This window comes from Flavobacterium sp. Sr18, from assembly GCF_011064265.1.
GTDB lineage: Bacteria > Bacteroidota > Bacteroidia > Flavobacteriales > Flavobacteriaceae > Flavobacterium > Flavobacterium petrolei.
The window spans coordinates 1,095,757-1,153,427 of the sequence record NZ_CP049329.1 but is presented as its reverse complement, the minus strand read 5'-3'; the positions used below and the strand labels follow the sequence as shown (position 1 = coordinate 1,153,427).

The window sequence follows — 57,671 nt, the reverse complement described above, 5'->3', positions numbered from 1 at the left end:
ATAATTCTAGTTTTTTTAATTAACATCAATATTCCTCCAATTATTTCAAAAAGCCCTAAAGTTATTGCATATAATTTTGAATAACCATAAAATGCCCACATCAATTCCATTCCAGTCATTTAAGAAACTGTTTTGTTGATCTCAGAAGCTCCATCAAATTGTACTAGTTTACCACCACCATAAATAAACATTGCAAACACTACAATCCAAGTAATAGCATTTTCAAATATTTCTAATTTATCTTCTCTATCGAATTTCATGGTGTATGTTTTTATTAAATGACAAGATAAAAACTGTGAGTCAATTTTTGTTAGTTTCGACAATGAATTTAAGTGTTTTTTAGCTATAATATTATTCTAATAATAATGCTTATATTTAAAGAAAAACTAACGAGTTGTGACAATTATCGGAGCGATTTTTAATACTATATAACTAATTCTACATAATGAGGTTATTAGGTAGTTTGAAGGATTAAGTAAAGTAATTATAAGGTTAGTTTAAGATTAGGTTTCGTTTCGAGATTTTGACATTGCCGCTAGGTTGGCTATTTGTAAAAGTTTGGTGTTTTTTCTGCTAAATTTTGGGTTTGAAATAATTATTTTATAAAACGATAAATCAATAAACCAAATAGAAAAAAAAAGGATTTGATAAGCTTGCATTAGCATGATACTTTCTCTTATCTTGAATATAATTTCTAAAAATCCACACTTTGGATTTACAATCAACTTAAAAAGTTTTAGTGTTCTATCGGTTGTCTGTCTTGTATACACTGATCTAGAACTTGATATAAAATTACATCGCAATGTGTTTTATGATTTCGTATATTCTGTATTAATTTTAAACTAAAAATATAAAGTAACTTTAAAAAGTATAGTTATTGATTAATTCACTAAGTATTAAAAATCTTTTCTGATTTTGACTTTTTGATTTTAAATACACATCTAGTTTTGTTAAAACAATAAAATATAGTAGTTTAGCTTTTAGATTTTAAATCAATTTGACTAAAAAATAGTACGTATGTCGGAGCAAACTACCTCGGAATTGCAAACTCAAGGAAAATCGATCAATGCCATTCCATTAAAAACAGCACAAAAATGGGCTAAACGTTGGACTAAACGAGAAGGGAATTACAACAAACACCATCATGTCAATGCTTTTTTGATTCCAAAAGTAGATTTACTGGAAGTTTTAGTAGAAGGAGTAGATGCGGTGAGAGCTTATATTGGAGTGGATGATGCAGGTGTTGAAAAGTTAATGATTGTAGGAACAAAATTCAATCCGGAAACAGGAATTTATGTAGATATGATTTCTGAAACTCTGGGAAATTCAACAGGAGGAGAAGATAATATATATGATTTTACAGAGCCTTGCCCGCCGGCGAGTGATCCTGAAAGTCCTTTAAATTACTAATTGACATGTGGAGTTTATTTGCAAATATTGGTTACTTAATTTTATTCCTTAACCTAATTCTGTTTATTAAAGGCGCCCGAAATTACGGGAAAGCTTACTCAATTTTTACATGGTATCTTGGTATAATTTTTTTAGTCCAAATTACTACAATGACCTTGAAAAAATTCAATATTAATAACTTGTATCTCTCGCATTTTTATTTTATTGGCCAGTTTATACTTCTGAGTCTTTTTTATATAAATATTTTAAAAGGAGAATTACAAAAAAAAATAGTGAAAGTTTGTTTGATCATAGTCTTAATGTCTTTAGCTGTACAATATGTGAATGACTTTTCTTTGTTTTTAAAATTTAATCTTTTCGAAATATTCATTACTTCCATATTATTGATTCTGTATGCCACTTTTCATTTTTACAATATGTTAAATGAAAAAAAAGAATTCTATTTCATAAATATGGGCATTTTATTCTATTTGTTCGGCAGTACAATTTTGTTTCTGGTAGGGAATCTGACAATTGTTTTAAGCCCAAAAATGAATAAAATTACGTGGATTTTGAACAGTATATTGTATGTTTTATATCAAATTTTTATATTGGTAGAATGGAAGAAAAGTTTTTCTAAAAAAAGAGAATTTAAAACAATTTTATGAAAGTCAATACACTACAGGAAAGTGAAATAATTGAAATCATAGTGTATAGTTTTATCGCTTTCCTTCTGATGGGATTGGTTTTAATATTGTTTTTTTATTTTTCAAGAAAGAAAATTATTCAAAAGGAATTAGAAAAAAAGGACTTAGAAATTCAGTATCAAAAAGAACTTTTAAGTGCCGTAATTATTACTCAGGAAGAAGAACGCAAGCGTATTGCTCAAGATTTGCATGATGACATCAGTTCCAAACTGAATATTGTTGCGCTAAACTCTCACTTGTTGACTACACCTAATTTATCTCAAAACGAGATTCATGAGATTACTGCAAACATTATCAACCTAACCGGGAAAGCTTTAGATAATTCAAGAAAAATTGCACACGGTTTGTTGCCTCCCGTTTTAGAAAAATTTGGACTTCATGCAGGAGTGGAAGAATTATGTTTGGAATTTAGCAGTTCCCAGGCCGTAAAAGTAAATTATGAAAACAAAACTGCATTTGATATCAGAGACATTGATAAACATTTGCATGTTTTTAGAATTCTGCAGGAACTGATGAATAATTCGCTTCGGCACGGAAAAGCTACTGTTATTGCGGTCCTTTTTGAGGAAAAAAATGGAATCAAAAACTGTTGTTATTCAGATAACGGAATTGGTTTTGAAATGAAGTCCGACGAAAATAAAAAAGGTTTAGGAATGAAGAATATAGAAAGTAGAATTGCTTTTTTAAATGGTAAAATGACTTTAGAATCAGCATTAAACAAAGGAGTTTCGGTAGTTTTTAATTTTTAAAAAATGAGCAAAACTATAAAAATAATATTGGTGGATGATGAGATTCTTTTTAGAAAAGGAATTTCTTTTTTATTGGGTCGTGAACTAAATATTGACATCATTTTTGAAGCGTCAAACGGGAATGAATTGATTTCTTTTCTCCAAAATAATAAAAATAATCATCCGGATATTATCATCATGGACTTGAAAATGCCCGGAATTAATGGTGTTGAAGCAACTAAGATTATTCATGTGGAATTTCCAAAACTAAAAATCATAGCACTAACCAGTTACGATTCAAAGTCTTTTGTTGCCAATATGATTGATGTAGGTGCGGTTTCGTATTTGATAAAAAATGCAACCCCGCAAGAATTGATTATAACTATAAATGAAGTTGCTGAAAAAGGTTTTTATTACACGGATTATGTCATGAAAATTATTCAGGATGATGTCTTGACTGCTAAAAAAACAAAGAGCGCTTTAGATAATAATTTTTTGACAGCTCGTGAATTTGAAGTATTAAAACTGATTTGTTCGCAAAAAAGTACGGCTGAAATTGCCGAAAAGCTGTTTATAAGTCCAAGAACGGTAGAAGGTCATCGCAATAATTTATTATTGAAAACAGAATCCAGGAATATTGCTGGTTTGGTGGTTTATGCTGTTCAGAATGAAATTATGGATTTTGAAGTTTAATTTTTTTTGAAAATTTGGTTAATTGCTTGAGGAACGGCAATTGTGATGCATTAGTAATTGTTCTTTATTTTGCAGAGTTTTTGAACTTAAGTGTATACCCTTTCAAGTCTTTTTTTAAACTTGCTTGTAATAGTTTTTTAACAGAGCGCATACCTCCAAAATCCCGATATTAAGAGAATAAAAATTTTGATGTTCGGATTAATTTTAATTTTGGATCAAATTCAGTTTCAGATTGAATGAAATTGTAGGTAATTTGGCCGAGTTGGTTTTCAATTATTTCACTTTCATAATAATCAATGCTAGCTTTTTCTAAAGCGATGCTATGTAAAGCAAAATGGATTCTGTAATCCAACTCTTGTCCGAAAACATTTTTATAAAATCAGAATAAAATGAATTCGTAAGATAACCAAATCCCATTTTTAAATTTGGATTTCCTTAAAATCCAATGTTCAATAACGTTTAATAACAATTAAGAACGAGCAATTTTTATTCTTTTCAAGTTGAAAATTGAGGTGTTGTCAGTAGATTCTTTTGAAATAATGAGATAATACGCATTGTAGATATTTATCCAAAAGGTTTTTCTCAAATCATCATTATCCAGACTTTTCTCTAGTTTTGCTGCCCGGATATAGAAAAGTTGTCTTCTCAGCAAGCTTGAATCGCCATCTATTTTTGCAGTGACGATAATTTTTTCTGATAAAGCGGTATAATAATTTCTCAAAAAAATTGTATTTTTTGAGAATGATTCTCATCCATTACAGGCTAAGATGTTGGTAGCAAAGCATGTAAAAAGTTATAATTAGGATTACTAATAAACACAATCCTATTTTTTTTAATAAATTCAGAAGATTGAACGGATCATTGCTTTCGTTTGGATTCATCATTAAATTTTTCATTTTGGTTTATTAAAGGATATATGCGAATTTATAATTAAGAAATAATTTGGCCATGCGTATTTTTACGGGTTTTTTAGAAAAGCTATGAAAAAGCTTCATTTAAACGTTAAATTTTATTCATTTGAAGTCCTTACTTTCTATCTTTGAGATATAAAAAATTATTGCAAGATGCTCAAAAAACTCTTCTATATATTCCTTTTTCTATCGACCATAACTGCCAAAGCTTCTTTCATTTTGGTACCTATGGATGAAACTACGCAGCAAAACCATTTGAAAGCATACGGAATTACATTTTGGTGTTTGGATAAAAATTACAAAGCGAGTTGGTTACTTAATTATCGCGGAGGTTCTTTTTTATTGCCTGATGCCGAGGAAATCCGAAAAGAATGCCAGATACGCGGTGTCAGTTTTGAAATTATCTCTGATGCGGAAGAATTGACAATCTTAAATGAAATCTCGAGTCCTTCCCAAAATATGGAATCTGTGGTGCTGGAAAAAGCACCTAAAATTGCGGTGTATACTCCTAAAGGAAAACAGCCTTGGGATGATGCTGTAACTTTGGTTTTGACGTATGCTGAAATCCCTTTTACTGCAATATATGATGAAGAAGTGTTAAGTGATCAACTGTTGCTTTACGATTGGCTGCATTTACATCATGAAGATTTTACGGGTCAATACGGCAAGTTTTACGGAGCTTATAAGAATGTACCCTGGTACATCGAGCAAAAGAAAGAGGCGGAGACTTTAGCAACTAAATTAGGATATGCTAAAGTGTCTCAGGAAAAAGGAGCTGTTGCCAAAAAAATAAGGGACTTTGTAATTGGTGGTGGATTTATGTTTGCCATGTGTTCTGCAACGGATAGTTTTGATATTGCTTTGACAGCGGATGGCGTAGATATTTGCGAGGCCATGTTTGATGGAGATCCTAGTGAAGGAAATTACCAATCTAAAATGAATTATAGTAATTCATTTGCTTTCAAAGATTTTACATTAGAAAGAAAGCCCGAGCAATATGAATTTTCGGATATTGATATGACTTCAAAAAGACGAATTCCCATGGAGAAAGATTATTTTACTTTAATGGAATTTTCGGCTAAATGGGATCCAATCCCCAGTATGCTTTGTCAAAATCATACACAGTTGGTCAAAGGGTTTATGGGACAAACCACTGCATTTGATGCGCCCTTAATCAAGTCAAATGTGTTGGTGATGGGGACGTGTGAGCTAAATGGGGAAGCACGTTACATTCATGGTCAAAAGGGAAAAGGAATGTTTACATTCTACGGTGGTCACGATCCGGAAGATTTTCAGCATCAGGTAGGTGATCCACCAACAGTTCTGGACTTGCATTCTAATTCACCTGGGTATCGTTTGATTTTGAATAACGTTTTATTTCCGGCAGCAAGAAAGAAAAAATTGAAAACATGATATAGAACAAAAGCCAATCGGAATTCGATTGGCTTTTGTTTTTTAGCCCTGATGGCAGTGGCATCCTTTGTTTGCCTTCTTTAGGCAAACAAAGATATAACGAACAGCAGGATTAGCTCCTGAAAACATTATACCACTCCGTGTTCATTTTCTTTGTCTAAATATTCTTGTACAATATCAATGGCATTGGTCACTACGTCACTTAATGCGGTGATAAAACTTCCTTCTTCAGCAGAGTTTATAGCATGTTTTATAGCTTCAGTTTCTTTAGGGATAATTTCATAGGTAACCGTTTTACCGGAAGTTTTGATTCCATCGAGAATTAAATTAATAATTTCATCTTCGGTTCTTCCTCTCAGGTATTTTTCTTGTCTAATTATAATATGGTCAAACATTCGGGCTGCTATATTGGCACATTCTCTGATGTCTTCGTCTCTGCGATCACCAACACCTGCTATTATTCCAATTTTCTTGGTAGCATCTACACTTTGAAGGTATTCTTCGACACCTTTATAACCAGATGCATTGTGAGCAAAATCAATAAGGACTTTGAATTTTTTGAATTCAAAAATATTCATACGACCCGGAGTTTGTGCGGCACTTGGAATGAAAGTTTGAAGGGACAAACTGATATCTTCAGTTTTGAAACCCCATAAATAACTCGCTAAAGTAGCAGCAAGGACATTGGCAATCATGAATTTCGCTTTACCGCCTAATGTTAAAGGTACGTGAGTCGCACGCTCAATTCGGATTTTCCATTCTCCTTTTTTGATAGTGATATACCCATTTTCATAGACTGCTACTGTTTTTCCTTCGGCACAAAGTTTTTTTATAAAATCGCTGTCTTCGCTCAAACTGAAATAGGCGACATTACAATTTAGGTCTTTTCCTAACTTTATACAATGTTCGTCGTCACCATTTAAAACAGCCCAGCCGTTTTTCTTGATACTTTTGACAACTGTTGCTTTAACTCTTGCCAAATCGTCTAACGTATGAATGTCACTTAAACCCAAATGGTCTTCTTGAATATTCGTGATTACTCCGATATCACAGCGACTGAAACCCAAACCAGATCGAAGAATTCCGCCTCTGGCAGTTTCCAGAACTGCAAATTCTACAGTTGGATCTCTCAAAATATATTCGGCACTAAGAGGTCCTGTCGTATCTCCTTTTTCCATCATGTGGTTTTGGACATATATCCCATCTGATGTGGTGAAACCTACCTTGAAACCATTATTTTTTACAATATGTGCCAATAATCGGGTAGTGGTGGTTTTTCCATTAGTTCCCGTTACGGCGATTATAGGAATTCGACACGATTTCCCCGGGGGATATAACATGTCGATCACTGGTGCGGCAACGTTTCGAGGCAAGCCTTCAGAAGGCGCAAGGTGCATTCTAAAACCGGGAGCCGCATTGACTTCCAGAATTACGCCTCCATTTTCCTTTAATGGCTGTGTTAAATTTTCGGCCATAATATCAACTCCGCAAACATCAAGTCCAATTACTCTTGAAATTCTTTCGGCCAGAAAGATATTTTCTGGGTGCATCATATCAGTAACATCTACAGAAGTTCCGCCGGTGCTTAAATTTGCTGTTGATTTCAAAAATACAATTTCACCAATTCTTGGAATAGTTTCCAAAGTATAGTTTAGTTTTTCCAATAAATCTTCGGTATCTCTGTCAACATCGATTTGAGTTAGCACATTTTCATGTCCATAACCTCTTCTTGGATCCTGATTGGTAGTTTCAATTAATTGCTGAATACTGTCGGTTCCATTACCTATTACATGAGCCGGAACTCTCTTTGCGGCAGCAACTAATTTATTATCGATAACCAATATTCTAAAATCGAAACCGGTTATGAATTTTTCTACAATGACGCGTTTGCCGTATGCTTGTGCAAATGCTAAACCGGATACTGCATCTTCCCAATTGGTAACATTAATGGAAGCACCTTTTCCGTGATTTCCACCCAAAGGTTTTAGGACAATAGGATAGCCAATTTTTTGTATCACTTCGGCTAAACTTTCTTCATCTACACAAATGCTTCCGCTGGCCACTGGGATAGAAGCCATCTCCAGCATTTTTTTGGTTTGTTCTTTGTTGCAGGCAATGTCTACTGCAATACTGCTCGTTTTACAGGTAATTGTAGCCTGAAAACGCATTTGATTGATTCCATATCCAAGTTGTACTAAAGAATTTGTTCCAAGTCTAATCCATGGTATGTCTCTAGAAACGGCTTCTTCTACAATACTTCCGGTACTTGGCCCAAGGCGAACACGTTCTCGTATTTCACGCATTTTCTGCAAGTCGGCATCAACATCATATTCAGTTCCGGCTATTAAAGCTTCAGCTATGGCAACAGAGGATTCCGCAGCAAAAAGGCCTACATTTTCTTCGGTGTAACTGAAAACTACATTGTAAGTCCCTGGAGTTTTAGTTTCTCTGGTTCTGCCAAAACCGGTTTCCATTCCGGCAAGAGATTGAATTTCAAGTGCAATGTGTTCAATTACATGTCCCATCCAGGTGCCGCGTTCTACTCTGGAAAAAAATCCGCCACGACAACCTTCTGAACAACGGTGTTCAATCATTGAAGGAAACATAGCTTCAATTCGTTCTTTAAATCCGTCAATTTTATTGGTGGGAAATTGCTCCATTTCTTCCAAATCCAAGCGCATTTGGATTAATTTTTTTCTTTGAATACTCCAGATATTTGGACCACGGAGGGCTTGTACTTTAATTATTTTCATAAAAATGGGACGATTAATTTTTGTGTAAAAAAATAGTTGATTACAAAGGCTAAATTTTCATTTTTTGACCAATGTTGATTTGGACAAAACAAGGTAAAGTACAATCTTACAACTCAATCTAAATAAGTTAGATTGCAACTAAAGTAAAGTTTTTTACAATACGAATCAAAATTTATTCTTTCAAAATTAATTAATAGTATTTCTGTTTGCAATTATTGAAAAAAATAGAACTTCAAAGGCCCTTTTTTTATCTTTTTGGTTATTTTTACCAAATGAATATATTAGGAAAACTTATAATAATAGGCGGTGCAGTAGATAAAGGAAGTTTTACGGAAACCGATTTAGATAAAAATGCAACCAATAATTTAAACTTTTTTGAAACTGGAATTCTAAAAAGGATATTAAATGAATCAAAACATAAAGAAAAATCACGAATAGAGGTTATTACAACCGCCTCTGTTATTCCACGCGAAATCGGACCTGAGTATGTGAAGGCTTTTGAATATTTGAACGCAAAAAACATTGCTGTTTTGCATATCGAAAGGCGAGAACAAGCCGCTGATCCTGAGGTTTTGGCTCGATTGCAGGCGGCAGATATTGTTATGTTTACCGGAGGCGATCAGTTGCGATTGAGTTCTATTCTAGGAGGAACACCGTTTCATGATCTGTTATTGGATAAATACCATAATGAAGAATTCATTTATGCAGGAACTTCGGCTGGAGCGGCAGCAGCTTCTAATAACATGATTTATCAAGGAAGTAGCTCCGAAGCTTTATTGAAAGGTGAAGTAAAAATCTCGAGCGGATTGGGTTTAATTGATGGTGTCATTATCGACACTCATTTTGTACAACGTGGAAGAATCGGCAGACTTTTTCAAGCTGTTGTAGGAAATCCGAGAGTGCTTGGAATAGGTTTAGGTGAGGATACAGGATTGCTAATTACTAATAATAAAGAAATGGAAGCTATAGGTTCCGGTTTGGTTATTTTAGTAGATGGTCGCGAAATAAAAGATACTAATTTAACGAAAGTAGAATTAGGACAACCAATATCCATTTCACATTTGGTAACACACGTTATGAGTAAATTTGACACTTACAATCTTGAAACACATAAAATGCACATTCAATCTTCTCATTACCTATAATAGTTAGTTTGCGAATAACAGATTTTACACAGTAAACTAAAAGGCTTCGATCAATTATGAAATTAATTATACATGGTGGTTTTTTTTCGGAATCATCAACCAATCACGAAACAAAAGTTGCCAAGCAAAATGCGTTAGAAAGAATTGTAAAAGATTCCTATGCCTTTTTACAAACGCATTCCGCATTAGAAACAGTTGTTTATGCGGTCTCTCTTCTGGAAGATGACGAATTATTCAATGCCGGAATTGGATCCCAAATACAAAGTGACGGAAAAATTAGAATGAGCGCCGCCGTTATGGATGGCGAAACTCAGAAAATGAGTGGCGTTATCAATATCGAAGAAGTGAAAAACCCTGTTCATATTGCCCAATTATTGATGCAATATGACGACAGAGTTTTAGGCGGAAGTGGAGCTACTAATTTTGCACGCCAACATGGTTTTGAAGCTTTTTCAACCGAAATTCCACAAAGAAGAGCGGAGTATGAAGCGAAAGTAAAATCATTGGGAACGGGAACTGTGGGATGTGTGGCTTTAGATGCCACTGGAAAAATTGCTGTCGCAACTTCAACTGGCGGAAAAGGATTTGAAATTCCGGGACGTATTTCAGATTCAGCTACTGTAGCCGGGAATTATGCTAATGCATTTTGTGGCGTGAGTTTGACGGGAGTAGGTGAGGATATTGTGAGTAATGCCACAGCAACAAAAATTGTGACTCGAGTTACCGATGGTTTTTCATTACAGGAAGCTTTTACTAAAACGTTCAATGAATTAAAACCTTATGATGGTTTTGCTGGCGCCATTGCCATTGACAGTCAAGGAAATATGTTTCATCAGGATTCGCACCCGAGTATGGTTTTTGCCAGTTTTGACGGCGATAAATTTGAAGTTTTTGAGTAATATTCTCTGTTCAAAGGGATATTTATTTAGTATTAATTCAAAGAAAATTCAAACCAAATAGGAATGTGGTCAGAGATTATTCGGGCTTCTTTTAAAGAATTGAAGTTTTTATAAAACGGAATAATTCCTGAATTTATAGTATTTACTTTCGAAGATTTGAAATACATATTATCAAATTCCGAAGCCAGACAATTATCGTTTTTGCATTCTTGTTTCAGCGATGTTTTTTGGTCAACCAAAATTGACTGATAGCCCATTTTTTTCAAAGGATTAAAAACAGTATGTGATTGCGGACAATTAAAATCACCCGCGAAAATTAAATTTAAATTGGGATATTCATCCGGTAGAAATTTAAAATATTTAATCTCGGTTTCAGGTTGTCTTTTCTTTGTTATTGCATGAAAATTAACGACTGTAAATTGTTTGTTTTCATATTGAAACGTACAGAAATAGGGTTCTCTGTCTATTTCTAAATGGTATTTTTTTTCCAACCAGGCTTTTCCTATTTTTTTAATTTTACTCGTTTTCCAGATAAAAGCATATCGTTCAGTTTTATAAGCACTGCTACTGGTAGGATCACTAATCACATAATCCCATTTTGCTCCTTTACGATTAAGTTCATCCGCCAATCTGCCTACAGCCTGCGCGCCACCATATCCTGCCACGACTTCCTGTATGGCGACAATATCATATTCTCTCAGTGAATTTGCAATATAGTTGATCGATTCTTCAGATTTTGATTTTCCAAAGTTTTCGATATTCCAGGAAACGAGTTTCGTTTGGGAGAAAGTAAAAGAAGCAATGAGTAGGAACAGGAAGGAATAGCTGTATTTCATTTATTAGGAACAGAATATTTTAATTTAAAATGACTTTGTAAAAAAAGAAACTTCACGATAAGTTCTAGTTTTTATTTCAGATTTGAATGTAAAGATAGGTAAGGATTCACTTTAATGATAAACTGTCTCTTGTTTTGTTAAGAAGATTATTTATTTTTATTTAAAACGTAAACGTATTGAAGATACCTATTTGATAAAGAATTAGCAGTTTCTGAGGATATATTATTTAGACACAAATTTCAATTGAGATTTTAGTACTATTTTTAACTTTAGAGTCATAAATCTCTTTTCGAATTTTATTTATAAGATCTATAGCTTCTTGTTTTAATTTTACAGCTATTTTTTTTCAAAAGTCTGTCCGTTTTATAGACGTATTTGTAAGGTATAGTTTCTGAATTTATTCATTTTTAAAATGAAAATAATGACTGTCAAGTACGCGAGAATGATTGGTATGTCAACTTGTAGATATAAGTGAGAAAATAGTCCAGAAAAGAGTAGCACTAAGATTATTAAAAATTTATTACTTAGCTTCATTTTATGTACTGAAATATAAATTTGATCCAATTCAGAAAATAAGACTTCTTTTTTTATTTTTCCTCTTTTATTTAAAATTATTCCGCGTTCTGCTAAAGTAATTTCCTTGAATTTATTTTTAAAAATTATTCTGTAGTAGAGTTTATTTTTATTCATTTCTATGATCTAGTCATTCTACATTTTTTTTGGTTCATGTTCAATAATCTTATTTATTTTTCAAAATCTGATATACCAAATAAAAGAGCCAAGCAGCTCCTATTAGGATTACAGCAACTTGTAGTGAAAATAATAGATCAAAATTGAAAAAAAGTAATAATTCCATTAGATTAGTAATTGATTTCAAACTTACAATCTTAAAAAATCATTAGTCTACGGTTTTCCTCATTTGCCGATAAAAATATTATTCAAATTCTGTTTTATAATTTTCTGTGCAGTATTTGGAATAAATAATTTTCCCTTTTCGTTGTCTTGAGGAACATTTCATTGGTTTTTGATTTGTAAAAATGCCAGCTGTGTTTTTTTTATTCCATTTCTCAAAAATTTCAAGATTAATATCTTGTTCGGAGATTAAAATTTTGTTGTTAAGTTTGTCAGTCAATGAACCATCATCTTCATATTTAGGAACCTTTTCTAAATGAATTTGTAACGATTGTTTTGAAGGAAAAGAAAACAATATTACAAGTAGAAGACCTAACAGGATGTTTTTTTTCATTTTAAGAGGTATGGTATTTTCAATTTCATTCCGATTTTTAAATCTGATAAAAAATAAAATAATTGTTATATTTTTATCCAATTGCTCGCAATCCAGTCTTGTAATTGAATTCTATAAACCTCGTTTTCTAATGCGGAATGTTGTAAAAAGCTTTCTACTTTTTGAAAACTTGCTTTTGTTTGGGGTACTTTATATTTTTTCAAAAACTCATTGCAAAAATGAATTACTTCATATTCTTCTACTTTATCAACATAAATGCGGTCAAGAATTTCAATGTGATTTGTGTTATTTTGCAGATTTATAGTTTGAGAATATCCTGAAAATGCTAAATCTTCTCTTGTAAAATTGGCCATTTATATTGATTTAAATTTATGGGATAAACCTAAGATCTTTATAAATCATATCCTTACGGGAAACCGTAAAAGCATCATTTTTTAATAAAAACATTAAACAATGGCAGAAATAATTCAATTATTCTTTAGACTTTAGCTTTATGAAGAGTAAAAATGTAGATTAGACCAGTCCTAAATCTTTTGTTATTGCGATAAGATGAACATTATTATTAGCTTTGAAATATATTTTGAGCTTATTGATACGTTTTTCCAAACTACTACTGCCATTAGGTACAATTCCTGATTCTTTAAATTCAGATGAGATATTCTCTAAAGTAAATCCTTTTGATAATGATTTCAAAAGCGCTATGTCATACGACTCAATTTCAAAAAGAGAATTATCTCTTAAAGCTAAACACAATTCAGTAGATAATTTTTCTTCTTTATTGTTATAAATACGTTGAATTGTTTTTTTGAGTTCGGGTATACTATTTCTACCTTTAGAAACATAAGCATTTATTTCTAAGTTTGTAAAGAGAGATTTTATTCTAAAGGATTTATCTTCAATAGAAAATACAATAGTTTTGAGGTCTGGTTGGAGTTTTTTTGCAGCTTCAATAAGTTCTTCTCCAGATGAAAATCTACTTTCTCGATGGTCTGGTTTAAATGATAAATCACTAATTAGTAAGTCATAAGGTGTATTGGTATGTAGCCCTTTTTTTATTTTTAAAAAAGCGTCATCACAGTATTTGGCATGATGAATTTCTAGGATAGCAAGTTCTTCAAGTGCTTTAACTATGGCAATGCTTATAGAGTCTAAATCTTCGGCAACTAAAACTTTTTTGAACATAGGAATTGGTATTATATTGGGAAAACAATATGTATTCGAAATCCTTTGTTGGATTTACTATCAAAAGTAATTGTTCCCTTTATAGATTTAATACGGTTTTCCACATTTTGCAGTCCATTTTTTGAATTTAATTGTTCAAACGTTGCTCCAATCCCGTTATCAGTATAATCAATTTGTAATTTATTTTTATTTTTTTTGAAAGTTAATACAACTAAACTAGCTTGGCTATGCTTTTTCATGTTGACGAGTATTTCTTGTAGCACCCTGTAAACGATTATTTTCTTATTTTGTTCTAAGGTTTTCCAATTAATTGTTTCAATACCGTTTGATATCACGTTTACATAGGCTGTATTAAATCCAGACATCATTTCTTTCAAATTAGACATAAACAATCGGCCGGTTTCCATGGTGTCGTTTTCTCGAGAAATATTTCGTGTTCTTGAATAAATGGTATCGAGATTTGAAATTAGTATTTCTTTATTGTGAATGTCCGATAAATCTTGTGTTTCAGCAAAAGCCATTGTATGATATACATCATTAGCCAATTCGTCATGTAATTTTTTTGCAATTCGAATCTCAGTATTGTAGGAGACTTTTATTTTTTCTCTTCTGTTTTTAATTAGTATTAGATTTGTTATCATGATACTAACCACAGTAATAATTGCAACTATAGCATATAGAAGTATATTTTTCTTTTTTTGTTTTTCGGATTCAAGTTCTTTTTGGGCTTTTAATTTTAGATTTTCATCCTTTTCTTTTGTAAAATCGTATTTGATTTTAGCAAATTGATTTTTGGCTTTTTGCCTAACTTTGTTGATGCTGTCATTTATATGGATAAAAGCGAGTGAATGTTTTTTTAACTCATCTCCTGAACTGTTTTGTATCAATAATTCTAAACAAATCATACGATCAAGTATGTTTTTTCGTTTAACGGCTGATAAATATCCTAGTTTTGCATAATAAAGAGATAGATTTTTATTTTTTTTGTTATAATATTGTGAAAGATTTATATAACTAGAAGAAATACCGTGGTATTCTTTTATTTTTTCTCTAATATTTAAACTTAAATTTAAATGGTATAATGCTTTAGGGTTTGCTGTTTTGTCATAGGCATGTCCTAAATTATCGTTGATTCTAGCCAATGTTTCTGGGCTGTTTATTTCTTTTTTATTTAAAAGTAACGGAATGAGAATCTTGATAGCTTTTTTATAATTACCTTTTTCCGTGTAGGCCATAGCTATATTATTTTTTATACCAGATTTTATATTCTCATCCGTTTTTGAGTTGATAGCTTTATTGAAATAAAATATGGCATTGTCATTATCATATGTTTGTAGATAAGTATTACCTAAAGTGATGTAAATGTTCGTTTCTCCATAAGGATATTTGTCTGTTTTTTCTAACAAATGAAGGGCTTCGATAGCTGTAGTCTCACTGCCAGAATAATCTCCTAAATTATTTTGAATTTGTGCCATCCATCCTAGTGAATGAATAATTACGGAAGTATCCTTTTTTATTTCAGCAACAAACTTAGCTTTATTAAAATAATAATAAGAACTGTCATATTTTAAGCTTTCATGGTGTTTATAACCTAGTTCTAAAAATTTATTAATTTCTACTCGATCAAATTTTTTTGGAGTGCTGTCTTTAGGCTTTTTATTACAGGATTGTAAAAATGTAAGGACTATTAATACGGCGATGTAAACGGGGAAGTATAATTTTTTAAAAAACATTTTTCGAAATTACATCAAATAACTTTATTACAAAAGTTATTTGATGTATATATGGTGTCAATTTTAAAATTGAATTATAAACAAAAAACCCCAATCTTTCGATTGAGGTTTTTCTATAAGTAAGTAATCTAAATTGAGTTGATAAAACGTTTATTTTACTTTATTAAGTACTGCTTTGAAAGCTTCTGGGTGGTTCATCGCTAAATCTGCAAGAACTTTACGGTTCAATTCAATATTATGCTTTTTTACTTTACCCATGAATTGTGAATAGGACATTCCTTCCAATCTAGCTCCAGCGTTGATACGTTGAATCCATAAAGCACGGAAATTTCTTTTGTTCACTTTTCTGTCACGGTAAGCGTAGCACATTGCTTTCTCTACCGCATTCTTAGCAACTGTCCAAACGTTTTTACGTCTACCAAAGAAACCTTTGGCTTGCTTCATTATTTTTTTTCTTCTTGCTCTTTTAGCAACTGAATTTACCGATCTTGGCATAATTTTATTGTTTTTTTGTAGTAGGCGGCTTGAATTGAATCAAAAGCACTTAATGGCCATACTCCAAGGTTATTTTAAATTGTTTTAACCTAAAGAATTATTAAATAATTCTTAATTGTTGTTTGATGCTTTTCATATCTGTTTTGTGAACTAGCGCAGAGTGTGTCAATGCTAATTTACGTTTTTTAGATTTTTTAGTCAAGATGTGACTTTTAAAAGCATGCTTTCTTTTAATCTTTCCAGAACCAGTAACTTTAAAACGTTTCTTGGCGCTAGATTTGGTTTTCATTTTAGGCATTTTTTCCTAGTGTTTTAATTTATTCTTACTTACTTATCGTTTTGTCTTAAAGTCAAAAGTCATAAAGTCTAACTTTAAGACTTTTGAACTTATGACGTATTTATTTCTTCTTCTTCGGAGCAATGAACATAATCATTCTCTTTCCTTCCAGAACTGGCATCGCTTCTACTTTTCCAAATTCCTCAAGATCTGTTGCTAGTCTTAACAGTAAGATTTGACCTTGATCTTTGTAAATAATAGAACGCCCTTTAAAGAAAACAAAAGCTTTCAATTTGGCTCCTTCTTTCAAGAATTTTTCTGCATTCTTTCTCTTAAATTCATAATCATGCTCATCTGTTTGAGGTCCGAAACGAATTTCCTTAACGACTACTTGTGTAGATTTCGCTTTTAGGATCTTATCACGTTTCTTTTGCTCGTAAACAAATTTCTTGTAATCCATGATTTTGCAAACCGGAGGTTCAGCATTAGGGGAAATCTCAACTAAATCCAATTCAAATTGGTCAGCTAATCTTAAAGCTTCTGAAAGTTTAAAAACTCCTGGCTCAATATTTTCACCTACAAGTCTCACTTCTTGTACACCACGAATAAGACTGTTTATTCTGTGGGCATCTTTTTTTTCTACGCGAGGTTGGTAACCTCTGTTGCTTCTTATTGCTATGACTTTATAATTTAAGTTAAACTGTGAATACTTTTAATGTTTTATTGATTTCCTCGTTTACAATAGCAACAAATTCTTCTATTGTAACGCTGATATTTCCCTTTCCTTCTTGTCCGTGACGACGGATAGAGATGGTTCCGTTTTTCTCTTCTTCCTCGCCTACGATCAACATAAACGGGGTTTTTTGCATTTCGGCATCTCTGATTTTCTTCCCGATTGTCTCGTTTCTATTATCAATGAGGGCGCGAATTTCGTGATTTTCTAGCAAATCTAAAACTTTTTTCGCATATATTTCATATTTCTCGCTCAAAGACAATATTATAGCTTGTTCTGGCATTAACCAAAGCGGGAAATTTCCTGCAGTGTGCTCCAGTAAAATAGCTATAAATCGTTCCATTGAACCAAAAGGAGCTCTATGGATCATCACCGGTCTATGTAATTCGTTGTCAGATCCTTTGTAGGTCAAGTCAAAACGTTCTGGTAGGTTATAATCTACTTGAATAGTTCCTAACTGCCATTGTCTTCCCAAAGCATCTTTCACCATGAAATCTAACTTCGGGCCATAGAAAGCAGCTTCGCCATATTCAACAACGGTTTTCAAACCTTTGTCTGCAGCGGCATTAATGATGGCATTTTCTGCTTTTTCCCAGTTTTCATCACTACCTATATATTTATCTCTATTCTCTTTATCTCTCAAAGAAATCTGAGCTGTAAAGTTTTCGAATCCTAATGAACCAAATACATAGAGTACCAAGTCGATTACTTTCTTAAACTCTTCGTCAAGTTGTTCCGGAGTACAAAAAATGTGCGCGTCATCTTGAGTAAAACCTCTTACACGAGTCAAACCGTGTAATTCGCCACTTTGTTCGTATCTGTAAACCGTACCAAATTCAGCATAGCGCTTTGGCAAATCCTTGTAAGACCATGGACGTACATTATATATTTCACAGTGATGAGGGCAGTTCATCGGTTTCAACAAAAACTCTTCTCCTTCAGCTGGAGTACTTATGGGTTGAAAACTGTCTGCACCATATTTTGCATAATGACCTGAAGTGACATACAATTCTTTTTGACCTATATGTGGCGTAATTACTTGCTCATAACCCGCTTTCTTCTGTGCTTTTTTCAAAAACTGTTCTAAACGATCTCTCAACGCAGCACCTTTTGGCAACCATAATGGTAAACCTGCTCCAACTTTTTGTGAAAAAGCAAATAACTCCAATTCCTTTCCTAGTTTTCTATGGTCGCGACGTTTTGCCTCTTCTAATAATAGAAGGTATTCTGTTAAATCCTTTTGTTTGGGAAACGAAGTTCCATAAACACGGGTTAACTGTTTGTTTTTTTCATCACCACGCCAGTAAGCACCGGCAACGCTCATTATTTTCATCGCTTTGATTATTCCGGTATTTGGAATGTGACCACCGCGACATAAATCAGTAAACGTATCATGATCGCAAAACGTAATTGTTCCGTCCTCAAGATTAGTGATCAATTCAGTTTTGTAAACGTTATCCTTATATAGTTCCAAAGCGTCAGCTTTAGAAACAGGTCGTAGTTTGAACTCGTGCTTTCCTCTTGCTATTTCAAGAACACGATCTTCAATTTTTTTGAAGTCAGCATCTGTGATTTTTTGATCTTCAAAATCTACATCATAATAAAATCCATTAGATATTGCTGGTCCAAGAGTTAATTTTATCCCTGGATACATTTCCTCTAAAACCTGTGCCATTACGTGTGAGGTAGAATGCCAAAAAGCCTTTTTTCCACCTTCGTCATTCCATGTATATAATATAAGACTACCGTCCGTCGTCAAAGGAGTTGTGGTTTCTATAGTTGTACCATCAAATGATGCCGAAATCACATTTCTGGCAAATCCTTCACTTATGCTTTTGGCAACATCCATCGGTGTTACCCCTGAAGCAAACTCTTTAACTGACCCATCGGGTAAAGTAATCTTAATCATTGTTTAATATTTTAAGAATGCAAATATAGAGCATTGCAGAAATACATACAATATATATGTAAGGTTTGTTGCTATATAGGTGTAAATACAAAGTCGGTACTCCTTATATATAGGTAAAGAGGTGTTTTTTCTATTGCGAGCTGTTTCCTGCCATCCGTTTCAATTAGAGTTTCATTTTGGCGTTCCTTATAAAATACAGAGAGGCGATTATCGTAAAGGGTAATCGCCTCTCTGTATTTTATAAGGCGGGCTATTCGCTTCAAGTCCTCGTTCCATTGAGTTTGAGACTCGACGGGACTGTGGGCTTTACGCTGCTATCCCTAACGCGGGTTTCGGTAAACCAGAGTTTTTTGTTGTTTTGACGTATATGATCTTACCATATATAGTAGAGACTAGAAAAGCGATTTTTGTTACTATACAATGTACAGCATAAAACCATTTTATTGATCTAGAGTAGTTTTTTTGTTCGAATACTTTAAAGGCAGACTGCTTTGAAGGAGTAATGCGCGTTGAAGAGCTGTTATAACATGAACAAGGATTGAATTTCTAAAGCTTTAGTAAATAAAAGAGGGAAGTTGAAAGCTTCCGATCGTACTGAAATCGGCGATTTTGGATTGAAATGTCGTGTATCGGCTAATAGATTGCTGTTTTGTTTAAAAAACTTTGGCATTCAAAAACCATGTTTTCAGCAGTTTAAAGATAAAGTTAAGAAAAGGGTAAAAAAAAGGTTTAAAAAAGCTTGAATAACGCAATAAAGGTGCTAGTTTTGCACCCGCAATGACGCAGAGGTTCTTTCAAATACTGGCAAGTAAAGTTAATCAAAGTAGAAAATTTATTTTCAAAAAAAGATTAAAAAAGCTTGTGAGATTAGAAAACGGATGTTACCTTTGCACCCCGCAAAACGCGCAAAGTTCCTTGACAGATTGATAAGAAAAGAGAAGTAAACGAGATAAAATTTATCTTAAAAAAAACTTCAAATTTTTCTTGTCAGTTAAAAAGAAAGTTGTACTTTTGCACCCGCTTCGAGAAACACTTTAACAAGTGTTAAAAGGAGTTAAAAAACAAGATAAGAACACGTTCCTAGACATATTGAATTGACAGCCGTTTTAAGAGAGATCTTAGAACAAAAGAATAAGAGTAATAGAATCGGAAGATTTGAAAAAACCACTAGAATTTAGTCGAATAACAATAGCTTGAGTAATCAAGCAAACAATATACGATGAAGAGTTTGATCCTGGCTCAGGATGAACGCTAGCGGCAGGCTTAACACATGCAAGTCGAGGGGTATAGTTCTTCGGAATTAGAGACCGGCGCACGGGTGCGTAACGCGTATGCAATCTACCTTTCACAGAGGGATAGCCCAGAGAAATTTGGATTAATACCTCATAGTATATCGAGTTGGCATCAACATGATATTAAAGTCACAACGGTGAAAGATGAGCATGCGTCCCATTAGCTAGTTGGTAAGGTAACGGCTTACCAAGGCAACGATGGGTAGGGGTCCTGAGAGGGAGATCCCCCACACTGGTACTGAGACACGGACCAGACTCCTACGGGAGGCAGCAGTGAGGAATATTGGACAATGGGCGCAAGCCTGATCCAGCCATGCCGCGTGCAGGATGACGGTCCTATGGATTGTAAACTGCTTTTATACGAGAAGAAACAACTCTACGTGTAGAGTCTTGACGGTATCGTAAGAATAAGGATCGGCTAACTCCGTGCCAGCAGCCGCGGTAATACGGAGGATCCAAGCGTTATCCGGAATCATTGGGTTTAAAGGGTCCGTAGGCGGTCAGGTAAGTCAGTGGTGAAAGCCCATCGCTCAACGGTGGAACGGCCATTGATACTGTCTGACTTGAATTATTAGGAAGTAACTAGAATATGTAGTGTAGCGGTGAAATGCTTAGAGATTACATGGAATACCAATTGCGAAGGCAGGTTACTACTAATGGATTGACGCTGATGGACGAAAGCGTGGGTAGCGAACAGGATTAGATACCCTGGTAGTCCACGCCGTAAACGATGGATACTAGCTGTTGGGAGCAATCTCAGTGGCTAAGCGAAAGTGATAAGTATCCCACCTGGGGAGTACGTTCGCAAGAATGAAACTCAAAGGAATTGACGGGGGCCCGCACAAGCGGTGGAGCATGTGGTTTAATTCGATGATACGCGAGGAACCTTACCAAGGCTTAAATGTAGATTGACCGGTTTGGAAACAGACTTTTCGCAAGACAATTTACAAGGTGCTGCATGGTTGTCGTCAGCTCGTGCCGTGAGGTGTCAGGTTAAGTCCTATAACGAGCGCAACCCCTGTTGTTAGTTGCCAGCGAGTCATGTCGGGAACTCTAACAAGACTGCCAGTGCAAACTGTGAGGAAGGTGGGGATGACGTCAAATCATCACGGCCCTTACGCCTTGGGCTACACACGTGCTACAATGGCCGGTACAGAGAGCAGCCACTGGGCGACCAGGAGCGAATCTATAAAACCGGTCACAGTTCGGATCGGAGTCTGCAACTCGACTCCGTGAAGCTGGAATCGCTAGTAATCGGATATCAGCCATGATCCGGTGAATACGTTCCCGGGCCTTGTACACACCGCCCGTCAAGCCATGGAAGCTGGGGGTGCCTGAAGTCGGTGACCGCAAGGAGCTGCCTAGGGTAAAACTGGTAACTAGGGCTAAGTCGTAACAAGGTAGCCGTACCGGAAGGTGCGGCTGGAACACCTCCTTTCTAGAGCCTTAGTGTTAGTAGCAATACACGCTAGGGAAAGAAGACGAAAGTTCAAGTTGGAAACAGATACCAACATTTTATTACTCTTGCTGTTAGTTCAAATAATACCATTTAAGAATAAGAGTGTCTCGTAGCTCAGCTGGTTAGAGTACTACACTGATAATGTAGGGGTCGACAGTTCGAGTCTGTCCGAGACAACAATTTACACTTAAAAGAAAAGAAGAAATTCTAGAGTTGAGGAGTTATGAAAATATTTCATAATTCATAATTCACAATTCATAATTAGATTGGGGGATTAGCTCAGCTGGCTAGAGCGCCTGCCTTGCACGCAGGAGGTCAACGGTTCGACTCCGTTATTCTCCACAGATCCGAAAGGATAAAAGTTCATTGACATATTGAGATAAGAAAATAATAAAAAGTAGAAAGCATTTTTTGCTTGTTTATCATTAGACAAGTAAAAGAAACGGTCTTAATTAATTTTAAGATTGGTACAATAAGCAAAATAAGGGCGTATGGGGGATGCCTTGGCTCTCAGAGGCGATGAAAGGCGTGATAAGCTGCGAAAAGCTACGGGGATTGGCACACACGATATGATCCGTAGATACCTGAATGGGGCAACCCACTATGTTGAAGACATAGTACACCGATAGGTGGGCAAACCCGCTGAACTGAAACATCTAAGTAGGCGGAGGAGAAGAAAACAAAAGTGATTCCGTAAGTAGTGGCGAGCGAACGCGGATTAGCCCAAACCAATGTTGTTACGGCAATATTGGGGTTGTAGGACCACGACATTTGTTGCGGATTGAATTAGAATCTACTGGAAAGTAGAGCCAAAGAAGGTGATAGCCCTGTATAAGTAAAAGAAGATAACGATAGTGGTATCCTGAGTAGGGCGGGACACGAGAAATCCTGTCTGAATTTGGCGGGACCATCCGCTAAGGCTAAATACTCCTGAGAGACCGATAGTGAACCAGTACCGTGAGGGAAAGGTGAAAAGAACCGTGAATAACGGAGTGAAATAGATCCTGAAACCATACGCTTACAAGCGGTCGGAGCCCTTTCGTGGGGTGACGGCGTGCCTTTTGCATAATGAGCCTACGAGTTAACGTTGCTGGCAAGGATAAGTGGTTAAGCCACGGATCCGTAGCGAAAGCGAGTCTGAATAGGGCGCTTTAGTCAGTAGTGTTAGACGCGAAACCGTGTGATCTACCCATGGGCAGGATGAAGCGCTGGTAACACAGTGTGGAGGTCCGAACCGGTTGACGTTGAAAAGTCTTCGGATGACCTGTGGGTAGGGGTGAAAGGCCAATCAAACTCGGAAATAGCTCGTACTCCCCGAAATGCATTTAGGTGCAGCGTTATGCGTAAAGTTATATAGAGGTAGAGCTACTGATTGGATGCGGGGGCTTCACCGCCTACCAATTCCTGACAAACTCCGAATGCTATATAATGTTTCATAACAGTGAGGGCTTGGGTGCTAAGGTCCAAGTCCGAGAGGGAAAGAACCCAGACCATCAGCTAAGGTCCCCAAATATATACTAAGTTGAAAGAACGAGGTTTGTCTGCATAGACAGCTAGGATGTTGGCTTGGAAGCAGCCATTCATTTAAAGAGTGCGTAACAGCTCACTAGTCGAGCGGACGAGCATGGATAATAATCGGGCATAAGTATATTACCGAAGCTATGGATTTAGAGTTTACTCTAAGTGGTAGGGGAGCATTCTAACAGGGTAGAAGGTGTGTCGTAAGGCATGCTGGACTGGTTAGAAAAGAAAATGTAGGCATAAGTAACGATAATGCGGGCGAGAAACCCGCACACCGAAAGACTAAGGTTTCCACAGCTATGCTAATCAGCTGTGGGTTAGTCGGGACCTAAGGCGAACCCGAAAGGGACAGTCGATGGACAACGGGTTAATATTCCCGTACTAGTTATTACTGTGATGGGGTGACGGAGTGATGAAAGCGCCGCGAACTGACGGAATAGTTCGTTGAAGTACCTACCTATAAGACCCGCAGGCAAATCCACGGGTTTTGGGGAAATACGATAGTACTCGGAGTCTTCGGACAAAGAGATAGTGCGCCTAAGGGCTTCCAAGAAAAACCTCTAAACTTCAGGTAATAAGTACCCGTACCGCAAACCGACACAGGTAGTCGAGGAGAGAATCCTAAGGTGCTCGAGAGATTCATGGCTAAGGAATTAGGCAAAATAGACCCGTAACTTCGGGAGAAGGGTCGCCAGCAGCAATGCTGGCCGCAGTGAAGAGGTCCAGGCGACTGTTTATCAAAAACACAGGGCTCTGCAAAATCGTAAGATGAAGTATAGGGCCTGACACCTGCCCGGTGCTGGAAGGTTAAGTGGAGATGTTATCTTCGGAGAAGCATTGAAATGAAGCCCCAGTAAACGGCGGCCGTAACTATAACGGTCCTAAGGTAGCGAAATTCCTTGTCGGGTAAGTTCCGACCTGCACGAATGGTGTAACGATCTGGACACTGTCTCAGCCATGAGCTCGGTGAAATTGTAGTAGCGGTGAAGATGCCGCTTACCCGCAGTGGGACGAAAAGACCCTGTGCACCTTTACTATAGCTTAGTATTGACCTTGGATAAATGATGTGTAGGATAGGTTGGAGACTGTGAAGTGGCGTCGCTAGGCGTTGTGGAGTCATTGTTGAAATACAACCCTTTGTTTATCTGAGGCCTAACCCCGTAATGCGGGGGACATTGCTTGGTGGGTAGTTTGACTGGGGTGGTCGCCTCCAAAAGAGTAACGGAGGCTTCTAAAGGTTCCCTCAGTACGCTTGGTAACCGTGCGTAGAGTGCAATGGCATAAGGGAGCTTGACTGAGAGACATACAGGTCGATCAGGTACGAAAGTAGAGCATAGTGATCCGGTGGTTCCGCATGGAAGGGCCATCGCTCAAAGGATAAAAGGTACGCCGGGGATAACAGGCTGATCTCCCCCAAGAGCTCATATCGACGGGGGGGTTTGGCACCTCGATGTCGGCTCGTCACATCCTGGGGCTGGAGAAGGTCCCAAGGGTTGGGCTGTTCGCCCATTAAAGTGGCACGCGAGCTGGGTTCAGAACGTCGTGAGACAGTTCGGTCTCTATCTACTGTGGGCGCAAGAAATTTGAGTGGATCTGATTCTAGTACGAGAGGACCGAATTGGACAAACCTCTAGTGTATCTGTTGTCACGCCAGTGGCATCGCAGAGTAGCTACGTTTGGAAGGGATAAGCGCTGAAAGCATATAAGCGCGAAACCCACCACAAGATGAGATTTCTTTTAAGGGTCGTGGGAGATGACCACGTTGATAGGCTATAGATGTAAAGGCAGTAATGTCATAGTCGAGTAGTACTAATAACCCGTAAGCTTATGTACGCTTTTCTCTCCCGTCCAAAAGACGGGAGAGAAGAAACTTTCTAATAAAAAAACTTTTTCTTTATCTCAGTATGTTAAGATATTATGTGATTGATGTTTATAATACAATGTAAACAACATTACAGTAATTGCCCAAAGCAATTATAACCTCTTAAGGTGGTTATTGCGGCGGGGCTCACCTCTTCCCATCCCGAACAGAGTAGTTAAGCCCGCCTGCGCAGATGGTACTGCAGTTATGTGGGAGAGTATGTCGTCGCCTTTCTTTGAAAACCCTGTTCCTTTCGGAATAGGGTTTTTTATTTTATAGTGGTGAGACTTGTTTAGAGCTATTAATTAATAATTAATCCTTTTACTTTTTAATTCTTATTTGCATCGCATAATTATAAGGATCAAGTGGTGTAAATGATATTTTGTCCTGTTTCACAAATTCAAAATAGCTGTATATTTTTTCTTTTGTAAATCTTTGCGACCAAAATCTTTCTTTTGTAGCCGTAAAGCCATCTTTAGCATCAGTTATTACAGTCATTCCCATTCTTTTATAAGAGAGTTCTTGTTTTTCTCTTGTATTCTCATTGTCAATATAGCAAGCTCCAATTAAAATTTCTCCATTAGCATTTAACATTTCATAGGCAAAGGTGAAAATAGTATCAAATTTTTCATTTTTTGATAAATCGATTTTTTCTGTCAATGAATTATAATTTTCAAAAGGGAAGTTTTCAGGATAAAAATTTCCTGCAGTAAACCAAGTTGTAATAATTAAATCATACTGCTTTGGTAATTGATTTAATTTTACAGCATCTAAAAAATAAACTGTCACTTTATTTTCAATTTTTAATTTATTTACTGTGTTACGGGATAAATTAACACATATTTCGGCATTGTCAGTACCATCATATGATTCAATCATGTCCCACATTTCGGGAATTGCACTTAAATGTTTTACTATTCAAGCATTACCAATTCCTATATCTAATATGGTTATCGGACTTCCTTTTTTAAGGTATATTTCTGCAATTACTTTTTTTAGTTCTATGAATTCAGCCCATTGTGCCTGTAATAATTCTTCTGATAAATAATTTTCATCGAATGATTTTTGAGCAGTATTTGTATTGTCATACATTTCCATGATTACTTTATTTAGAAACCTATTCATATTTAGTCATTCATTTGTAAATGAAAGAAAATATATTCTTGCAAATTTTAATTGACTATTGCGCAAATATTTTTTAATGAAGTTAAGAATGGATTAAATTATTATCCTTAGGTCTTTGTTCGGAGTTTGATTAAAGTTTAAGTTGTATTTTTGTTTTAATTATATAAGTATACTATGAAAAGAATTATTTTGTTTTTGACATTTGTTATGTCTTTAAACTCAGAAGCGCAACAACGCCCCAAATTAGTGGTTGGTATAGTGGTAGATCAAATGAAAATGGAATATTTGTATCGTTTTTCAGATGATTTTTCTGAGAATGGCTTTAAAAGATTGATAAATAATGGATATACTTTTCACAATATGCATTATAATTATGTTCCTACTTATACGGCGCCCGGTCATGCAAGTATTTATACAGGAACGACTCCATCAACCCATGGAATAGTTGGAAATGATTGGTTCAATAAAGCCATTGGAAAAGATATGTATTGTACGGATGACGCATCTGTAAAAACAGTAGGTGACGGTACAGAAAAAGAAGGAGCAATGTCTCCAAAAAACTTATTAAGTACTACAATTACTGATGAGTTACGAATGGCAACAAATTTCAAAGGTAAAGTCATAGGTTTAAGCATCAAAGATCGTGGTGCAATTTTGCCGGCGGGTCATTTTGCTAATTGGGCATTTTGGTATAGCAAAACAGGATCTTTTATCTCAAGTACTTTTTATGGTTCCACATTACCGAATTGGGTAACGGAGTTTAACCAAGAAAAACGATACATGAATTATATTAATAAAGGTTGGAATTTATTGAAACCTATAGCTACTTATAATGAAAGTCTTCCTGATGATAATCCTTATGAAGGAAAATTAGATAAAGCTAACGCGCCCGTTTTGCCGTATGATTTAAGTAAAATTTATAAAGAAAAAGGCGCAGATGTTTTAAGAACTACACCTTTTGGAAATGATATTTTGGCAGAATTAGCTATGAAAGCTGTTGAAAATGAAGATTTAGGTAAAGATGATATTACTGATTTTCTTACCGTTAGTTTTTCTTCTACTGATTATGTAGGACATACTTTTGGACCTCGTTCTATGGAGTTACAGGATACTTATTTGCGTTTAGATCAAACGATAGCTCAGTTTTTAAACTATTTAGACAAGACCGTTGGTGAGGATAATTACTTGCTTTTTCTTACTGCTGATCACGCCGGAGCTGAAAATCCTAATTATTTAAAAGATAATAAATACAATGTTAAAAATATTCCTTCCAAAGATATTGTTGAGGCATTAAAAAAACATTCAAACGAAACATTTGGTTCAGATTTGATATTAGATTATTCTAACTTTAATATTTTCTTCAACAAAGAAATTATAAAACAAAAAGGTTTAGAATTAACTAAAGTTAAACAAAGTTTCAAAGAGTTTTTAATGACACAAGAACACGTTAAAAGAGTGTATACCGAAGAGGAAATTTTAGCATCTTCTGGCGACGATTATTTCTTAAGTTTTATTTCTAAAGGTTATGATCCTAAACAAAATGGAGACATTGTAATACTTGATAAAACGGGTTATATGGAATATCAAGCTACAGGAACTACACATGGTTCACCTAATAGTTATGATACACACGTTCCGTTACTTTTTTATGGATGGCATGTTCCAAAAGGAGAATTACACACTAAAAAATACATCACTCAAATAGCACCGACGCTTTCTCAAATGTTGAAAATTCCATTTCCTAATGGAACTGAATCTGAAGTTTTGGAAACACTTTTAGAGAAAAAATAAAGCATTTAAAACCTTTTTCAAAGCTAAAAAACTTCTCTCTTTTTAATAAGAGAGGAGTTTTTTAATTTTATGGTTGTTTTTAAAATTTGTTTTCTACTTCAGCAGCCTCTAGCATTAAATAATGCAAGTCGGTGTTTTTTATGAAAGGTTTTAGTAAATCACTTCCGGGTCCGTACATGGCTAACTCACTATAATCTGCAGAGTGATCCATACTGATCCAACCTACTGAATTGTGTTTCTTTTGAATGTCAGCCAGTACTTTGAAAGGTAAATGTTTTGGATTATAGAGCCCTTCCTCTAATTTTATATTCGAATAAAAATTCAAAATTTCTTTTGCCTCATCTTCTTTTAAAATAGTTTTATTAGCATATTCAATTCTTTCAATTACTTGTGATACAGATGTTTCTTGACCAATTCCATTTAAAATCCAATCGTTAGTTTGTCTATAATTTTGGATCGAATCAAAATTTTCATCAGCATCTTTTCCATAGATAATTCCTGGATTTGCATTTCCATGATCTGTTGTGATAATGACCAATGTATTTTTATCTTTTTCAGCAAAATCAATAGCAACTTTTACGGCTTCATCATGAGCTACTTGATCATAAAGTAATCCAGCGATGTCATTGCCATGTGCTGCCCAGTCTACTTTTCCTGCTTCAACTTGCAGTACAAAACCATTAGGATGATCTTTCATTTTAGCAATGGCACGTTCCGTCATTTCAGCTAGAGTTGGAATAGTTCCGGTAAGTTCTTTACTACTTTCTCTGTCTTTAGAATAGGGTAGGCCGTCGTTATAAAAAACCCCAAGTATTGGTTTACTGTTATCGCAGGCCAACATTTCACTTTTATTTTTTACAACAGAAAATCCATTTTTTGAAAATTCTTGGTACATATCACGTTTGTCTTTTCGGCTATCTGATGAGAAATAGTTATTTCCGCCACCCATCATGATATCAAACTTCAAGTCAAGATACATTTCAGCAATACTTTCCTGACTGTTTCTACTTTTTGAAGCAATACAAAAACCCGCAGGTGTGGCATGTGTTATAGGAACAGTCGTAACACATCCTGTCATTTTTCCTGCTTTTTTGAATTTTTGCCATATTGGAATGTATTCTTCTCCGTTTACGCCTACATTCAAGGAGCCATTTTTGACACGAAACCCACTTCCCCAAGATGAACTTGCTGCAGCGGAATCTGTAACAATTGATGATGCTGATGCCATGTCCATCAATGCTCGTGTTACTTTGTTGTCTTTATACAATTGGATCCAATTACTCCCTATACCTGTTTTTCTATTCAAATAGATGTCAGCCATATTTAGTGTACCAATGCTCATTCCGTCACTAACGATTACAATTATATTTTTTGCTTTTTTATTTTTTTTTAAAGTGTCAAAATCTAACTCGTTCGCATTACCTATAAAGGGATTTAAGAGTGAAGCACCAATAGCAAATAAAGAACCGTTCTTGAAAAATTTCCGTCTATTCATTCGTTTGAGTTTTTTTATAAGAATTTCAAAAGTAAAGAAACTCTTTTACTGAATATGTTAAGGATTGATTATTTTTTGGAATAAATTAATTTTACGAGGAGATTGGTTTTAATGTAAAAAATAATCCCATTTACGGTCGCAAATGGGATTATTTAGTTTATTCTGTTGTTACAGCAACTGGTAACGGAATTTGATTTTTAAGTAAATCTTCAAAGGTTTCATGTGCTCTGATTAAATGCCCTTCACCATTCATCCATAAAACTTCGGCGGGCTTGTATCTCGAGTTATAATTGGAAGCCATGGAGAAGCAATAAGCTCCTGCATTTCTAAAAGATAAAATATCACCTTCTTTTATTTCTGCAATTTTTCTATTATTAGCAAAAGTATCAGTTTCGCAAATGTATCCTACGACGGAGTAAAAGCGTTCTTTCCCTTTTGGATGAGATATATTTTCGATATGATGTTGTGAACCATAAAACATTGGTCTAATCAAATGATTAAAACCACTGTCTATTCCCGCAAAAACTGTTGAAGTAGTTTGTTTAACGACATTTACTTTAGCCAAAAAGAAACCTGCTTCACTTACTAAAAATTTCCCAGGTTCAAATATTAAGGTTAATTCTTTTCCGTATTCGGTACAAAAGGCATTGAATCTTTTAGATAGTTTTTTACCTAATTCTTCAATATCAGTTTCAATATCGTCTTTTTTATAAGGCACTTTAAATCCACTTCCGAAGTCTAGAAATTCAAGGTTTTTGAAGTTTCTGGCGGCATCAAATAATATTTCAGCAGCATATAAAAATACTTCGATATCCAAAATGTCAGAACCTGTGTGCATGTGAATACCTACAATATTCATTTTTGTATTATCAACAATGCGAACCAAATGAGGTAATTGGTGAACAGAAATGCCAAATTTACTATCGATATGACCAACAGATATATTTGCATTTCCACCAGCCATTACGTGCGGATTTATTCGGATGCATACTGGAACATTTGGGTATTTTGTGCCAAATTGCTCTAATATGGATAAATTATCGATATTGATTTGAACTCCCATGGCTGAAACTTCTTCAATTTCTTCAAGAGAAACACCATTTGGAGTATAAAATATTTTTTCTGGGTCGTAGCCAGCATGAAGTCCCAATAATACTTCTTGAATGGAAACAGTATCTAATCCTGATCCCATTTCTTTTAATAACTGAAGTATAGCAACATTCGACAAAGCCTTCATTGCATAATTGATGCGCAACTTTTCTACCTTTGAAAAAGCTTTAGTTAATCTATTGTATTGAGATTGTATTTTTTCGGCATCATAAACGTATAATGGACTGCCAAATTGTTCTGCTAATTGTACTAAGTCTTTTGATTGCATGATTATTAATTTTGAGCAAATTTATTACTCTTTATTTAGTCCCACAAGTTAATGAACGAATTCTAACAAATTCTAACAAAAAGTTATAAATTAAACATTTATTTGAAATTTTTTAAAAAAAATAACCCTTGACAAAATTTTTCTGTCAAGGGTTATGTAATGCTATCAAGAACTACAAGTTGGGTAAATCGCCATTTCCTTTAGTTGGTAAATTGGTATAACCCATTAAATATTTATCGACTTCTCTGGCAGCTTCACGACCCTCAGATATTGCCCAAACAATTAATGATTGTCCTCTTCGCATGTCGCCCGCAGTAAAAACATGAGGAACATTCGTTTGATAATTGGTTGCTTTATAATTGCTTCTCATATCAATTTCTAATCCTAATTGATCACTTAATGTTTTCTCTGGTCCTGTAAATCCAAGTGCTAATAAAGCTAAATCACAAGGCCATATTTTTTCTGAACCTTCTTTTTCTATCAATTCAGGTCTTTGCCCAGGTGTCATTTTCCAAGCCACTTCAACAGTTTTTAAACCTACGAGTTCTCCTTTTTCATTAGAAATGAATTCTTTGGTGTTGATTAACCAGTTTCTATTACAACCTTCTTCATGTGAAGAGGAAGTTTTTAATTGCAATGGCCAAAATGGCCAAGGAGTAGTTTCACTTCTTCCAACTGGTGGTTTTGGTAAAATCTCAAAATTAGTAACCGATTTAGCTCCGTGTCTGTTTGAAGTTCCCACACAATCAGAACCAGTATCTCCACCACCAATAACAATCACATCTTTACCGGTCGCCATTATTTGATCAGCAACTACCTCACCATATAGTGATTTTGTTTGTTGTGTCAAGAAAGTCATCGCTTGAACAACTCCCTTACTTTCTATTCCTTTAGTAGGTAAACTTCTTCGTTCGGTTGCGCCACCACATAATACGATAGAATCAAAAGCATTCAATTCTTCAATACTATAGTTTACGCCAACATTTACATTCGTTTTAAAAGTAATTCCTTCAGCTTCTAAAACAGCAACGCGTCTGTCTATAATTCCTTTTTCTAATTTGAAATTTGGAATTCCGTAACGTAATAATCCACCAATGGCATTGTCTCTTTCAAAAACGGTAACAGTATGTCCAGCGCGATTTAATTGTTGTGCAGCAGCCAAACCTGCAGGACCAGAACCTATTACAGCTACAGTTTTCCCTGTTCTGACTTCTGGTGGTTGTGGTTTGATCCAACCTTCAGCAAAACCTCTTTCTATAATATTTTTTTCAATATTTTCGATAGCTACAGGCTCGCTAATAATTCCTAACACACATGATTTTTCACATGGAGCTGGGCATAAACGACCAGTAAATTCTGGAAAATTATTGGTTGATTGTAGTATTTCCAAGGCGCTTTCCCATTCTTCCTGATGCACCATGTCATTAAAATCGGGTATCAAATTTCCTAATGGACAAGCACTGTGACAAAAAGGAATACCACAATCCATACATCTGGATCCTTGTTCTTTGATTTTATCTTTAGGTATTGTAATTGTGAATTCATTGTAATTTGAAACACGTTCTTCAACAACTATATTACTTTCGTCAGTTCTATTATATTCTTTAAATCCTCCTATCTTTCCCATAACTATAGTGCTAGTAGTTCTTCAATTTGTTTTTCTTCGGCTAATCTTTGCAATGCTTTTTTGTAATCTGTTGGCATTACTTTGATAAAATGGCCGCGTTGGTTTTCCCAATCTTCTAAAATTCTTTTTGCTAAAGGGCTGTTGGTATACATTGAATGATTTTTTATCAAACGTCTCAGTTTAGTAAAGTCATCATCTTCCAATGTTTCAAAAGCAACCATTTCCATATTACATAAGGTAGCGTCGAATTTTTTATTTGGGTCAAAAACATACGCAATACCACCACACATTCCAGCTGCAAAATTTCTTCCTGTTTTCCCTAAAACTACAACAGTTCCTCCAGTCATATATTCGCAACCATGATCTCCAATCCCTTCTACAACGGCTGTTGCTCCAGAATTTCTCACACAAAAACGTTCTCCGGCCATACCATTTATATACGCTTCACCAGTGATTGCTCCATAAAGTGCCACGTTACCAATGATGATATTTTCTTCTGGTTTGAATGTTGCAGTAGGAGGGACTTTGATAATCAATTTACCACCTGAAAGCCCTTTTCCTAGATAATCATTACAGTTTCCATGAATTTTGAATGATAAACCATTAGTTGCAAAAGCACCAAAACTTTGTCCTGCTGATCCTGTAAAATCGACTAATATGGTGTCCTCAGGTAAACCTTGAGCACCATATATTTTTGAAATTTCATTACTCAATATAGCGCCAACGGAACGATCTGTATTTTTGATATCAAAAGTAACTCTTGTTTTTTCTTTTCTATAAATAGAAGGAATAGCTGCTTTTATAATTTCAAAATCAAGTACATGGTCTAAAGCGTGGTCTTGTGTAGTAGTATTATGATTTGGAACTTCTTTAGCTTTTTCTGGCTTATATAAAATTGTAGATAAATCTAATCCACTTGCTTTATAATGCTTAATGGCTTTATTGACATTCAATTTTTGAGATTGTCCTACCATTTCTTTTAATGTTCTAAATCCAAGTTGTGCCATGATTTCTCTCAACTCTTCAGCAATAAAATACATGAAGTTGATGATGTGTTCCGGCGTTCCTTTGAAATTTTTTCTCAATTCAGGATCTTGCGTTGCAATACCAACTGGACAGGTATTCAAGTGACATGCTCTCATCATGATACAACCAGATGCTACTAAAGGCGCGGTTGCAAAACCAAATTCTTCAGCTCCAAGTAATGCAGCAATTGCGACATCACGTCCTGTTTTCAATTGTCCGTCACATTCTAAAACTACGCGACTTCTTAAATCATTTAAGATTAATGTTTGTTGTGCTTCGGCAAGTCCAAGTTCCCATGGAATACCGGTGTGTTGCAGTGAAGTTAAAGGTGCAGCTCCAGTTCCTCCGTCATATCCAGAAATCAAAATCACGTCGGCTTTTGCTTTAGCAACACCGGCAGCGATTGTTCCAACACCTACTTCAGAAACTAATTTTACATTAATTCTAGCTTCACGATTGGCATTTTTTAAATCAAAAATTAACTGGGATAAATCCTCAATAGAATAAATATCGTGGTGTGGCGGCGGTGAAATTAATCCAACATATGGTGTTGAATTCCTAACTTCGGCAATCCAAGGCACAACTTTTTCACCAGGTAATTGACCACCTTCTCCAGGTTTTGCACCTTGAGCCATTTTTATTTGAATCTCTTTGGCATTGGTTAAATAGTTGATAGAAACCCCAAATCTTCCGGAAGCAACTTGCTTGATAGCACTATTTCTAGAATCTCCATTTAAGTCTTTTTGGAAACGTTTTGGATCTTCTCCACCTTCTCCAGAATTACTTTTTCCGCCAATTCTGTTCATGGCAATCGCTAGATTTTCATGCGCTTCTTGGCTGATAGATCCATAAGACATGGCGCCAGTTTTGAATTTTTTTACAATCTCAGTCCAAGGTTCCACTTCATCAATGGAAATAGGGTCTAAGTTATTAAATTCAAATAAACCTCTAATAGTCATCAAGTTTTCACTTTGATCATTGACCATTTTGGCATATTCCTTATAACTTTCAGGGCTATTTAGACGAACTGCTTGTTGTAATTTAGAAATCGTTGTTGGGTTAAACATGTGTTTTTCCCCATTTCTTCTCCATCGGTAAATTCCTCCAATTTCTAAAGGCAGTAAACTACTTACTTTTGAATTTGGAAATGCTTTTTGGTATCGTTTCTTGATTTCTTTTTCGACTTCCATCAGACCAATTCCTTCAATTCGGGAAGGAGTGTAAGGGAAATATTTAGAAGTGAATGTTTTATTTAATCCTAAAATTTCAAAAATTTGTGCCGCTCGGTATGAATGTAACGTCGAGATACCAATTTTATTCATGATTTTCAGAATCCCTTTTGCAATCGCTTTGTTGTAATTTTTGATGGCATAATCCGCTTTTATACCAGTGATAAAACCTTCGTTCACTTGGTTGTGAATTATTTCATTCACCATGTAAGGATTGATTGCGCTGGCTCCATAACCAAATAACAAGGCAAAATGATGTGGTTCTCGAGGTTCTGCGGATTCAATTATGATTCCAAATTTAGAACGAACTTTTAGAATGTTAAGCGAATGATGAATGTAAGAACACGCCAGTAACATTGGTATTGGAGCCATTTTTTCACTTACACCTCTGTCAGAAATAATTACAATATTGCAACCTTCAGTAACTGCTTTGAAAGTCGCTTGTACCGCTCTTTCCAAAGCGCGTTCTAATCCGTTTACTCCTTTTTCTATATCATATAATGTAGAAATAGTGACTGATTTGAAATCAGCATGATCAATGTTTCTTATTTTATCTAAATCCTCGTTTGAAATTACTGGATTTTGAATTTTTAGTTTTTTACAATGCTTTGGAACAATGTCAAAAATATTATAATCTCCACCAATCGCTAAACTGATATCCGTGATGATTTCTTCACGAATACCATCCAATGGTGGATTGGTAACCTGAGCAAACAACTGCTTGAAATAGTTGTATAAAAGCTGTGGTTGATCTGATAAAACTGCTAACGGAGTGTCATTTCCCATAGAGCTTAATGCTTCTGCACCTTGAGCTCCCATCGGGTTTATGATTGTTTTTAAATCCTCTAAAGTGTATCCAAAGAGTCTTTGTCTTGTTTCAAAATCTATGTTTTCAACAGGAATTGGATTATCCGTATATGGTATTTGAGCCAATTGTACTAAATTTTCATCCAACCATTGTTTGTAAGGACGTTTGGTAACAATAGCGTTTTTGATTTCGTCATCTTCAATAATTCGCCCTTCGTTCATGTCCACAAGGAACATTTTTCCGGGTTCTAAACGACCATGTTGTATCACATCTTCTGGTTTGATGTCGAGAACACCAATTTCTGAAGACATAATTACGAAACCACTTTTAGTCAATGTATATCTGGAAGGACGCAATCCATTTCTATCCAATAAAGCACCAATAACGTTTCCGTCAGTAAAAGGAATAGAAGCCGGACCATCCCAAGGCTCCATGATACAAGCGTTATATTCATAAAATGCCTTTTTGTCGGCTGACATCGTTTGATGTTTTTCCCAAGCTTCAGGAACAACCATCATCATGGCTTCCGGCAAAGAACGACCGGTCATCAATAACAGTTCAATTACCATATCCATAGAAGCGGAATCTGATTTTCCTTCTAAAATAATTGGAAATAATTTTTTGATATCATCACCAAAAACGTCACTTTTCATCAATTCTTCACGAGCACGCATGCGGCTAATATTGCCACGAAGTGTATTTATTTCACCATTGTGACACATATAACGGAAAGGCTGTGCTAATTCCCAAGATGGGAATGTATTGGTAGAAAATCGTTGGTGAACCAAAGCTAATCGGGTTACTAAGTCGTCATCTAATAAATCCGTATAATACCTGCTGATATCTTCCGGCATCAACAAACCTTTGTATATTATTGTAGTAGTTGAGAAACTGGAAAAATAAAACATGTGACTTTCTGAAATTCTTGAATTTCGAATTACGTGTTCTGCTATTTTTCTCGCTGCAAATAATTTAGCGTTAAATTGTTGTTCCGTAAGGTTTAAACCATTTTTACCTACAAATACTTGTTTTACTGTTGGTTCTTTCTCGCCGGCTATTCGTCCTAAATTTGTTGCGTCAACCGGAACGTCTCTCCATCCTAAGATTTCTAGATTTTGATCTCGTATTGATGTTTCAAAAGTGGTTTTACAAAAAACAACTTGGTTTTTACTTTTTGGCATAAAAACCATTCCTACTGCATACTCCTTAGTTTCCGGGATATCAAATTCACAAACTTTCTTAAAAAAATCATGTGGGATATCAAATAATATTCCTGCTCCATCTCCAGTTCTGCCATCAGAACTCACAGCACCACGGTGTTCTAATTTGATTAGTATATCCAGTGCTTTGTGTATAATATCATTTGATTTAATTCCATTTAAATTACAAATGAATCCTGCTCCGCAATTGTCGTGTTCAAATTCGGGCAAATAAAGGCCTTGTTCTTTAACTTTCATGCTTAAATTTTTTTCTACAAAATTAAAGATTTAGTAACATATAATAGGCGTAAAAGTTAAAAGCGCCTTGTTTTTACAGTTCTAACAGAAAAAGGTTAAATAAATCTCAATAATGATATTTAAACACTTCCGATTTGATTTTTCGATAAAAAGAAAATGTAAATGGGTAAAGGAAAGCACTGTTTTTGAAAGAAATACTTTGCCAATGAATTTTGCCTGATAATTATAACAAATTTGTAATTAATTTTTATATTTTTTTAAAATTGCAGTAGGTTCTGTTTTTGTTTAAAATATCTCTATTTTGACCTATATTTAATTAAAAAAAAAATAACAGTTAAGTTTAATTTTGCTATTTTTGTGGCACTTTTATTCTGAAAGAAATTCAGAAGCCAGACAAATTCTATATTATGAACATACACGAATATCAAGGAAAAGAGATTTTAGCTAGCTACGGAGTTCGCATTCAGCGCGGAATCGTTGCTAATAGCCCAGTAGAAGCGGTTGCAGCTGCAAAACAATTAACTGCCGAAACTGGTACAAGTTGGTATGTTGTAAAAGCCCAAGTTCATGCAGGTGGACGTGGAAAAGGTGGTGGAGTTAAACTTGCCAAAAATTTACAACAAGTTGAAGAGATTTCAGCGCAAATCATCGGAATGCAATTGATTACACCTCAAACTTCTGCTGAAGGTAAAAAAGTACACAAAGTTTTAATCGCTGAAGATGTATATTATCCTGGTGAAAGTGAAACTTCTGAGTTTTATGTTTCTGTTTTATTAAATAGAGCTACAGGTCGTAACATGATTATGTATTCTACTGAAGGTGGAATGGATATTGAAGAAGTTGCGGAACACACTCCTCATTTAATTTTTACTGAAGAAGTAGATCCTTCTGTTGGATTACAAGGTTTTCAAGCAAGAAGAATTGCTTTTAACTTAGGTCTTTCTGGAAATGCATTTAAAGAAATGGTGAAATTCATCGATTCTTTATACAATGCTTATATTGGATCTGATGCTTCGATGTTTGAAATCAACCCGGTTTTAAAAACATCTGACAATAAAATTATGGCTGTAGATGCTAAAGTAAATATCGATGATAATGCTTTATACAGACAAAAAAAATATGCTGATATGCGTGACATTCGTGAGGAAAACCCAATCGAAGTGGAAGCAAAAGAAGTAGGATTAAACTATGTAGATCTTGACGGTACAGTAGGATGTATGGTGAACGGAGCTGGTTTAGCAATGGCAACCATGGATTTAATTAAGTATGCTGGTTTTGAGCCTGCTAACTTTCTTGACGTAGGTGGAACTGCTGATGCAAAACGTGTTGAAACTGCTTTCCGTATTATCTTAAAAGATCAAAACGTAAAAGCTATTTTGATTAATATTTTTGGTGGAATCGTTCGTTGTGACCGTGTGGCGCAAGGAGTTGTTGACGCTTACAAAAATATGGGTGATGCAATTAAAGTGCCAATCATTGTTCGTTTACAAGGTACAAATGCAGCTATAGCAAAAGAATTAATTGATAATTCAGGAATGCCAATTTTATCAGCTGTTGAATTCCAAGAAGCAGCGGATCAAGTAAAAGCAGCACTTTCTTAATTAGTAAAAATGTTATATATTGAAAATCCTGTTTGCTACGGCGAACAGGATTTTTTTTGGAAAAAATAAATTTTTAGATAGAACAAATCATAATAATAATTGAAAGAGCAAAGTTTTCTGACTCACAACAATTATCTTTGTTTTTAACTTTTTTAGTTATTATGAAACTCCAGATAAAAAATAATTTTACTGCCGAATTACCAGCTGATTCGAATGAAATAAATGTTCCAAGACAAGTTCATCAAGCTTGCTACTCATACGTATTACCCAAAAAACTTTCCAATCCTTCCCTGATTCATTCTTCAATTGAAGTAGCTAATGCGATTGGTCTTTCTCAGGAAGATATACTTTCAACTGATTTTTTGAATACTTTTTCAGGAAGTACAATTTATCCGGGTACGAAACCGTATGCTATGCCTTATGCGGGGCATCAATTTGGGAATTGGGCTGGACAATTAGGAGATGGGCGTGCTATCAATCTTACCGAAGTAATTCATAATAATAAGACCTATACTTTGCAACTAAAAGGAGCAGGGCCAACACCATATTCCAGAACTGCAGATGGCTTTGCCGTATTGCGTTCTTCCATTCGAGAGCATTTATGTGCTGAAGCGATGCATTATTTGGGAGTTCCTACGACACGATCGCTTTCGTTAATGCTTTCTGGCGATCAAGTATTGCGTGATGTTTTGTACAATGGAAATCCTGCCTACGAAAAAGGCGCCATCGTTTGCAGAGTGGCTCCTTCTTTTATTCGTTTTGGAAGTTTTGAATTATTTGCTTCCCGAGAAGACCACTTTAATCTTAAATTACTGGCTGATTTTACTATCAAACATCATTTTTCTCATATTCAAAAAGAAGGTATCGAAAAATACCTAGCATTTTTTCAAGAAGTTACTCAAACAACGCTAAATATGATTGTGCACTGGCAACGCGTAGGTTTTGTTCATGGCGTTATGAATACCGATAATATGTCTATTCACGGTATCACAATTGATTATGGACCTTACGGCTGGTTAGAAGACTACAATTCCGGCTGGACGCCAAATACAACCGATAATCAATATAAAAGATACCGTTTTGGGAATCAACCTGAAATTGCGTTGTGGAATCTGTATCAATTGGCGAATGCGTTGTATCCTTTAATTGAGGAAGCAAAACCGCTGGAAACTATTTTAGATGCTTTTAGTACGGATTATGAAAAAGAGTATTTGAATATGATGCAAAATAAACTCGGGTTACAAGTCAAAAAAGAACAAGATATTATTTTGATTCAAAGTTTGACTCAATTGCTTGAAAAAGTAGAAACGGATATGACTATTTTCTTTAGAAATCTAAGTAATGTAACCAAAGCTGATGCTGCAACAACCGCTTTCAATACCATAAAGGATGCTTTCTATAATGAAAAGGATTTGGATCAAACTATTTTGAAAGATTGGCACAATTGGTTTGAGAAGTACACCATTCGAATCAATGAAGAAACAGTTTCAGATACTGAAAGAAAAGAGAAGATGAATTTAGTTAATCCAAAATACGTGCTGCGAAATTACATGGCGCAATTGTGTATTGATGATGCGGATAAGGGAGATTATTCGTTATTAAACGAGTTATTTGAAATACTTAAAAATCCGTATGACGAACAACAGAATTTTCAAAAATGGTTTGCCAAAAGACCTGATTGGGCCAGAGATAAAGTGGGATGTTCAATGTTAAGTTGTAGCTCTTAAAATTGGGTTTAACCATTAAAAAAGGAAATCTATTTAACTCCTATTGCTTCATGACTTCTTAATAAAATCTTATTTTTATTTTCTAAATTTTCTTTGGTTTTCCCCAAGATGTTGATAATGTCAAATTTTGTGTCACTTTTTCTTAAATTGTAAAATGCTTCTGAATTAGTGACCTCAACTTCTAAAATGTAGTTTCGGTCTAATTTGAAAGTTTCAATATTTTCTTTTATAAAGGCTCCATTTACCATATAAATAACATCGTTACTTTTGATTTTGGTAAATTCAGATTTAATTTGTTCCAAACTTATAAAATCATATTTCTTAGGGTTTTTGGAAGTAATGTTAATTTGACCACGATACAAAACACCATTTATTGTAGAGTCCTTTTTGACTACATTTATAGATTCAATTTCATTTGGGTCTAAATATTCTAATAAATTCATAGCAACAAATTTGGAATCAATAAACACTGCTGGTTTTTCAGTTTTAATGTTTTGTCCAAAAAATAATGTTGAAAAAAATAATAGGGAGAAGGTAAGGAGGCATTTCATAATTGAAGGTGTAAATTCATTTCGATGAATTAAATATACAAAAAAATCCTGAACTCTCATTCAGGATTTTGATATTGTATTAGTTTCCAATTTCTTGAATCGCATCTGATTCGTATATTTTAAAACCTTTATTGTTTGTTTGTGCAATTTTTAAAAGTACTTTGGCTACTGTTTTACCTTCAATGGGTTTGTACTTTTTCAAGTTTCCAAGGAATAAGAAAGAAAGAGTTTTCATGAAAAACGCACCCACTTTTTCTCCGAATCTAAATTCAGTTCGGTTTCCCAAAAGAAGGGAAGGTTGCAATACAGCAACGCTTTCGAAATTACAATCTTTAAGAAAATCTTGAATTTCTCCTTTTGTTTTCAAATAGAAATTTCCAGAATTTGCATCAGCGCTAAGAGAAGAAATAATCAAGTATTTTTGAACTTTATTCTGCAAAGCAAAAGCCGCAAACTGTCGAGGATATTCAAAATCTACTTTTCTAAAATCTTTTTTACTTCCCGCTTTTTTGATTGTTGTACCAATCGTGCAAAAGAAATCATCGCCAACAACTAAATCTTTATAGGTTTCCGGCTTGTCAAAATCAATAACGTGTTGCGTCAATTTTGGATGCTTTATTCCTGTATCTCTTTTTACGAAAGTGATTACTTTATCGTAATGTGAACTTTCCAAAAGTAAATTTAATAATTCTGAGCCTATTAAACCGGTGCTGCCAATAATCAATGCCGTTTTCACAGTTATGATTTTTTATTTTTGCCGAAATTAAATTTCACTTTCTCCACAACTTGAACTTTTGGAGTTCCTTTTGAGAATTGTTTTTTGAACGGTTTCTTAGCAGCAGGTTTCGATTTTGATGGACTTTCATCGCCTCTTGATCTTTCTTCGTCTCTTGGTTTTGCTTTGAATTCTGCTCTTTCCGAAGCTCCTTCTTTTACAGGAATTTGAGCTTTGTGTTTGGCTAAAACATCATTCGGGTTTTTTGGATTTTCTTTCGTTCCACGCAAGTGAATTACCAGTGCATTTAGGAAGTTGCGCAACACTTGGTCACCACATTCCATATAATTTTCATGTTTTTCATCACGGAAAAAAGCACCTAACTCTGATTTAGTGATTCTAAAATCTACTAATTCTAATATTTCAACTATTTGATCGTCACGTAACATTAATGCTACACGAAGTTTTTTAAAGATATCGTTATTTGTCATCATATTCTAATTTTTTACAAAGGTACGGTTTAAAAGCAATTGGACCACAATTTTAGATTCAGAATTGGTTTTGGTTCAGAAGGTGAATTATGGTATCCAAATCTTCTTTTTTATGATTGGCAGTAATTACAATTCTATTTAAATCTTTAGTGTCTGTTGGGTATTTAAAATTGGTTACTATAATTTTATTCGCAGTGAAAATATCATTTATACCTACGATTTTCGGATAAATTAGTGGATAATTGCTGTCAAAATGAATTGCTCTATTTTTAATTAAATGAGTATCTATATACTTTAAATTGTCTTTTAATTTTTGATGCTGTTGCAAATAGATTGATGCCGCATCAGCCATGGTTTGCACAAAGGCTGCATTCATACCGGCACTGGAAACAAAAGTATCGTGAGTTGCAATCTGATTAATAAATTCGGAATCGCTGACAATTACGCCACCTGTCAATCCAAATGCTTTTCCTAATGAAGATACCATGATTTTCCTTTTGATGTTGGGAAGATTAATTGTCGAATAAATTCCGCAACCATTTCTACCCAAAATTCCAAGTGAATGTGATTCGTCGATAACCAAAGTGATTTCTTTATTGGACGGAATAGAATTTAGAATCGTAAAATCGACCGGTTGTACATGAAATGATGGAACCGAATCCGTAAGAATCGTAATTTTTTCAGTTCTATTATCCAACAAACGAGGATTTAATTTTTCTCCGATAAAAACCGGTAAGCTGTTTGGCACTTTGATGGCGGCGTGCGTATCCGGAAAGTGAAAAAATAAATCGGTTTCAGGAGTTAATGTTTCAATAACTAATTTCCCCGCTAGCATGCCAGAAGAAACCGTAAGTGCTGCATTTGCTTTTATGAAATCGGCTAAAAATCGTTCTCCATCTTCATTTGCGCTTAGTTGGATATTGGCACTTCTGGAACTTCCATAAGCTGTTCCCCAGCGCAAAATATTTTTGATAAGCAGTTTTTGAAATTCGGGATGTGTTGGTAAACCTAAATAAGCTGTTCCTCCAAAATAAAGATATTTTTCATTGTCGATTTCAATTGTTCGATCGGGAAATTGGTTGACTTTCATTTAAAATCAAATTAAAGTTACACCGGTTCCGTTTAAGTCAGAATAGTTTATTTTTCCAAAATCGATTGTCACACCGGTCGCAATATCTTCTGCCAAAAGCAATGCTCCGTCCATATCTACATAATCCAGTTGTGGTAATAAATGCGCAATGGCTGATATTCCAACAGTAGATTCGGTCATGCAACCCACCATCGTTTTTAAACCTAAATTTTTAGCTTCCTGAATCATTCGTCTTCCAGGTGTCAGTCCGCCACATTTTACTAACTTCACATTTACACCATGAAAATGATTATGGCATTTGGCTACATCTTCTTCAATAATGCAACTTTCGTCAGCGATAATAGGCAAAACCGAGTGTTTGAAAACTTCCTTGTGTGCTTCCCAATTGTCGGCTTTCATCGGCTGTTCCAAGAATTCTACGCCTAATTTTTTTAACTCGATGGCATTATTTATGGTTTCTTCAACGCCCCAACCGCAATTGGCGTCAATTCTGAAAATAGCATTAGTATGTTTCCGAAGTTCTTTGACAATGGCAATATCTTCTTTGGTTCCCAATTTTATTTTATAAATCGGCCAAGGCAGTTCCTTCATTTTAGCAACCATTTTTTCGATGGATGCAATTCCAATCGTGTAATCTGTCAATGGATTTTTGTCGGTGGTATAATTCCACAATTCATATAATTTCTTTCCTTTTTTGCGTGCATAAAAATCATTGTATGCCATGTCCAAAGCGCATAGCGCAAACATATCGTGTTTTAAATACGAGTGTATTTTTGCCCAGAAATCTTCAGGAGTTTCATTTGTAGTGGTTTCGATTATAGTCCGAATTTTTTCTAAATCCTGCATCATTACCGGAACGGTTGTCTTGTAATACGGATTGGAAGTTGCTTCGCCAAAACCGGAATAACCGTCACTTTTTAATTCCACAATCAAAGAAGGTTGAGAGTCAATCGATTCTCTCGAAATCGTGAACGTATGTTTTAATTTGAGCTCGTATTCTCTTAATATTAGTTCCATTTGAGGTGTAATTTTACTATTTGTTGTATTTATTTGAAATAGGATTTTTTAGAAACCAAGCCATAAAATTGCATCGACAAAACCGTCTCGCCATAGTTTTTCATTGTGCTTTCCGTCTTTTACAATTGTTTTTTTATTTAAATTAAGGCAGTAACATCGATTAGAATTCAGTAAATATTCCATTTTGTTCAAATCCGAAACCATATCGTCACTTTCAGCATCGCCACACATAAAATATATTTTAGATTTTATCTTTTTGGATTTTTCTGTCAGCATGTAGATGTCTTTGGTAAACCAAAACGAAGGCGAAAAAACACCTGCTTTTCCAAAAATTGTGGGGTATTTTAAAACCGCATAATAGGAAGTCAAACCTCCCAATGAGCTTCCCATGATTATAGTATTTTTCTTTTTGGTTTTTGTTCGATAGGTTTTGTCAATGTGTGGTTTTAATGTTTTTACGATAAATTCTAAATAACTGTCCGCTTTACCACCACCATATTTTTCATTTTTAAAAGGCGTTAATTCATCGATTCGTTTGTCATTTCCATGTTCGATTCCTACTACAATAACCTGTGCTTTTAGACTGTCCAGTTTTTCATCCACATTCCATTCACCTGAATAGGATGTTTTAGCATCAAATAAATTTTGCGCATCATGCATATAAATTACGGAGAATTTCTTTTTTGAAGTTAAATAATTTTCGGGCAAATAAATCCAAATTTTCTTTGTGGTTTGAAGTTGCGGCGCTTCAATAGTAAAAGTAGAAACTTGTTTGGAATCCGTGCTCTTCTTTGTCTCTTCGCCTTGAGCCGTAATTTTTACGATGGTAAAAAAGAAGAGAAGGAGTAGGAACTTTAGTCGATTCATTATTAGTTTTTGTGTTTTGATTTAAAAACAATATTTTAGCTAAAAATAATAATTTGATGAATACATTCGAAGAAAAGAGGAGTTTACTTTTAGAGATGATTACTTTTTCTACCGTTGACGGGCATTTGCATAAAAGAGAATATGAATTTTTGGTAATTGTAGCCAAAGAATTGAGTTTTGATCTTGATGTTTTCAATGATTTTTTTCATCAGGAATTACCTTTATTGCCTATTAAATCTGAATTTCAACGGGTGCAGCAATTTTATAGATTGGCTCTATTGATGTATTGTGACGGAGTTTTACATGAAAAAGAAGGTGTTGCAATCCAACAAATAGCACTTGAAATGGGACTTAATCCCGTAGCTACAAAACGAATTCTTAAGCTGATGAATGAAGCGCCTAATGCAATTATTGATGCTGAAATTTTACTCAATGTTTTTCAGGAGCAACATAATTAAATGTTCGTTTTTGAGGAAATTATTCGTTAACTTATGATTTCTATTGATTTAGTTACCTTTTGAATGACATTTTTACACCAAAAACAGTCTGTAAATCAGGAGCATTATCCAGTCTAAGATCTTCTCTTAGAGACACAAAATAGGAAAATTGCTTAACAGAGTGGGTACAAATAAAATTCCATCCTTCCAGATTTTTATACAAGTGTGAGAAAGTTTGTTGCCAATGCGTTTTAATTCTTTCTCCAGTTAAAATGATATGGTCAAAATCTTTCTTCTTGTTGTAGGATGTCTGAAAAGCATAATTGATTCCGTACGAAATCGAGTGGTTCTTTCTAAGTTTTCTTTTGTAATCAATAAGCCCGTCAAAACTATACAGAAAAGTTTGATTGCTTATGTTTACTCTGTCGCCAAACTGAATAAATCGTTGTCTCAATGCGCCGGCACTTACGCCAATACTTAAAATATTTTTGTCTCTCACAACAATCTTTTTTATTACCGATGAAGAAATTCCGATGTCAGCCACTGGATTATATTTCGAAATATTGATTCCTAAATGAGTTCCGAAATTCAAGTATATTTTATGGCTTTTGTTCATTTCTATTTGCGGATAGTAAAAATAATTTATCTCAATTCCCGGAAGACGGAAGTCGCCATTATTCATTGTGATGAAATTATTATTTTCGTCTTGATAAGAAATTTCCGCTTGGTTTAAACCATAATAGCGTCTTGAGAAAGGATCTTCTCCACCGGCAATAGTACTGTGAAACCACTCAATAGATTCATCAGACGTAAACACTGAAAAGGGATATTTTCCTTTGTCTAATGAATACGCACGAACGCCGAAATTAAGTTCATGATTCAGAGATAAGGGTAAGGAAAACATGAATTTGTAAGATCGGATCACTCCGTCGGCGATGAATTCTTTGGTTTGTGCAGGAACAGTATTAAGGTTAAATTTAAATTCTCGGTCATGCCAAGGAAAATTAGCAGCGTATTCCCGATCTGTTGGGTTTGTTAATTCGTATGATTTTACATAAGGCAACATCACATTTCCACTTGAAACGTCTAATGAAAAGGAAAATTTTTCAGGTGAGCGAACTTTGAAATTATGGTTTATTCGCGAAATGTAAATTCCCAGCGGGTGATTGGACAGCAGATTTGGTTTTATGATATCGGAATTGTTTTCTATTTCAAAACTCACGATATCCTCGTTTGAAGATTGCGCTGAGGCCAATGAAATTAATCCGAATAAAACAAAAATGAGTAAGCGATATTTCATTTGAATGCGTGAATTTTCAAGAAACAATCAGAAAATAATTACACTCAAATTTAAAGAACTTTACTGGATTTAAAAGTTTTTACACCAAAAAAATGAATTCAAAAGTCATTTAAAATCAAAAAATATTTTGTGTTGACTTGAAGATTTCATTTAAAAAAAAATTAGGTCAGTTGGCCTTGCAGTCTTTTAATATCATCTCGTAATTTGGCGGCTTGCATAAAATCCAATTCTTTTGCCGCTTTCTCCATTGATTTGCGTTTTTCCCGAATGAGTTTTTCAATTTCAGGTTTTGGTAAATACAGATTTTCAGGTTCTGCAGCAGTGTCTAACGTTAAGCCTAACTCATAATCGACCAAAGGATTTTTAGTAAAGGCACTCTCTATTTTTTTGTTTAATGCTTGTGGAGTCTGGTTGTTTTCGGTGTTATAATTGATTTGTTTGGTTCTGCGATAGTTGGTTTCATCAATGGTTTTTTGCATGCTCGCCGTAATTTTATCAGCATACATAATCGCTTTTCCGTTCAGGTTTCTTGCTGCACGACCAATTGTTTGCGTAAGCGAACGATGGCTTCGTAAAAAACCTTCTTTGTCGGCATCTAAAATGGCCACCAAAGAAACTTCGGGTAAATCCAATCCTTCACGAAGTAAATTGACACCAATCAACACATCAAAAATTCCTTTTCGCAAATCTTGCATGATTTCTATTCGTTCCAAAGTATCCACTTCAGAATGGATATAGCGACAACGAATATTAACTTTGGTTAAATATTTGGCTAATTCTTCCGCCATTCTTTTGGTTAAAGTTGTCACTAAAACACGCTCATCAATTTCGGCCCGAACTTGAATTTCTTCAATTAAATCATCGATTTGATTTAAACTTGGTCGGATTTCAATGATAGGATCCAGTAATCCTGTTGGACGAATTACTTGTTCCACAACAACGCCTTCCGTTTTTTGCAATTCGTAATCCGCTGGTGTTGCCGAAACATAAATTACCTGATTTTGCATCGCTTCAAATTCTTCAAACTTCAAAGGACGATTGTCCATTGCAGCGGGAAGTCGGAAACCATATTCAACTAAATTTTCTTTACGGCTTCGGTCTCCGCCATACATCGCACTAACTTGCGAAAGTGTTACGTGACTTTCGTCTACCACCATTAAATAATCTTTAGGGAAATAATCGAGTAAACAGAAAGGTCTGGTTCCAGGCAAACGACCATCCAGATAACGGGAATAATTTTCAATTCCGGAGCAGTAACCAAGTTCACGAATCATCTCCAAATCAAAATTGGTTCGTTCTTCCAGTCGTTTTGCTTCGAGATGTTTTCCAATTTCCTTGAAATAATCGACTTGTTTTACTAAATCCTGTTGGATTTCCCAAATGGCACCTTGCAAGACATCTGGAGAAGTCACGAACATGTTGGCGGGATAAATCGTCAGCTTGTCAAATTTTTCAAGAACCTGGGAATTCTTGGTGTCAAAACTTTCAATTTCTTCTATTTCATCGCCAAAGAAATGAACTCTGTAGGCTTCATCCGCATAACTTGGATAGACATCTACAGTATCACCTTTTATCCTGAAACTTCCTGGATTAAAATCGGCTTCCGTTCTGGAATATAAACTTTGCACCAATTGATGCAATAATTTGGTACGAGAAATGATTTGTCCTTTTTCAATTGGAATTAAGTTTTTCTGAAATTCGATAGGGTTTCCAATACCGTACAAACAAGAAACAGATGCTACTACCAAAATATCTCTTCGTCCGGAAAGCAACGAAGCAGTGGTTGACATTCGCATTTTTTCCAGTTCTTCATTGATGGATAAATCCTTTTCAATGAAAACGCCAGTTACGGGCATAAACGCTTCGGGCTGGTAATAATCGTAGTACGAAACAAAATATTCCACGGCATTATTGGGGAAAAACTGTTTGAATTCCGAGTATAATTGTGCTGCCAACGTTTTGTTGTGTGCCAAAACTAAGGTTGGTCTTTGTACTTCCTGAATCACATTGGCCACCGTAAATGTTTTTCCAGATCCGGTAACTCCTAAAAGTGTTTGGAATTTATCACCATCAATAATCCCTTGAGTCAATTTTTCAATTGCTTGTGGTTGGTCGCCTTTCGGTTGGTAATCGGATACTACTTGAAAATTCATTTGTATTAAGGGGCAAAGATTTAGAGTTGCAAAGGTACAACGTTTGGATTCTTTTTTTTCTAAAGTTTAAGCCAAAAAAAAACCACCCTGATGTGACAGGATGGTTTCATTTTACAAATAATAATTCTTAGAAACTGAAGCTTAATCGAGCAAAAACGAAACGACCGTTTTGACCAAATTGGGATACGTTTCTGGAATATACAAATTGATTTGCATTTGACAAATCGATTGTCGCTGGAGCAGCGGTGTAATCAATAGCCCCTGAAACTAATCTAGGTCTGATTGCAGTTTGTGTTCCAAGATTTGCATCAGGATAAATATCAAAAATATTATTGGCACCAATAACAATTTTGGCAGCTTCGGTAATTTTGAAACCAACAGATAAATCAGTTATAATTTTTGCTCCCCAGATTGGGTGCTCAACTTCAACTGCTTGTCCATTTACAATAATACCTTCAACTCTTCCGTCTCCATTGACATCAGCTGTATTTGGATCTGTAACTTTACCAAAATAAACATTTCTCAAGAAGAAATCGAATTTTTTATATGTTACAGAATTGGTTAAATTAGCTTTTATTCTTGGAATTGCTTCTTGTAAATATACTCTACTAGCTTCAGAATAATATCTGTTTATCTGACCTGCAGCTTCTAACACTGGTGAAGCGTTAATTTCTCCTACTCGGTAAGTATTAGAAAAAGTTCCTGATAAATCTGTTTTCAAAGAAACGTTGTTTCCAAAACTTGTTTTATGACTTATTACAACATCAATTCCTTTTGATTCTGTGTTAATTGCGTTTGCAAAGAAAGTAGCTGCAGTTGCGCCAGCTGTATCAAATAATCCATTCAAAATTGCATTTGGAGTTCCTGCTGCAGGAGTTCCGCCTGGTCTTGAAAACTGATCTGTAAGCACCACTCTGTCATCAATTTTAACAATATAAGCATCTGCTGTTAAAGTTAAATTAGCCGTTGGAATTTTAGCAGTAAATCCAATACTGGCACTTTGAGATTCCTCTTGTTTCAATTTAGGAATTCCTAATAATTGTGCTGCTTGCGAATCATTACTGAAAGTTCCAACTTCAAAAGGTACACCACCTACAAATTGTGTAGCGGTTGAATTAAAATAGATTTGGTGTAATGATGGCGCTCTGAATCCAGTTGAAACTGCGCCACGTAAGTTGATATTATCCGTTATTTTATAACGGGAAGCTATTTTAAAATTAGTTGTGTTTCCAAAATCAGAATAGTTTTCAAAACGAACCGCTCCGTTAACTAACCATTTATCCGTAACGTCTAATTCTAAATCCGTATAAATTGCTACACTGTTACGATCTTTGTCAATTGCATTTGCAGGTCTGAAACCTGGAAAAACTTGCGAGCCATTTGGTCTTGCTGCACCATAAAAATCAGTAACTTTTATGTTTGCTGGAGTAGTTCCAGTAACTACACCTCCATTAATATCATATAAATTATAGGATTCTGGTTGACCCGCATTGATGGAGAAGTTCTCATGACGGTATTCTGCTCCAAAAGCAACGTTCAAACCTTCTAAAACATCAAATTTTCTGTTCATGTCAAAGTTTGTTGTGTTTTGGGCGAAAGCCAAACCACCAGCGTCAAATTCAGTAGGAGAATTTTCTCTTAAAGAAGCATTTACTGTATTTTCAACACCATAATCAAAAGCATTTCTTCCGAAAGTATTACTTAAATCAAAATTCCAGTTTTCGAAGATAAGACCTCTTAAACCAGCTGCCACAGAGACATCGTTAATTGTAGAATGTATTTCCGGTAAAAATCCGTTTTGATATAATCCTGTATATGATCTGGCTTGATTTGGTCTTCTGTAGAAACCTGCAGCTTCTCCATCCCTAAAACTTGTTCCCCCGAAGGCATAAGCTTCTAATTTATCATTAATTGGGTAAGCAGCATTCAAGAAGAATTGGGCACTTTTTAAAGAAGATTGTCCCACTCTCATATTGAAATTTTTTCTTTCAAGACTTCTAAACGCTAATTCGCCTGCTGTAGCATCAAAATTTAATGCTGTTTGCATTTGAGAAATAGTAGTGGCGCCAAGTATTGCAGTTTGCTGTGCACCTGTAAAATAAGATACACCTGGAGCATACTGTTTTATTGTAGTAAGGATTTGAGCTGTATTTGGTGTATTTGAAATATTTCCAAAAAGTCCATTGATATTAGTCCCTGCCTCAGCTGCTCTTTGCTCTACTGCATTGTAGGCGTTAAATAAAGTTCCTGTAACTTCTTTTGCTCTGCTAGTTGCATCTCTAAGTTGCAAGCTAGCGGTTGCGTTAATAAAACTTTTTTCTTTACCAAGGCTTGTTCCGTAATTTAAATCCAATTGGTAATTTCCACCATCAAAACCGCCATCATGGTCGTTAGCGCCTTTTGAAAGATTTCCTCCACCAAAAATGTTAACGTCTAATTTGTTCGTGTTCTTCTTAACATTAATATTGATTACACCAGCAATAGCATCTGAACCATATTGCGCGGAAGCTCCGTCTCTCAAGACTTCGATTTTTTCGATTGCAAAAGCTGGAATAGCATTTAAATCCGTTCCTACTGATCCTCTACCCGGAGATCCATTAATATTTACCAATGAAGAAGTATGTCTTCTTTTTCCATTTATTAAAACCAATACTTGATCCGGTCCTAAACCTCTTAACTGCGCCGGGTCAATGTGATCTGTTCCATCAGCAACTGTTTGCGTATTTGAGGTAAACGATGGGGCAACCATGTTTAAAATCTGATTTAAGTTAACTTGTGCTCCCTGAGAAGCAATTTCTTTCATAGAAATCACATCAATAGGCACTGCAGATTCTGTTACGGTTCTGGTTGGATTGCGGGAACCAATTACGACAACATCTTGAAGTGTTTCACCACTTCCCGTTAAAGTAACATTTAATGTTGTTCCTGTTACAGCAACCGATTTAGTCTCTAAACCAACATAAGAGAATTGTAAAACGTCACCAATTTCAGCACTTATGCTATAAGTTCCATCGATATCAGTAGTGGTACCTTTCGTAGTTCCTTTTACGAGAATCGTTACGCCGGGTAAAGTTGCTTTCGATTCATCAGTCACTACACCTGAGACTTTAATTGTCTGAGCTGTTATACCTGCTGAAAAAATTAACGTAAGAATAAATAATAGTTTTTTCATTTTGGTTGTTTAAAGTTAGAACCGTAAAAATACTACTTAATTAACGTTAATTTTTTTTTAGTTGTTGTAATGTTCGATAAATAACAAATAAGCTAAATTTTATCTATAATTTTAATCAATCGTAATATTTTAAATTATTTTCTACAAAAATTTAAAAATATTGCTCTATTGTAAAGGCTTCTATTGGTTTTTTTTAGAACAAATAGTTTCTCAGGCAGAGTATAAATCATAGTTTCCCAATCTTTTTGTTTCTTTTATTGAAGTTAAAAGACTTTTTAGATGTTAATTCATCAAAAAAAAAATCAATATATCTATCTCGTTTTTTGATGTTTTAATCTTTCTTAAGTTAGAGAAGATAAGGAAAATTAAATCATTAAAGTATTCATTTATCAGCTTATTGCTGATAAATGAATACTTTAATGACAAATGGTACATATCTAAATTTTGCCGAAATATCTTACTTTTTAGCTCCAAAAATAGTTGAGTCGGTTTCAAGTGTTCATTTAATTTAGAGTTATCGTTTTTTACCTGTTTTTAAAGTGTTTTTGGAATGATCATATATGAGTTTGGTTATTACCACTAATTTATTTTAAAGATTTTGAGCATATAATTGAAAAAGAATAAACTTGAAGGGTTTAATCTGCTTTAAAAAAATAAACTTGTTACAAAAGCAACTCAAATTGAGCTGCTTTATCTTTCCAAAATTCAAATTAAAACTAAAAATTCTTATCTATAATTTTGTTTCGTTAAAAAAAAGAAGATTACTAACACTACTACTATAATCAGCATCTTATAAATTGATGCTTGAAATAGAGTTGTATTATTGAGTTTATCTTCCCTTCTTTCCTTTATAAGATTAAAAATCACTATGGGAATAATTATTGTTATTAAGAAATACATAAAATATCTCGCATATTCATTTCCATATACTTCTGATATGGCTAGATGTGTCAAGAGACCTAAAAAGATAGCAATATTTCCTGGTGTAATGTGCTTTTTTATCATATTTTTATAAGTATTAAGATTAATTTATTCTTTCAACAAATTTACCATTAGAATCCGTTTTTCAACAACTATTACATTACAGTTGTGCTATTCGGTTTAGTAATACAAGCAATATCAAAAATGTAGAAAGTAAATGAAAACTATTCCATCCGTCACTTTTTTGCTTTTTTTTAGTTGTTTTTTTTATATAATTGATCCATAAATACGCACTAAAAAGTAATGCTAACGCGCAGAAGCAAATGGTTATCATATTCCAATTCATACTATTATTTTTTTTAGATTGATTTAAAAGTAAAGTTTAATCCAAGTACGTAGTTACCAAACATAAAAAAAGCAGGCTAATTTTTATAGAGCCTGCTTTATTGAAAAAATTATTATAATTTATTGAAACGCGTAAGTAGTTAATCTAAAATTACTAGATGCGCTTGTGAAAGTATAAATAGTATTAGAAAAAGCGATTTTAAATAATTCTCTTTTTACATACAATCCTTTAGTATCTAGAAGTTCTTTATCTATATTTTTCAAAAGTGTAGGTTCAGCGATAATTGCGCCTAAATTATTTTCCCAAGATACATGATTTAATATCATCGTTTTATTTACTGGATCTTCCGTTACTGTCACATTATGATATATAGTTGTTTTACCTCCGTTAAATCTATATTCAATATAACTACCAAAAGCTGGGTTATTGAAAGTAAATTGAACTCTACTAAGTTTTTGAGTAGAAGATAATTGTGCATTTACTTGGTTTAAGAGCGTATTACATAATAATGAATTAGATGGAGCAGTTGCTAAATTTGCCGCAATGTAAGCAAACGCAGTTGCAGGATTTCCTTTACCTTCTATAAGAATTTTATAATCATCAGTTAATACCAATGGTTTATTGCTATACTTGATGGAGGCAGTTACGCCTGCCGTTCCAGTAGCATTAAAATTACCAGTTGTTGCATCGTACGTGAACTCAGAAAGTTTTTGTGTTCCAACTTTTACAGCGGGGCTTACTATAATTCCGGTAGGCGTGTAAGCGATTCCCATGTTGTAGCTTACACTTGAACCAGTTTCTATTGAATTAGCAATTGCAAATCTACTAGGTTGAGTAAAATTAAAATCAAATTGACTGATTTTAGCGCCATCATTAGTTTCTAATAATCGAAATAAGGGTCTTGTTGATGCTCCAACTACATTAGGGATCATTGCTCTATTTAGAGCCAAGTTTGTCCAGTCTTGAGCGGTTGCTTTTACAAAACGCAGTTCCTCGAAACTTCTATTGGTTTTAAAAATGATTTGTCCATTGTCTTGTCCGTAATACAAAAATTGGAAGTCGCCTTTATATCCTTTTCCACGTAAAGAGGCAACTGGAAAATTATTTGAATCCGATAAAAGATGTATTTTGTTTTTTGTTGTAAAAACAAGACTTACAGTACTCCCTAGTTCAATACCGTATTCACTTTTATATATTGCTGTATCATTATCAAAGTCTGAGGCCATATCCACTGAGCCACTTTTAAACTTGAATAAGTGGGTAAAGCCACCTAATTGGGTAGTGTCTGTAAAATAAACTGCTTTCCATCCAAATTCAGATGATTCTAATAAATCATTCAGTTCTTTTTTTTGCGCATTTAATCTTTCTGTAGGCGTTTGATCAAAAATGGGATCTACATCTTCCTTGTTGTCACATGAAGCCAATTGCATTGCTAATACTGCAATGAATAGGTATTTGAGTATGTTTTTTAATTTCATGATATTTAATTTATTTTAAATATGAATTATAGAATATTTTTTTTAAAATAATTATTCCTTTAGTTAATTAGCCATTAATCACTGCTAAAGTATTTTTTTCAGCTTGATCTCTAAGTTTATAAAAATCAATGTTATAAGCATCTTTAAAATATTTCACTATGACAGCTTCCTTTGCCTTTATGTCAGCTTTTGCTTTTACACTTGTTATTCCTGCTAAGATAGCATCGTATTCAGCTTTTGAATTTACTAACATAGTAGAGGCCATTTCTGCAAAATCTTCATTTATGTTTGATCTGGCATAATCAGTAATAAAACCTTCCTCTCTTGCTACTGTTGTTGAAGTAGCATACCAGTTTGATGTGTATCCAGTAGGAGTTATTTTTGATAATGTTTTTTCATCAAAAGGTTTATATTGATTCAGGATATGAATGTATTCATGTTGAATAGTATGAACAAAACGTTTTACATTATCGCGATTTTTTTTATCTACTAAATCCGTTTCAAATAAAGTAATTCTTTGACCACCTTCTGCTAAACCAAGTGTAATTGTCCCAGTAGTATTTAAATTTCGACCACCAACCAGTACAAATTCTCTTGGTGCTATTTTTTTAACAAAATCAGCACCTGCGATAGTTGAATAACTTTGCAACCAAATTTTTTGTACAATTTCAAGTGCAGGTTGTACTTGAGCTTGTATGGGCGGATATAAAAAACGATTGTTGTCTACCACATTTTGGTCCCATTTGTATTGTACTTTAATATTGTACGTGTTTACATAGTTAGTTTCAATCCATTTGTCTAATGTAGACATAGCAGGTATTGAAACGTCTAACTGGCTTTCTTTTAAGGCTTCTTCGCCCGAACATGCGCCTAATAATACTATCGCAGAGAAAAGGATTATTTTCTTGTATTGAGTTTTTAATTTCATATTGTTGACCTTATAGATTAATTAATTAACGAGGGTTTTTTTCTAAACCTGTGTTAGAAACATGTAATGGAATTTGTATTGCCTTACGTTTGTCATCTTTCAACAAAACATTATCTGGTTGGTTATACGATTTGTGTGTGATTTTCAAAGCAAAACGTTTAATATCAATCCATCTCAAACCTTCATGTATAAATTCTCTTCTTCGTAGTTCAGCTATAGCTTTAATATAAGATTTTTGTACAGAAGTCAAATTGTAGAAAGGAGTGTATTCATCATCTACAGCTGGATATTTAGTGACTATTTTTAATTCTGTAACTTTATCAGTAGATGCATTATAGGCTTTGATACGTTTTGAGATAAAATATTCTAATTCCTCATTAGCGGTAGCTATTTGATTTGTCATCACGTGGGCTTCGATTCTATTTAAATAGTATTCATCATTACTTAGCAATACTATTGCATCATAAGGCTGTCCTATTCCCGCATTAGCATTAGTAATTCTAAAATATTCAGTAAATTTAGGAACAAAAATTGTTATTTGACCATTGTACGATAATGGTCTGTATAACCATTCTTTATTGAATAAATTAGCGCCATTTCCAAACAATATATCTCTATCTGCACCAGTTAATTGGAATCTATTAGAATAAAAACTTCTAGAGTATACAGATGATACTGAAGCTATTAATAGGTTTGTAGATTCACTTTCTTGCGAGTATTTTCTTTGACCAGTATTAAAATCTACATCTAGATAGGATTGATAATCTCTTAATTGCCCTTCTGGCTTGTTTCCTAACTCATCAGATACTTCAATAACTTTATTCCAATCTCCTTTTATCAAATAAAATCGGCTAGCAAAAGCTTTTGCAGCTGCTTTATTAAAATGAAATTTAGGTAACTTGTAGTCGCTGTTAACATATTTTAGTCCTTCTTCAAGATCTTTTTCAATAAAATTAAAAACTTCTGCAACAGTATTACGAGTGTATTTCTTAACAAGAACCTCTTCTGGCTCTAGTACATATGGAATACCTAAATCAGTCGTAGCAGTTGAAGGATTATATCTTTGCGACCAAAAACTAACTAACATAAAGTGTGAATATGCTCTAGCCAATAAAGCTTCTCCTTTTTGAGGATTTAAGTTGGCTGGATTTCCTAGTTTATTGATTGCGTCTAAAGCTTGGTTAGCATGCGCAATTGCCGAATAACATGCGTCCCAGTAATCAGAAGGAGAATCCTGTTGGATATCTTCTTGCATTTCCCAGTTATAGTTTTGACTATTTTTATTTGTAGTCAGTGTAAGATCCCCACTATCAAAAACATTGTCAGTCATTGTTTCTGCAAACTCCATATAGTTTGCATTTGGATAGGCATTTACCAGTAGTTCAGAAATTTTTTCTGGAGTATCAAGTTGGGTTCTGTTGTCAGGAATCTCCGAAAGGAAATCGTCACAACTGCTGCTAACTGTAAGTACAATTAGTAATAAAGTGGTTATTTTAAAAGTTCTCATATTTATTTTATTAAAATGATACGTTGATAGCGAATGTATATTGACTTGTTATAGGAAGTGAAACTCCTCCTGATCTGAAGAATTCTGGATCCTGCCCATTTAATTTTTTGTCAGAATAGATTAAAAGTGGATTGGTGCTAATTGCTTTTAAATTAAAAGTATTAAGTCCTAGTTTTTTCTTTAGATCTTTTGGAAATTCATAAGAGATTGATACGTTTTTCAATCGTACAAATGATCCATCAGCAACTCTTT

The 57,671-nt window shown here is 34.6% G+C and carries 42 protein-coding genes, 2 tRNA genes and 3 rRNA genes (2 of these 47 only partly in view); 15 read left to right on the top strand and 32 right to left on the bottom strand.

From position 1 onward, the window contains the following. Together G7A72_RS05155 and G7A72_RS16580 are read right to left on the bottom strand one after the other, a co-directional pair. Positions 1 to 119 carry the start of a hypothetical protein gene (locus G7A72_RS05155; RefSeq protein ID WP_241258578.1) on the bottom strand. It extends 280 nt beyond the left edge of the window, so the window shows 119 of its 399 coding nt (coding positions 1-119); its start codon is at positions 117 to 119; the stop codon falls past the left edge of the window. Continuing rightward, positions 120 to 260: a hypothetical protein gene (locus G7A72_RS16580; protein WP_241258577.1), complete on the bottom strand. Its 141-nt coding sequence runs from the start codon at positions 258 to 260 to the stop codon at positions 120 to 122. A 757-nt stretch (positions 261 to 1,017) separates the two neighbouring features. Here G7A72_RS16580 and G7A72_RS05150 point away from each other — a divergent pair. From G7A72_RS05150 to G7A72_RS05140, 3 genes are all read left to right on the top strand, one after another. After that, positions 1,018 to 1,410 (top strand): hypothetical protein, encoded by a 393-nt coding sequence (locus G7A72_RS05150; RefSeq protein WP_165151693.1) that lies wholly within the window; start codon positions 1,018 to 1,020, stop codon positions 1,408 to 1,410. A gap of 643 nt (positions 1,411 to 2,053) precedes the next feature. Then, positions 2,054 to 2,845 (top strand): sensor histidine kinase, encoded by a 792-nt coding sequence (locus G7A72_RS05145; protein ID WP_165151692.1) that lies wholly within the window; start codon positions 2,054 to 2,056, stop codon positions 2,843 to 2,845. 3 nt (positions 2,846 to 2,848) lie between these two features. Then, the gene (locus tag G7A72_RS05140) at positions 2,849 to 3,517 is read left to right on the top strand and encodes a response regulator transcription factor (RefSeq protein ID WP_165151691.1); all 669 of its coding nucleotides are present in this window, start codon (positions 2,849 to 2,851) and stop codon (positions 3,515 to 3,517) included. Between the two features lie 469 nt (positions 3,518 to 3,986). Here G7A72_RS05140 and G7A72_RS05130 read toward each other — a convergent pair whose 3' ends face one another. Beyond that, positions 3,987 to 4,238, bottom strand: coding sequence for a hypothetical protein (locus tag G7A72_RS05130; protein WP_165151689.1), 252 nt, complete (start codon positions 4,236 to 4,238; stop codon positions 3,987 to 3,989). 343 nt (positions 4,239 to 4,581) lie between these two features. Here G7A72_RS05130 and G7A72_RS05125 point away from each other — a divergent pair, with 343 nt between their 5' ends. Beyond that, complete coding sequence (locus G7A72_RS05125) at positions 4,582 to 5,841, top strand: asparagine synthetase B (protein ID WP_165151688.1); 1,260 nt, start codon at positions 4,582 to 4,584, stop codon at positions 5,839 to 5,841. Between the two features lie 128 nt (positions 5,842 to 5,969). Here G7A72_RS05125 and cphA read toward each other — a convergent pair whose 3' ends face one another. Further along, complete coding sequence (gene cphA, locus G7A72_RS05120) at positions 5,970 to 8,594, bottom strand: cyanophycin synthetase (RefSeq protein WP_165151687.1); 2,625 nt, start codon at positions 8,592 to 8,594, stop codon at positions 5,970 to 5,972. A gap of 272 nt (positions 8,595 to 8,866) precedes the next feature. On the opposite strand from cphA, the gene G7A72_RS05115 reads away from it, so the two are divergent. Both G7A72_RS05115 and G7A72_RS05110 read left to right on the top strand, forming a co-directional pair. After that, positions 8,867 to 9,739 carry a cyanophycinase gene (locus G7A72_RS05115; protein ID WP_113665510.1) on the top strand — a complete coding sequence of 291 codons (873 nt, stop codon included), beginning with the start codon at positions 8,867 to 8,869 and terminating at the stop codon, positions 9,737 to 9,739. A 56-nt stretch (positions 9,740 to 9,795) separates the two neighbouring features. After that, positions 9,796 to 10,638, top strand: coding sequence for an isoaspartyl peptidase/L-asparaginase (locus G7A72_RS05110; protein ID WP_165151686.1), 843 nt, complete (start codon positions 9,796 to 9,798; stop codon positions 10,636 to 10,638). 32 nt (positions 10,639 to 10,670) lie between these two features. On the opposite strand, the gene G7A72_RS05105 is transcribed toward G7A72_RS05110, so the two are convergent. The 9 genes from G7A72_RS05105 to thrS form a co-directional block, all read right to left on the bottom strand. Beyond that, a complete protein-coding gene (locus tag G7A72_RS05105; protein ID WP_165151685.1) occupies positions 10,671 to 11,474 on the bottom strand; it encodes an endonuclease/exonuclease/phosphatase family protein in 804 nt (267 codons plus the stop codon). A 934-nt stretch (positions 11,475 to 12,408) separates the two neighbouring features. Beyond that, a complete protein-coding gene (locus tag G7A72_RS05100) occupies positions 12,409 to 12,720 on the bottom strand; it encodes a hypothetical protein (protein WP_165151684.1) in 312 nt (103 codons plus the stop codon). A gap of 65 nt (positions 12,721 to 12,785) precedes the next feature. Then, the gene (locus G7A72_RS05095; RefSeq protein ID WP_165151683.1) at positions 12,786 to 13,073 is read right to left on the bottom strand and encodes a 2-succinylbenzoate--CoA ligase; all 288 of its coding nucleotides are present in this window, start codon (positions 13,071 to 13,073) and stop codon (positions 12,786 to 12,788) included. Between the two features lie 160 nt (positions 13,074 to 13,233). Continuing rightward, positions 13,234 to 13,902 carry a response regulator gene (locus G7A72_RS05090; RefSeq protein WP_165151682.1) on the bottom strand — a complete coding sequence of 223 codons (669 nt, stop codon included), beginning with the start codon at positions 13,900 to 13,902 and terminating at the stop codon, positions 13,234 to 13,236. An 11-nt stretch (positions 13,903 to 13,913) separates the two neighbouring features. Beyond that, the gene (locus G7A72_RS05085) at positions 13,914 to 15,635 is read right to left on the bottom strand and encodes an ATP-binding protein (protein ID WP_165151681.1); all 1,722 of its coding nucleotides are present in this window, start codon (positions 15,633 to 15,635) and stop codon (positions 13,914 to 13,916) included. 150 nt (positions 15,636 to 15,785) lie between these two features. After that, the gene (gene rplT / locus G7A72_RS05080) at positions 15,786 to 16,130 is read right to left on the bottom strand and encodes a 50S ribosomal protein L20 (protein WP_073016805.1); all 345 of its coding nucleotides are present in this window, start codon (positions 16,128 to 16,130) and stop codon (positions 15,786 to 15,788) included. Positions 16,131 to 16,230: 100 nt separating this feature from the next. Next, a complete protein-coding gene (rpmI, locus tag G7A72_RS05075) occupies positions 16,231 to 16,428 on the bottom strand; it encodes a 50S ribosomal protein L35 (RefSeq protein ID WP_022827375.1) in 198 nt (65 codons plus the stop codon). 100 nt (positions 16,429 to 16,528) lie between these two features. Then, a complete protein-coding gene (gene infC / locus G7A72_RS05070) occupies positions 16,529 to 17,086 on the bottom strand; it encodes a translation initiation factor IF-3 (RefSeq protein WP_370273076.1) in 558 nt (185 codons plus the stop codon). A gap of 16 nt (positions 17,087 to 17,102) precedes the next feature. Continuing rightward, on the bottom strand, positions 17,103 to 19,049 hold the full coding sequence (thrS, locus tag G7A72_RS05065; RefSeq protein ID WP_165151680.1) for a threonine--tRNA ligase: 1,947 nt from the start codon (positions 19,047 to 19,049) through the stop codon (positions 17,103 to 17,105). A gap of 1,216 nt (positions 19,050 to 20,265) precedes the next feature. Between thrS and G7A72_RS05060 the strand changes: the two genes are divergently transcribed. The 5 genes from G7A72_RS05060 (at position 20,266) to rrf (ending at position 25,416) form a co-directional block, all read left to right on the top strand. Further along, positions 20,266 to 21,779, top strand: a 16S ribosomal RNA gene (locus G7A72_RS05060). 124 nt (positions 21,780 to 21,903) lie between these two features. After that, a tRNA-Ile gene (locus tag G7A72_RS05055) sits at positions 21,904 to 21,977 on the top strand. A gap of 91 nt (positions 21,978 to 22,068) precedes the next feature. Next, positions 22,069 to 22,142: transfer RNA gene (locus tag G7A72_RS05050), tRNA-Ala, on the top strand. A gap of 128 nt (positions 22,143 to 22,270) precedes the next feature. Beyond that, positions 22,271 to 25,154 (top strand): 23S ribosomal RNA (locus G7A72_RS05045). Between the two features lie 152 nt (positions 25,155 to 25,306). Then, a 5S ribosomal RNA gene (gene rrf, locus G7A72_RS05040) occupies positions 25,307 to 25,416 on the top strand. Together the 16S, 23S and 5S rRNA genes with 2 tRNA genes alongside form the textbook arrangement of a ribosomal RNA operon. Positions 25,417 to 25,503: 87 nt before the next feature. On the opposite strand, the gene G7A72_RS05035 is transcribed toward rrf, so the two are convergent. Then, positions 25,504 to 26,061, bottom strand: coding sequence for a hypothetical protein (locus G7A72_RS05035; protein ID WP_165151679.1), 558 nt, complete (start codon positions 26,059 to 26,061; stop codon positions 25,504 to 25,506). A 39-nt stretch (positions 26,062 to 26,100) separates the two neighbouring features. Next, on the bottom strand, positions 26,101 to 26,307 hold the full coding sequence (locus G7A72_RS05030; protein WP_165151678.1) for a hypothetical protein: 207 nt from the start codon (positions 26,305 to 26,307) through the stop codon (positions 26,101 to 26,103). 174 nt (positions 26,308 to 26,481) lie between these two features. Here G7A72_RS05030 and pafA point away from each other — a divergent pair, with 174 nt between their 5' ends. Continuing rightward, complete coding sequence (gene pafA, locus G7A72_RS05025) at positions 26,482 to 28,098, top strand: alkaline phosphatase PafA (RefSeq protein ID WP_165151677.1); 1,617 nt, start codon at positions 26,482 to 26,484, stop codon at positions 28,096 to 28,098. A gap of 79 nt (positions 28,099 to 28,177) precedes the next feature. Here the strand turns inward: pafA and G7A72_RS05020 are convergent, their stop codons facing one another. From G7A72_RS05020 to gltB, 4 genes are all read right to left on the bottom strand, one after another. Beyond that, the gene (locus G7A72_RS05020; protein WP_165151676.1) at positions 28,178 to 29,593 is read right to left on the bottom strand and encodes an alkaline phosphatase; all 1,416 of its coding nucleotides are present in this window, start codon (positions 29,591 to 29,593) and stop codon (positions 28,178 to 28,180) included. 157 nt (positions 29,594 to 29,750) lie between these two features. Next, positions 29,751 to 30,971 (bottom strand): diaminopimelate decarboxylase, encoded by a 1,221-nt coding sequence (gene lysA, locus G7A72_RS05015; RefSeq protein ID WP_165151675.1) that lies wholly within the window; start codon positions 30,969 to 30,971, stop codon positions 29,751 to 29,753. Positions 30,972 to 31,143: 172 nt separating this feature from the next. Continuing rightward, positions 31,144 to 32,598, bottom strand: a complete 1,455-nt coding sequence (locus G7A72_RS05010; protein WP_165151674.1) for a glutamate synthase subunit beta — start codon at positions 32,596 to 32,598, stop codon at positions 31,144 to 31,146. A 2-nt stretch (positions 32,599 to 32,600) separates the two neighbouring features. Beyond that, positions 32,601 to 37,118, bottom strand: a complete 4,518-nt coding sequence (gene gltB, locus G7A72_RS05005) for a glutamate synthase large subunit (RefSeq protein WP_165151673.1) — start codon at positions 37,116 to 37,118, stop codon at positions 32,601 to 32,603. Between the two features lie 407 nt (positions 37,119 to 37,525). Between gltB and sucC the strand changes: the two genes are divergently transcribed. After that, the gene (gene sucC, locus G7A72_RS05000; protein WP_165151672.1) at positions 37,526 to 38,719 is read left to right on the top strand and encodes an ADP-forming succinate--CoA ligase subunit beta; all 1,194 of its coding nucleotides are present in this window, start codon (positions 37,526 to 37,528) and stop codon (positions 38,717 to 38,719) included. 158 nt (positions 38,720 to 38,877) lie between these two features. Further along, on the top strand, positions 38,878 to 40,446 hold the full coding sequence (locus G7A72_RS04995) for a YdiU family protein (RefSeq protein WP_206531548.1): 1,569 nt from the start codon (positions 38,878 to 38,880) through the stop codon (positions 40,444 to 40,446). A gap of 29 nt (positions 40,447 to 40,475) precedes the next feature. Here the strand turns inward: G7A72_RS04995 and G7A72_RS04990 are convergent, their stop codons facing one another. From G7A72_RS04990 to G7A72_RS04965, 6 genes are all read right to left on the bottom strand, one after another. Further along, a complete protein-coding gene (locus G7A72_RS04990; RefSeq protein ID WP_165151670.1) occupies positions 40,476 to 40,889 on the bottom strand; it encodes a hypothetical protein in 414 nt (137 codons plus the stop codon). 187 nt (positions 40,890 to 41,076) lie between these two features. Next, a complete protein-coding gene (locus tag G7A72_RS04985; RefSeq protein WP_165151669.1) occupies positions 41,077 to 41,733 on the bottom strand; it encodes an NAD(P)H-binding protein in 657 nt (218 codons plus the stop codon). Positions 41,734 to 41,735: 2 nt separating this feature from the next. After that, positions 41,736 to 42,203: a DUF1456 family protein gene (locus tag G7A72_RS04980; protein ID WP_091166569.1), complete on the bottom strand. Its 468-nt coding sequence runs from the start codon at positions 42,201 to 42,203 to the stop codon at positions 41,736 to 41,738. A 58-nt stretch (positions 42,204 to 42,261) separates the two neighbouring features. Next, on the bottom strand, positions 42,262 to 43,293 hold the full coding sequence (locus G7A72_RS04975; RefSeq protein ID WP_165151668.1) for an aminotransferase class I/II-fold pyridoxal phosphate-dependent enzyme: 1,032 nt from the start codon (positions 43,291 to 43,293) through the stop codon (positions 42,262 to 42,264). 6 nt (positions 43,294 to 43,299) lie between these two features. Further along, positions 43,300 to 44,310 carry a dipeptide epimerase gene (locus tag G7A72_RS04970; protein ID WP_165151667.1) on the bottom strand — a complete coding sequence of 337 codons (1,011 nt, stop codon included), beginning with the start codon at positions 44,308 to 44,310 and terminating at the stop codon, positions 43,300 to 43,302. A 48-nt stretch (positions 44,311 to 44,358) separates the two neighbouring features. Beyond that, a complete protein-coding gene (locus G7A72_RS04965) occupies positions 44,359 to 45,177 on the bottom strand; it encodes an alpha/beta hydrolase (protein ID WP_165151666.1) in 819 nt (272 codons plus the stop codon). A gap of 56 nt (positions 45,178 to 45,233) precedes the next feature. Here G7A72_RS04965 and G7A72_RS04960 point away from each other — a divergent pair, with 56 nt between their 5' ends. Further along, on the top strand, positions 45,234 to 45,635 hold the full coding sequence (locus G7A72_RS04960; RefSeq protein WP_165151665.1) for an excinuclease ABC subunit B: 402 nt from the start codon (positions 45,234 to 45,236) through the stop codon (positions 45,633 to 45,635). A gap of 52 nt (positions 45,636 to 45,687) precedes the next feature. Here G7A72_RS04960 and G7A72_RS04955 read toward each other — a convergent pair whose 3' ends face one another. From G7A72_RS04955 to G7A72_RS04925, 7 genes are all read right to left on the bottom strand, one after another. Further along, positions 45,688 to 46,914 carry a hypothetical protein gene (locus tag G7A72_RS04955; protein ID WP_165151664.1) on the bottom strand — a complete coding sequence of 409 codons (1,227 nt, stop codon included), beginning with the start codon at positions 46,912 to 46,914 and terminating at the stop codon, positions 45,688 to 45,690. 161 nt (positions 46,915 to 47,075) lie between these two features. Further along, positions 47,076 to 49,067, bottom strand: a complete 1,992-nt coding sequence (uvrB, locus tag G7A72_RS04950) for an excinuclease ABC subunit UvrB (protein ID WP_113667061.1) — start codon at positions 49,065 to 49,067, stop codon at positions 47,076 to 47,078. A 127-nt stretch (positions 49,068 to 49,194) separates the two neighbouring features. Then, positions 49,195 to 52,239 (bottom strand): TonB-dependent receptor domain-containing protein, encoded by a 3,045-nt coding sequence (locus G7A72_RS04945; protein WP_165151663.1) that lies wholly within the window; start codon positions 52,237 to 52,239, stop codon positions 49,195 to 49,197. A 1,386-nt stretch (positions 52,240 to 53,625) separates the two neighbouring features. Further along, positions 53,626 to 54,984, bottom strand: coding sequence for a DUF4302 domain-containing protein (locus G7A72_RS04940; RefSeq protein ID WP_113667064.1), 1,359 nt, complete (start codon positions 54,982 to 54,984; stop codon positions 53,626 to 53,628). Positions 54,985 to 55,051: 67 nt separating this feature from the next. Continuing rightward, positions 55,052 to 55,912, bottom strand: a complete 861-nt coding sequence (locus tag G7A72_RS04935; RefSeq protein ID WP_165151662.1) for a putative zinc-binding metallopeptidase — start codon at positions 55,910 to 55,912, stop codon at positions 55,052 to 55,054. A gap of 25 nt (positions 55,913 to 55,937) precedes the next feature. Then, positions 55,938 to 57,419 (bottom strand): RagB/SusD family nutrient uptake outer membrane protein, encoded by a 1,482-nt coding sequence (locus tag G7A72_RS04930; protein ID WP_113667066.1) that lies wholly within the window; start codon positions 57,417 to 57,419, stop codon positions 55,938 to 55,940. 10 nt (positions 57,420 to 57,429) lie between these two features. Next, a protein-coding gene (locus G7A72_RS04925; protein WP_165151661.1) for a SusC/RagA family TonB-linked outer membrane protein crosses the window boundary here: on the bottom strand, positions 57,430 to 57,671 show its end. 3,472 nt of this gene lie beyond the right edge of the window; the window shows 242 of its 3,714 coding nt (coding positions 3,473-3,714); its start codon lies beyond the right edge, outside the window; the stop codon is at positions 57,430 to 57,432.

What these genes read in the sequence shown, in the direction of transcription:
- G7A72_RS05140 (WP_165151691.1), top strand. Translation starts at nt 2,849, where the DNA reads ATGAGCAAAACTATAAAAATAATATTGGTGGATGATGAGATTCTTTTT.
- G7A72_RS04930 (WP_113667066.1), bottom strand. Translation starts at nt 57,419, where the DNA reads ATGAGAACTTTTAAAATAACCACTTTATTACTAATTGTACTTACAGTT.
- G7A72_RS04940 (WP_113667064.1), bottom strand. Translation starts at nt 54,984, where the DNA reads ATGAAATTAAAAAACATACTCAAATACCTATTCATTGCAGTATTAGCA.
- G7A72_RS05035 (WP_165151679.1), bottom strand. Translation starts at nt 26,061, where the DNA reads ATGATTGAATCATATGATGGTACTGACAATGCCGAAATATGTGTTAAT.
- pafA (WP_165151677.1), top strand. Translation starts at nt 26,482, where the DNA reads ATGAAAAGAATTATTTTGTTTTTGACATTTGTTATGTCTTTAAACTCA.
- G7A72_RS05010 (WP_165151674.1), bottom strand. Translation starts at nt 32,598, where the DNA reads ATGGGAAAGATAGGAGGATTTAAAGAATATAATAGAACTGACGAAAGT.
- rplT (WP_073016805.1), bottom strand. Translation starts at nt 16,130, where the DNA reads ATGCCAAGATCGGTAAATTCAGTTGCTAAAAGAGCAAGAAGAAAAAAA.
- G7A72_RS05020 (WP_165151676.1), bottom strand. Translation starts at nt 29,593, where the DNA reads ATGAATAGACGGAAATTTTTCAAGAACGGTTCTTTATTTGCTATTGGT.
- cphA (WP_165151687.1), bottom strand. Translation starts at nt 8,594, where the DNA reads ATGAAAATAATTAAAGTACAAGCCCTCCGTGGTCCAAATATCTGGAGT.
- G7A72_RS05095 (WP_165151683.1), bottom strand. Translation starts at nt 13,073, where the DNA reads ATGGCCAATTTTACAAGAGAAGATTTAGCATTTTCAGGATATTCTCAA.
- G7A72_RS05150 (WP_165151693.1), top strand. Translation starts at nt 1,018, where the DNA reads ATGTCGGAGCAAACTACCTCGGAATTGCAAACTCAAGGAAAATCGATC.
- G7A72_RS05085 (WP_165151681.1), bottom strand. Translation starts at nt 15,635, where the DNA reads ATGTTTTTTAAAAAATTATACTTCCCCGTTTACATCGCCGTATTAATA.
- G7A72_RS05125 (WP_165151688.1), top strand. Translation starts at nt 4,582, where the DNA reads ATGCTCAAAAAACTCTTCTATATATTCCTTTTTCTATCGACCATAACT.
- G7A72_RS05115 (WP_113665510.1), top strand. Translation starts at nt 8,867, where the DNA reads ATGAATATATTAGGAAAACTTATAATAATAGGCGGTGCAGTAGATAAA.
- G7A72_RS04935 (WP_165151662.1), bottom strand. Translation starts at nt 55,912, where the DNA reads ATGAAATTAAAAACTCAATACAAGAAAATAATCCTTTTCTCTGCGATA.
- gltB (WP_165151673.1), bottom strand. Translation starts at nt 37,118, where the DNA reads ATGAAAGTTAAAGAACAAGGCCTTTATTTGCCCGAATTTGAACACGAC.
- G7A72_RS05110 (WP_165151686.1), top strand. Translation starts at nt 9,796, where the DNA reads ATGAAATTAATTATACATGGTGGTTTTTTTTCGGAATCATCAACCAAT.
- G7A72_RS05105 (WP_165151685.1), bottom strand. Translation starts at nt 11,474, where the DNA reads ATGAAATACAGCTATTCCTTCCTGTTCCTACTCATTGCTTCTTTTACT.
- G7A72_RS04955 (WP_165151664.1), bottom strand. Translation starts at nt 46,914, where the DNA reads ATGAAATATCGCTTACTCATTTTTGTTTTATTCGGATTAATTTCATTG.
- G7A72_RS05030 (WP_165151678.1), bottom strand. Translation starts at nt 26,307, where the DNA reads ATGAATAGGTTTCTAAATAAAGTAATCATGGAAATGTATGACAATACA.
- G7A72_RS04975 (WP_165151668.1), bottom strand. Translation starts at nt 43,293, where the DNA reads ATGAAAGTCAACCAATTTCCCGATCGAACAATTGAAATCGACAATGAA.
- G7A72_RS04965 (WP_165151666.1), bottom strand. Translation starts at nt 45,177, where the DNA reads ATGAATCGACTAAAGTTCCTACTCCTTCTCTTCTTTTTTACCATCGTA.
- G7A72_RS04980 (WP_091166569.1), bottom strand. Translation starts at nt 42,203, where the DNA reads ATGACAAATAACGATATCTTTAAAAAACTTCGTGTAGCATTAATGTTA.
- G7A72_RS04960 (WP_165151665.1), top strand. Translation starts at nt 45,234, where the DNA reads ATGAATACATTCGAAGAAAAGAGGAGTTTACTTTTAGAGATGATTACT.
- thrS (WP_165151680.1), bottom strand. Translation starts at nt 19,049, where the DNA reads ATGATTAAGATTACTTTACCCGATGGGTCAGTTAAAGAGTTTGCTTCA.
- G7A72_RS04945 (WP_165151663.1), bottom strand. Translation starts at nt 52,239, where the DNA reads ATGAAAAAACTATTATTTATTCTTACGTTAATTTTTTCAGCAGGTATA.
- G7A72_RS04990 (WP_165151670.1), bottom strand. Translation starts at nt 40,889, where the DNA reads ATGAATTTATTAGAATATTTAGACCCAAATGAAATTGAATCTATAAAT.
- rpmI (WP_022827375.1), bottom strand. Translation starts at nt 16,428, where the DNA reads ATGCCTAAAATGAAAACCAAATCTAGCGCCAAGAAACGTTTTAAAGTT.
- G7A72_RS05090 (WP_165151682.1), bottom strand. Translation starts at nt 13,902, where the DNA reads ATGTTCAAAAAAGTTTTAGTTGCCGAAGATTTAGACTCTATAAGCATT.
- lysA (WP_165151675.1), bottom strand. Translation starts at nt 30,971, where the DNA reads ATGCAATCAAAAGACTTAGTACAATTAGCAGAACAATTTGGCAGTCCA.
- sucC (WP_165151672.1), top strand. Translation starts at nt 37,526, where the DNA reads ATGAACATACACGAATATCAAGGAAAAGAGATTTTAGCTAGCTACGGA.
- G7A72_RS16580 (WP_241258577.1), bottom strand. Translation starts at nt 260, where the DNA reads ATGAAATTCGATAGAGAAGATAAATTAGAAATATTTGAAAATGCTATT.
- G7A72_RS05145 (WP_165151692.1), top strand. Translation starts at nt 2,054, where the DNA reads ATGAAAGTCAATACACTACAGGAAAGTGAAATAATTGAAATCATAGTG.
- G7A72_RS05100 (WP_165151684.1), bottom strand. Translation starts at nt 12,720, where the DNA reads ATGAAAAAAAACATCCTGTTAGGTCTTCTACTTGTAATATTGTTTTCT.
- uvrB (WP_113667061.1), bottom strand. Translation starts at nt 49,067, where the DNA reads ATGAATTTTCAAGTAGTATCCGATTACCAACCGAAAGGCGACCAACCA.
- G7A72_RS04970 (WP_165151667.1), bottom strand. Translation starts at nt 44,310, where the DNA reads ATGGAACTAATATTAAGAGAATACGAGCTCAAATTAAAACATACGTTC.